This window comes from Rhizobium sp. LARHSG275, assembly GCF_052871115.1.
Window position 1 is genome coordinate 1 of record NZ_JBIXJN010000029.1, and the last position, 55,953, is coordinate 55,953.

The window sequence follows — 55,953 nt, forward strand, 5'->3', positions numbered from 1 at the left end:
CATTGCGCGTCGGGCATATTGCCGACGGGTGAAATCAGTCCAGCCCATTGTGGTCTCCGTTCGTCCTAAGCAAACAAACAGAATCACAACTGGCTGATTTCACTCAACTCTTTTTCGGTCAGGCTCTTAGGCCGACCGGCCTAAAATCATCCTGTTCTACGCGGCGGCTCGCATGAAATTTCCCAGCCCGGCGAATAGTTCCACCGATGTCAGCCGCGCCTCGATGTCGTGGATCGGCATCGAGATGATCACCTCGTCGGCCTGCGTTTCCTGTAGGAACTCCGTCAGTTTCGCCTCCGCCGTCTTCTGCGAGCCCACCACGGCATAACGCAGCGTGTGTTCGACATTCATCTTTTCCATCGGCGACCAGAAGTCCCCCATATCGGCCACCGGACGCGGGAACGGGCCGCGGACGTTGCGGCGCAGATTGACGAATTGCTGCTGGGCGGAGGTGAAATGATAGCGTGCCTCCTCGTCCGTCGCCGCCACCGCACCCATCACGCCGACCATCACATGGGGCTTGTCGAGCGTCGCCGAGGGCTGGAAGCGGTCACGATAGATCGCAATCGCATCGAGCAGCATGTCGGGCGCGAAATGCGAGGCGAAGGCATAGGGAAGCCCCAGCATGCCGGCGAGCTGGGCGCTGTAGAGACTGGAGCCGAGCAGCCAGATCGGGATATGAGAGCCATTGCCGGGAACCGCGAGGATCGCCTGGTTCTCGACCGGCGTATCGAGGAGTTGCTGCAGTTCCACCACGTCGTTGGGGAAACTGTTTGCACCGGCCTCGAGGTTGCGCCGCAGCGCTTGTGCCGTGCGCATGTCCGTTCCCGGTGCACGCCCGAGGCCGAGATCGATGCGGCCGGGGAAGAGCGCCTCCAGCGTGCCGAACTGCTCGGCGATGACGAGCGGCGAATGATTGGGCAGCATGATGCCGCCGGAGCCGATGCGGATGCGCTTTGTCGCAGCCCCGACATGGCCGATGACGACTGATGTGGCGGCACTGGCGATCCCCGGCATGCCGTGATGTTCGGCAAGCCAGAAACGCTTGTAACCGAACTCCTCCGCCTTCAGAGCCATCCGCGCCGAGCCCTCGAGGGACTGGCGCACGGTGCTGCCTTCGGCAACGGGGGAAAGATCGAGTATGGAGAAGGGAACCATGGAAACCTGCCGGGCAGTTGGACGATGCCGTCTATGTAGGTTCGCGCCCACACCATTCCAAACCTTGAGCGCAACAAAAAGGCCGCGCGAAGCGCGGCCCCTGTGCAATGTTGAAAGCGCTGAGTTACCGGTGACGGCGCAGCACGTGCACCTCGGCGCTCGGTTGATGGTGGCCGGGCGGCAGCGTGAAATTGCCGAGCTGGCGGTCCATTTCCAGGGCTTCCGTCGCCAGCCGGTGGATCGCCGCCGTCGTCTCCTCGACCATCGAGGCGTTCTGCTGCGTCATCGCGTCGAGTTCGGCGACGGCGCTATTGATCTCGCGCAGCGTATTGGCTTCCTCGCGGGTCGCACCCATGATCTCGTTGATCTGCCCGTTGATCGCCTCGACATGGGCGCCGATGCCCGTCAACGCAACGCCCGCTTTTTCCACAAGCGCAACGCCGCTTTCGACCTCATGCGTCGATTTCTGCAGCAGGCTGGAGATCTCCTTGGCGGCACTCGACGAGCGCTGGGCGAGCTCGCGCACCTCCATGGCGACGACCGCGAAGCCCTTGCCGGATTCACCGGCGCGCGCTGCCTCGACACCGGCATTGAGCGCCAGGAGGTTGGTCTGGAAGGCAATGTCGTCGATGACGGAGATGATCGTGTTGATCTGGCGCGACGAGGCCTGGATTGCCTCCATCGCCGCGATCGTCTCGCGCATGATCTGGCCTGAGCCGGTCGTCTCCTTCTTGGCGTCGCGGGCGATGCGCTCGGCCTGTTCGGCTCGCTCGATCTGCCGGCGGACCGACTGGGTGATGGCACTGATCGCATTCGCCGTCTCGGTGATCGAGCCGGCCTGGCGCTCGGTGCGCCCGGCAAGTTCGTCGGCGCCGGTGCGCATCTCCTCTGAGCCGGCGCGCACCGCCATCGAATTACCGCCGATTGCCGTCATGGTTTCGCTGAGCGTCGCCAGCGCCTCGTTGAAATTGACGCGCAGGCTTTCGAGCTCGTTCGGGAAGCGGGTATCGATCTGATAGGCGAGATCGCCGTTCGCCAGATGATGCAGGCCCTCGTCAATCGCCTCGACCACCTGCTGCAGCGTCTTCGCCTCGGCGTCGCGCTCGGCCAGATTCTGCTGGCGGTCTTGCTCCGCCTGCAGGCGTGTCTCTTCGCTGGCGGCTTCGAGCTCGCGGCTTTCGATCAGCGAGTGGCGGAAGCGGTCGAGCGCGTTGGCCATCGTGCCGATCTCGTCCTTGCGGTTCAGGCTGCCGATCTCGCTGTCGAGCTTGCCGTCGGCGACATCGCGGGTGACGCCGGCAAGCCGCGCAAGCGGTGAAAACAGCAAATTGGTGACGAGCCCGGTCGCGATCGCCATGACGACGAGTACGCCGATGCCGATCATCGTCAGCAGGGTGGCGATCTCCATCGAGCCGGCATTGAGCTCGCTCAAAAGCACGCTTTCGACCACGAGGAAGCGATCGCCGCGATAGTCGATACCGCGAACATAGGCGCGGGCCGCACCATCCGCTCGGCTGAAATCGGCAACTGTCATCGCCGAACTGGCAAGCGCGCTCTTGATGAAGGTGAAGGGTGTCGCGTCAAGCGTCGCAAGCTTGCCGCTACCGTCGAGACTGACGGCGGATCCATCGCCGGAGACGATCGCCGCCCGCGCCGTGCTGCCCTGGACGATGCCCTTGGCGAGGATGCCGGTGACGATCTCATCCCGCACCTTGAAGAGGATGATGCCCTTGGCCGCCCCAAGCTTGACGATCGGCACGGCATAGAAGATCGCCGACTTGCCGTTGCCGGCATCGACGCGAAGACCGGAAAAGCCGGTCGGCGCGGCGTCATCGGTCGCCTTGGCGGTATTCTCGATCGCCTTGGCGAAAGCAATGCCGGCGCCGGTCGCCTTCCAGGCGTCCGACTTCAGATTTTCGGCGAAATCGTCTTGCTTCTTATAGGAATAGAGCACCGTACCCTCGAGATCGACGATCAGCAGATCGCTGAAGGCGGTATCCTCGAGGTCGCGGGCGACTTCGCCCTGCGTCTTTTCGTGGCTCGAATAGTAAAAGCCGCTTGGCCCCTCCGGCTTGATCAGCTTCTCGCGCTGGTCGGCGGGATTGGGGTTGCCTGCTATGAAAACCTTCTTCAGCTCGGCCCGGGCATCGCCCGCGGTCTTCTCGATGGTCTTCCAGCCGCTCTTCAGATTGGTGATCGACATCTGCAGCGCCTCGATGCGCGCGATGGAGTTGGCCTGGTTTTCAAGCTGCGTCAGCTGGTCCTGCAGCATGTCGCCGCGAAAGATCAGCACGCTTTCCTTGGCCTTCAGCGCCTGCTCGTCAGAAATGCGGCTGCTGGCGAAATAGGCAAGCACATCGATGACCGCGATCGACAGCACGGTCAGCAGAATGAATGTGACGATGACCTTGAAGGACAAGGATTGAAATCTCCGAGCCATGTACGACGAACCCCTTCTGAACGCGCCTGCCAGCGCGGGCACGCTGCGCATGCCTGATCAACTGACCTATAAACAGAACATCGGGGGCTTAAATCTTCGCGAAAAGGGCCCCTCTCGTATTCAATGACTAGAATTCAGGCATCTGTTTTAATTCGCGGTAAATGGCAGGGCCGAAATCCGGGAATGTTTTTGTTTTGTTCACACATCGATGGCAGTTATTTCGCAATCGCTATAGGTTGAACCATGCAAAATACGATTCGCATCGTCGGCATCGATCCCGGGCTTCGCCGCACCGGCTGGGGAATCATCGAGACATCAGGCAATTCCCTGCGGTTTGTGGCGTCCGGAACCGTGACCTCCGATGGCGACATGGACCTTGCCTCCCGCCTTTGCCAATTGCACGACGGCCTGGCGGAGATCGTCCACAGTTACAAGCCGGACGAGGCCGCCGTCGAACAGACCTTCGTCAACAAGGATGCGGTGGCGACCCTGAAGCTTGGTCAGGCCCGCGGCATTGCCATGCTGGTACCGGCGCGCGCCGGGCTGCCGGTCTCCGAATATGCCCCGAACGCCGTGAAGAAGGCCGTCATCGGCGTCGGCCATGGCGAAAAGCAGCAGATCCACATGATGTTGAAGATCCTGATGCCGAAGGTCGAATTCAAGGGCAACGACGCCGCCGACGCCCTGGCGATCGCCATCTGTCACGCGCATAATCGCGGCAGCAACCGAATGCGGCAGGCATTGGCCGGATAGCTTGTTCTTGACTTGTTCCATTGGTAAGGATAATTCTTACTGTGAAGGAGCAACAAGATGCGAGTTACGTCCAAAGGGCAGGTCACCATTCCTCGTGATCTCAGGGAACTTGTCGGCATCGAGGCCAATAGCGAGGTCATTTTCTCGATAGAGGGCGGCAAGCTCGTTCTCTCGCCAAAGAACGGCAAGCAGGAGATCGAGGATCGGGGTCGCCTGGATCGTTTCATACAGACGATCCGTCGTCTCGAGGGCACTGGCGATCAGGAGATCGATGCCGAAGACCTTATGTCGATGACCCGTGATCGCTGATGGCCACACTTGTCGACACGAACATACTTGTCGATCTGGCCGTGGTCGGTTCGGACTGGCACGGTTGGTCGCGTCGAAGGATGCTTGACGTCTTCAAAGACGGTCCTGTCCTGATAAACCCGATCATCTATTCCGAATTTTCCGTTCGGTACGACGACGTGGACGAAGTCGATCGACTGCTGCCGCAGGATGAATTCCGCCGCGAGAATCTGCCTTGGCCGGCTGCATTCGCCGCTGCTGCGGCCTTCCGGCTTTACCGTCGCGCCGGCGGTGGGCGCGAACGGATCTTGCCCGATTTCTTCATCGGCGCGCATGCGGCAATAAGGGGCTACAGAATTTTGACCCGCGATCCCAGCGGATACCGCTCCTATTTCCCCTCCGTTGACCTTATAACCCCCGAAACGCATCCTTGAGAGACCGCGACCCATGATCGGCAAGCTGAAAGGCACCATAGACGAGATCGGCGAAGACTATGTGCTCGTCGACGTGCACGGCGTTTGCTACGTCGCCCATTGCTCGGCCCGCACCCTGTCCAAGCTCGGCTCGGCCGGCGAGGCCTGCGTGCTCTTCATCGAGACCTATGTGCGCGAGGACCAGTTGAAGCTCTTCGGTTTCATGACGGCGCTGGAGCGGGAATGGTTCAACCTGCTCCAGAGCGTCCAGGGCGTCGGCGCCAAGGTGGCGCTCGCCGTGCTCTCGACGCTGACGCCAGGCGAACTTGCCAATGCAATCGCCCTGCAGGACCGCGCCGCCGTCTCGCGTGCGCCGGGCGTTGGTCCGAAGGTGGCGATGCGCCTCGTCACCGAGCTCAAGAACCGGGCGCCGGCCTTTGCCGGCGAAGCGATCAATATCGCCCTCAAGCAGGAACTCGGCGAAGGGGTCGCGGCCGCGCCTGTCGCCGACGCGGTTTCAGCACTGACCAACCTCGGCTACAGCAGAGACCAGGCGGCGAATGCGATTGCTGCAGCAATGAAGACTGCAGGCGACGGCGCCGACAGCGCCAAGCTGATCAGGCTGGGATTGAAGGAGTTGGCGCGTTGATCTCCTTGAATATATCGCAATTCCTTACTAAACTCGAATGGTAAGGAGATCCGCATGAATATCTACTACGGTACGATGACATCGAAGGGCCAGACAACAATTCCGGCTGAAGTTCGTGAATTGCTGAATCTGAAGTCCGGCGACAGGATCCGCTACATCAACCGCGATGGCGAAATCATCATGAAAGCCAAGAACAAACGCGCCATCGACCTGGCAGGCAAGTTTCACGATCCGAACCGACCGACGATCACTTTGACGCAAATGGACGAGGCGATTGGGGAAGCCATCGCCGATCACGTAACCAGTGCAAGATGATTGGCCTCGACACCAATATTATGCTGCGCTTCCTCCTGAAGGACGATGTCGTCCAGACGGAGAAGGTCACAACGCTCTTCGCGAGCCTGTCCGATACGGCACCCGGCTATATCAGTTGCATCACGCTGATGGAATGCGCGTGGTTCTTGAGACAACGGATCAAGCTGAAGAGAGAACAGATCATGGAGGCGATTTCGGACTTGTTGGACTCGGCCGACCTGATCCTTGAAGATGAAAGAGTAGTCGAGGAGACGCTCGCAATCATGGTGCGGACGAATGCAGAATTCGCAGATGTCTTCATTGCCCTTCGTAATCGTGATGCGGGTTGCGTGACAACCAGGACATTCGATGCCCAAGCCGCAAAAACCATACCTGGAATGGAACTTTTGACATGAGCGAATCCGCCCGCCTGATATCGCCGGAAAAGCGGGGCGAAGACCTTGATATCACGTTGCGCCCGCAATCGCTGGACGAGTTCACCGGCCAGGCGGAGGCGCGCGCCAATCTCAAGGTCTTCATCGAGGCGGCGAAAAACCGCGGCGAAGCGCTGGACCATGTGCTCTTCGTCGGGCCGCCCGGCCTCGGCAAGACGACGCTGGCGCAGATCATGGCCAAAGAACTCGGCGTCAACTTTCGCTCGACCTCCGGCCCTGTTATCGCCAAGGCCGGCGATCTCGCTGCCCTGCTCACCAATCTCGAGGAGCGTGATGTGCTCTTCATCGACGAAATCCATCGCCTCAACCCCGCCGTCGAGGAAATCCTCTATCCGGCCATGGAAGATTTCCAGCTCGACCTGATCATCGGGGAAGGCCCTGCCGCTCGCTCGGTGAAAATCGACCTGTCGAAATTCACGCTGGTGGCGGCCACCACCCGCCTTGGCCTGTTGACGACGCCGCTGCGCGACCGCTTTGGCATTCCGGTGCGCCTGAGCTTCTACACCGTCGAGGAGCTGGAGCTGATCGTGCGCCGTGGCGCGCGGCTGATGAACCTGCCGATCACCGAGGAGGGCGCCCGCGAGATTGCAAGACGCGCCCGCGGCACCCCGCGCATCGCCGGCCGGCTGCTGCGGCGCGTGCGCGACTTTGCCGAGGTGGCAAGGGCGGAAGCCGTCACCCGCGAGATCGCCGACGAAGCGCTGACCCGCCTGCTGGTCGACAATGTCGGCTTCGACCAACTCGACAAACGTTACCTCAACATGATCGCGGTCAATTTCGGCGGTGGCCCGGTCGGCATCGAAACCATCGCCGCCGGCCTTTCCGAGCCGCGCGACGCGATCGAGGACATCATCGAGCCCTATATGATCCAACAGGGTTTTATTCAGCGCACGCCACGCGGCCGTGTTCTGACCGCAATCGCGTGGAAACATCTGGGAATGCAACCGCCCAAGGATATGGAGGCTGCGCAGTTTCGGCTGTTCCAGGAGGACAACTGAGTGATCACCCGCCGCGGATTTTTCAAGGTGCTGGGCGGCGGTATCGCAGGCGTCATGTCGCTCGGTGGTTACGCCTTCGCCTATGAACCGCTCGCGCGGCTCGCCATCACCCGCTATCAGCTGACGCCGCCCGGATGGACGCCCGGGCTCAAGCTGCGCGTCGTTGCGCTCGCCGATCTCCATGCCTGCGAACCCTGGATGTCGGCAAGCCGCATTGCCGCGATCTGCCACAGGGCGAATGAACTCGAAGGCGACGTCACCGTCCTGCTTGGCGATTACGCCGCCGGCATGAACATGGTGACGCAATACGTGCATTCGAGCCAATGGTCGAAGGCGCTCGCCACCTTGCAGGCCCCTCTCGGCGTCCACGCGATTATGGGCAACCACGATTGGTGGGAGGACAGGACCGCCCAGAAGAACGGCGGGATGGAAACATTCGGACACCGGGCTCTCGCGGACGTCGGCATCCCGGTCTATGGCAACCGCGCCGTTCGGCTCGAAAAGGATGGCCGCCGCTTTTGGCTCGCAGGCCTCGAAGATCAGCTGGCGCTGCTGCCGGGCCGGAAGTGGGGCCGCACGCAGATGCTCGGCCTCGACGATCTCGAGGGAACGATGGCGCAGATTACGGACGATGCGCCCGTCATCCTGCTCGCTCATGAGCCCGATATCTTTCCGCGCGTGCCCGAGCGCGTCTCGCTGACGCTATCGGGCCACACCCATGGCGGACAGATCCGTTTCCTCGGCCGTTCGCCGATCGTGCCCTCGCGCTACGGCAATCGCTACGCCTATGGCCATATCGTTGAAGAGGAGCGTAATATCATCGTTTCCGGCGGCCTTGGCTGCTCCATTGCACCGGTGCGCTTCGGCGTGCCGCCGGAAATTGTCGTGATCGATCTTGGATAAGAATGGCATGACCAAGCGCATTCACATCCGCCTGAATGCAGGCGGTCGGCGTTTCAACTATCGCATCGCCGGCCTCGGTTTTCGCGATGGCCATGTGCTCGTTCATCGCGCCGTACACGAGCCCTTCTGGACTTTTCCGGGCGGTCGGGCGGAGATCGGCGAAACCTCGGAAGAGACACTGAAGCGCGAGATGGTGGAGGAACTGGGCGTTGAGGTGACCGTCCGTCGCCTGCTGTGGATCGTCGAGAATTTCTTCCACTACGAACAGCGCGATTGGCACGAACTCGGCTTCTATTATCTGATGGACATCCCGCCGGAATTCCCCTTCCGGCCGGGCCAGATCATCCATCGGGTCGAGGACGACGACAACCATCTCGAATTCAAATGGGTGCCGGCAACGCGCCATGCCCTGATCGCACTCGACATCCCGCCCTATTTCATCGCCGATGAAATCGAAACCCTTCCCGTTTCGCCACGTCATCTCGTCTGGCGGGACGGCGATCTCGACGGCAAAGACTGACGCAAGCAATTCAAGGCGTTACAGCGCCCTTTGCGCGCCTCAAAAGGCGCCCGGAGCTGTAGCCAAAAGCGCTTAAGGAGGAGATGCGCCGATGCCGACCTTCGATCCTGTCAGGCCATTCCGCAAACTTGCCTATAACAACGCCCTTGCCAACCGCCGGCTGCTTCGGACCTGCGCGACATTGAAGCCTGGCGAATTCGAAGCGCCACGCACAAGCTTCTTTCCCTCGATCAAGGAAACCTTGAACCATATCATCACGGTCGACTGGTTCTATGTCGACGGCCTGGAAGGCGGCACGCTCGGGCTCAAGGCCTTTGAGGTCGACGAACCATTCGATGACGTCTTCTCGCTGGCAGAAGCCCAGGCGAAGGTCGATCAGCGCCTGGTGACACTTTGCGAGGCCCTGACGCCGGAGAGGCTCACCTCGACCATCGGCCTCCATCGCGGCGACCGCATTCAAGAAGAGCGGATGGACGACGTGCTCGGCCACCTCTTCCAACATCAGACCCATCATCGCGGACAGGTGCATGCGATGCTCTCCGGCACCAGCGTCGCTCCGCCGCAACTCGATGAATTCATCGTTGCCGACGATGCCAGGTTCCGCGGCAGCGAACTCGCAGCGCTCGGCTGGAGCGAAGAAACGCTGATGCGTTAGCGCGTCGTGCAGGACGCGTGGCACGCTTTAAGTCTTTATCTGATGCCTGTCGTGGTCCGAAACCGCTGCACGGTTTTCGGCATCATGCTCTAATCCTGCAGCCGTCTCTTCAGCCCGTCGATGATCGTCTCGGTGAGAAGGTCGTAATTCTCGTCAAAATGATGGTCGCCGGGCAGCTCGATGACCTCGGCGCCGCTGTCCTTCAGCGCCGGGCAGGCGACATCGTCATCGTCGTCCTTGCCGTAGATGCATTGCACGAGCTTCGGATCGATGTTCTTCAGATCGCCGACGGGATCGCCTCCCGCCCCTTCCGTCTTCTGGCCGAGCCAGCCGAGAACGGAGATGACGTAGTCGACTTGGTGCGAAAGCGACAGCAGCGACAATTGCGCCACCGTCGACTTTTCGGCTGGCTTGAGGAGCTGGTAGGTGGCGGGTACGACATCGGCACCGAAGGAATAACCGACGAGCAGCACATGCTTCACCTTCCATTGCTTGCGGTAGAAATCGATGATCTTCGAAAGATCGGCGGCGGTCTCCTCCGGCTTGCGCTCCGACCAGAAATAGTGGAGCGAATCGACGCCGACGACCGGAATGCCTTCCTTCTGCAGCGTGCCACCGACCTCCTTGTCGATGTCGCGCCAGCCGCCGTCGCCGGAATAGATCACAGCCATCGTATCGAAGGCCGGCGTTGCCTCGAGCACCGCCAGCGGCAGGCCGAGCGGGTTGCCGAAGGCGCCGGAGGCGGTGACGAGATCGTCGAGCGTATCGGCAAACGCCGTCTGCGCATCGTCGGCGGAATCGCGGATCTCGATCGCGGCATGGGCCTTCTTCAGCGCCTCGGCGTGCGCCCGGCCATCCTTGTTGGCATCAGACGTGAAGACAGTAATGATCGGGTCCGGCAAGATCCCGTCGCTGAGGCCATAGACCGTGCGTTCGCCAACCACCTGCTTGGACGCCGGCGTGCAAAGCTCCTTGGCAAGCGGAATGCCGGCGACCGGATTAACGGCAAGTGTCTGGCCGATCGTCGCATCCGGCGTTTGCGCGGCGATCGCCAGCGCTAAGGCCCCGCCCTCGCCGATGCCGGCGACGATCGGCAGGTGATAGGCGTTGTTGCCGGTCGCGCGCTGCACCTGCTGGCTCAGCGATTCGATGTCCGAGACCATGTAGACGCAGCCATCGTTGAGGCTGACGTCGTACCGGCTGAGCGCCTGGATATAGGATGGAAAATCGATGCCGATGACGACGGCGCCTTCGGCGACCAACCTGTCGGCTTCGGCCTTCTCATAGTCGCCCCAGCCGGCGGCATCCGAGATCAGCATCACCGTGCCCTTCACCTCCCCTTCCGGCAGGAAGATGTGCGGCGACGGGATAAGCCCGGTTTCGAAGGTCTGCGTGGTCTCCTCGGCGGCATCAGCCGGTGCGGCCGCGAGCATGCAGGCGCATGCCGTGGCAAGAAGGATTGTCCTGATCATTTTCTCACTACCCCTTTCAATCCGCCCCCAATCAGCAATGTCGCGTCCATCAACGCGATCATCGGATTGCCCCCTCCGGAGACCGCAAGATAGCGCGGTTGCCAGTGCGGATGAAACTTGGATTTGAATGCCCGAAGGCCTTTGAAGTTATAGAAGCGCTCGCCGTGTTCGAAGACGGTGCTGCCGATGCGGTCCCAGACGGGCGCAGCCTCGCGTTTCGACATGCCGGAAAGAGGCGCCATGCCGAGATTGAAATGGGCAAAACCCTCGCCGCGCAGATATTCCATGATCTGCACGAAAAGAAAATCCATCGATCCCTTCGGCGCGGCCGGCGAGAAGCGCATGAGATCGATCGTGCCCTCCTCTTTGGATTCGGTGATGAGGATGTTGGCGAAGGCGACGATCTTGCCGTCCTTCTTCAGAATGCCGACGGGCTGCGAGGAGACGTAATCGGGATCGAAGGAGCCCAGCGAGAAGCTCTTTTCCTTGGCATTGTGGTCTTCCAGCCAAGCCGTGGAGACGGCGGCGAGATCGTCGATGATATCAGGCACGTCCTCTGGTTGGACCACGGCGAATTCCAGCCCGTCGCGCTGGGCGCGGCTTGCGGTCTGGCGAAGGTTCGCCCATTTGCCGCCCTTCATCTCGAAAGTCCGGAGATCGGCCACCGCTAGTTCGCCGAGCTTGAAGGCGCGAAGGCCGGCATCGGCGCAATGGGACAGCAGCGCCGGCGAGATTTGGTAGAACACGGCACGGCAGCCGGCGGCACGCGCCGCTTCGACGAATCGCCAGACGAGTTCCTGCACGGCGCGATGGTTGCCGACCGGATCGAACAGCGCGATCCAGGAGCGGCCCTGCCGACCATACATGATGAAGGCGTCGCCCTTTTCCGAGAACATGATGCTCTTGTCGCCCATCCGCACCAGATTGGCGTCGGCATTGCCCTGCTTCATGACAATCTCGACGGCGCGCGCCAGCGCCTCGTCCGTCGCCGGTTCCGGCCGGAAGGTCGCCGGTCGAAGCAGGCTGAAGACGGCGATCGCCGACGAGATGATGGTAATGCCGAGCACGGCGCGCAAGCCCCGCGGCGCTTCGGCGGTGAACTCGAACTGCCACCAGAGCTGGTTGCTGTATTCGACGTCGCGATAGACGAAGAGCAGGATGACGACGGCGCCGACGACGATGACGGCGATCGCCATCAGCCAGGACGCCGTCAGCGCCTGATTGAGCAGCGAGGCCTGTCGGCTAAAGAGCCGGCGGCTGACGAAAAGCCCGAAGATGAGGAAGGCGAGAAAAGCGGCTTCGACGAGCGCGATCGCCTTCAGCAGCGACAAAGTCAACGCGGCAAGCGCCGAGAACACGGCCACCCACCAGGCGCCGTCGAGCCGCTGGCCGAGGCCGCGCGCGGCGACGACGAGTGCCAGCCCCAGCAGGCTGGAGAGGAAATGCGCGCCTTCGACCATCGGCAGCGGCAGATAGTTGGAGAGGAATTCGAGATTTTGGTCAGGCGTCGGCGTGACGCTCGAAAATACCAGCATGACGCCGAGCAGCAGCGCGAGAGCCGACAGCAGCTGCGGCATCAGCCGTCCGCCGATGCGCCGCATGCTGGAGGCGGCCGGATGGTCGACGAAACGACGCAGCTCCGCCGCCGAGACCGCGAGCACCGCGATCAGCAGCGGCAGCACATGATAGATCAGGCGGTAGAGCACCAGCGATCCGAGCACGGCATCGATGTTCACAGCACTGCCGAGCGAGGCGATGATCACGGTCTCGAACACGCCGAGCCCGGCCGGCACATGGCTGAGCACGCCGAGACCAACGGCGATCGCATAGACGGCGAGGAAGACCGGCCAGCCGATCGCCGTCTGCGGCAGCAGCACGTAGAGTACGGACGCCGAGGCGGCGATATCGAAGGCGGTGACGAGGAACTGGCGCGACCAGGTGCGCGAATCCGGCAGGCGGATTGCCACAGGCCCGAGATCGAGCACACGCCCCTCGCGGCCGATGATCATCACCGCGGCCAGAATGGCGACGATCGAACCGGCGATTATCCGCAGAAGGAATGGGCTGACGCTAACGAGCGGGCCGATCTCGTCGGCGATGACGATGAGGGCGATTGCCGCGACGCCCGCAAGCCCCAATCCGAAGGACAGGGTGACGAAGGCGATGATGCGGCCGATATCCTCCGGCGAGAGCCCGAGGCGCGTATAGGCACGGTAGCGGATCGCGCCGCCCGAAAGCGCGCCGAAACCGGCGGTGTTGCCGACGGCATAGGCGCTGAACGCTGTCAGCGCCACATGCGGAAAGGGCAGCTTCTTGCCGATGTACTCGATGGCGTTGAGATCGTAGAAGATCAGCGAGATGAAACTGAGCGCCGTAAAGAACAGAGCAAGCAGGATCGCGCTCGGCCTGGTCGCCGCCAGCGCACCGACGACGTCGTCATAGCGCACCTCGTTGGTGAGCTGCACGATCGCGTAACCGACGAGGCAGAAAGCCACCAGTGACGCGGCTGCCAGCAAAGGCGTTCTGTAACGCCTGAAAAGCCCGCCAAAAGAAAAACCGTCCGCTTCTTCCATCTCTTCCAAATTGCCGTGCCCCGACATTCTCGTACCCTGCTGCAACTGCCAGCTTGGCGGGAATCATTTTAGATGATGTAACATGAGAGGCATATAAGCTCTATGAAGCCATGCCGCCGCTACCCCAGCCCCGCCGCCTGCGCCTCAATCATCCTCAATTGGGGCGAATTTGCGCAGGCGGGGGTCTCCGCACATTGCATTTTCGTAAGCTTCAGCAGAGCCTTGCCCTCGACGGAGATGTGAGAGGCGGGAGAACGGTTCGATATGCAGGATGGTTCGGCCTTTGTAATGCTTACCCTCGGACGTCTGCTGCTGGGCGGCCTCTATGTCGCTGGCGGCATTCATCATTTTTTCATTATCGTGCCGCTGACCGACGCGATCGAAGCCCGCGGCATTCCTTTTGCGAAAGGAGTGCTGGTCTTGGGCAGTCTGTTCCAGATCGTCGCAGGTATCCTGCTGATGCTCGGCCTTTTCGTCACCGCAGCGGCATTCGGTCTCATCGTCTTCACGCTGGCGGCCACCGTCATGCTGCTGAATTTCTGGGACATGCAGGGAACGGCGCGCGACAGCGCGATCAATACCTGGAAAACCAACATGGCGATCATTGGCGGCCTGCTGATCGCAGCCGCCGGCGCGATGTGAGGAGGTTCAGGCCGCCGGCTCGCCCCCCGCCCGCGCATGCGCGGCGTAGCGCGCGACGGCAGCATCCACCTCCGCGTCGCGGTCGCCCGCCACCTGCACCGTCGGCACGGCAAATTCGATACCATTTTCCTGGAAGGCATTGCGGATCATCGCCAGCGCATTGCGGCGGATGACGAATTGCTCGCCTGGCTTCGTCATCATCGACAGCCGGATTTCGATGGCGAATTCGCCGAACTGCTCGACACCCTTCATCTTCAGCGTCTCGATGATATGGGGACCGAATTCCGGATTTTCGAGCAGCGTCTGGCCGATCTGCTTGATCACCTTCTTCGCCTTGACGAGATCTGTGTCGTATTTGACGTTGAGGCTGATCTTGTCGATCGTCCAGTCGCGATTGAGGTTCTTCACTGCGCCGAGTTCACCGAACGGCACCGTCGTCAGCGGACCGCGATGATGCCTGAGCTTCACCGAGCGCAGGCTGAAGGCCTCGACCACGCCCTTATGGCTGCCGCTTTCGATATATTCGCCAATGCGGAAAGCATCGTCCCAGAGATAGAACATGCCGCTGATGACGTCCTTGACGATCGTCTGAGCGCCGAAACCGACCGCGACGCCGACGACACCCGCGCCGGCGATCAGCGGCCCGATCTCGATACCGAGGCCGGAGAGCACCATCAGAGCAGCAATGACGGCGATCACGACGGCGAGAATATTGCGGAAGATCGGCAACAGCGTCTGTATCCTCGCGCGTTTGGCCTTCTCTTCATCCGTTGCTCCGCCATCCACGGATGAATCGAGCAGCTTGCCGTCGATATAGGCCTTGATGACATGCCAGAGCAGATCGGCGGCAAGCAGGATGACGATGCCGCCGATCACGCCGCGCGCGATCTTGTCGATCATCGTTTCGCCGGCGGCCATCGTATCGGCACCGACGCCGAGCATATGCCCAAGCCAGACGGCGGCGACGGCGATGATCAGCGCCCGCACACCCCGGTCAAGCAGCACGGCTGCAATGCGGCGCGTGGCAAGGAAGCTCGCTTCGGTCTGCTGCAGCGATTTTACCGCAATCGTCGAGACGGCGAGCACGCGCGGCAGCAGCAGCACATAGACGCCGAGCCAAAGCAGCCAGTTGAAGCCTGCGACCCAGAGGCTCCAGAGCACCAGGAAATAGACGGTAAGCGCCCAGGAGGTCCCGTGACCGCGCCTCTCGTCCTTGTGCGGCCGCGACCAGACCGCCGCGATCGCGATCAGCAGCAGGCCGATGCCCAGGATATAGCCGACGAGGAGCCGCACGCTCGAGGAATAGCCGAGCGGCTCCATCGACTGGATCACCGCCCAGCCAAAAATGAAATAGATGACCAAAGTCGCACAGCGTCGATACCAGAAGAATGCAACCGCGCGCGCTGGCATGATCGCAGCGGTGACACCCTGCCGTTCCTCCTCCATCCGCGCCAACCCGATGAGATCGACCAGGACGCCTCCGAGGCAAATCGTGAAGCGCTGGACCACGAGCGCGACAACGCAAACGATCGCGATGCTCTGGCTGACCGGCGGCCAGCTGACGCTGAGAAGAGCAAGCGCCGTCGCCACGGCAAAGATCAGCGCCGGGATGACGCGCGGGGCAAGATGCATGCCCGCCATCTGCGCCCCCTGGCGGCGGCGGCGAAAGGCATAGCGGGCAATGCGCTCGACGATGGTGCCGAGCAGGAAAATCGCCAGAAACTGCGCCGCCATGCGCGGCCAGCCGGCTGCCGCGATTTCACCGAAGAACAGCGAGGAAGCATTGCCGACCTGTGAGGGCAGCATCATCGCCGCATCGGAGACCATCGAGACGTGCCGGCGGGCATGCTGGAGCAGACCTGACAAGACCGACATCTGGTCGCCGGCCGCGGAATCGCTCGCGGGCGCCGCCGCCATCTGCGTCGACATCCATTGCTTGACCTGAGGCGTCTGCATCAGTTCCATCATCTGACGCACCTCGGCCGGCGGACCTGCCGTAACAGGACCCGCAGGTGGGGTCTGCGCAGCACCCGGCGGGACTGCCGAAAAAAGCGCGGACAGCGCCACTATGCAGAATAGGACGACCCTGGAGATCCCTGCCACGCCACGCTTCATTGCCGTCCTCCGATGGGCCGCCGACCGCCGATGCAAGGCCAACGTCTTTCGACAGCATCGATAGCCTCGACCGGTGCTGTCAGCAAGGAGGGTGGAGGCGAAGATCATCGGGAAGGCAGGCGGTGGAGCAGAGGGACTGTCGATCTCAAATTCAGAGCCCAAATTCAGTCCCTGAATTCAGGGCCTAAATTTAGGGACCGGCAACGTCGGCTATGACGGCGGGCGCTCTACAGCGCCTTTAATTATTTCAGGATTTCGCGACCGGTTTTTCCACGTGGCCACCGAAGCCCGCGCGCATCGCCGACAGTACCTTGTTGGCGAATTCGTCGTTATCGCGCGAGGAGAAGCGGCCGTAAAGCGCAGCGCTCAGCACCGGCGTCGGCACGCTTTCGTCGATTGCCGCCATGATCGTCCAGCGGCCTTCGCCGCTGTCCGAGACGCGGCCGGCATATTTCGAAAGTGCGGGATCGGCATGCAGCGCGTCGGCCGTGAGATCGAGCAGCCAGGAGGTGATCACGCTGCCGCGGCGCCAGACTTCGGCGACATCCTGCAGGTTGAAATCATATTGGAAATGTTCCGGATGAGCGAGCGGCGCTGTCTCCGCATCGGCCTCGTGCGAGGCGGCGCCGATATTGGCATGTTTCAGAATATTGATACCTTCGGCATAGGCTGCCATCAGGCCGTATTCGATGCCGTTATGCACCATCTTGACGAAATGACCGGCGCCATGCGGGCCGCAATGCAGGTAACCCTGCTCCGCGGTGCTGGCAGCAGCCGCTTCGGCGCTCCGGTTCGCCGAGGCTTCCGTCTTGCCGACACCGGGCGCCAGCGTTGCGAAGATCGGAGAAAGGTGTTCGACGATACCCTTCTCGCCGCCGATCATCAGGCAATAGCCGCGCTCGAGGCCGAAGACGCCGCCGCTGGTGCCGACGTCGACATAGTGGATGCCCTTGGTGATGAGTTCGGCGCCGCGGCGGATGTCGTCGTGGTAGTAGGAGTTGCCGCCGTCGATGACGATATCGCCATTCTCGAGCAGCGGCATCAGGCTCGCCAGCACCTTGTCGACGATCGCCGCCGGCAGCATCAGCCAGATCGCGCGCGGATGGGTGAGCTTCGAGACGAATTCCTGGAGCGAAGCACTGCCGATCGCGCCGAGGCTGGCGAGCTCGGCAACACTTTCCGGCCTGGCGTCGTAAACGACGCATTCGTGACCGCCCCGCATCAAGCGCTGGACCATATAATTGCCCATGCGGCCCAAACCGACCATGCCAAGCTGCATAATGAATCTCCTGGAAACCGAAATGAAGTATCGAATCCGGAAATTAGCACCCGCAGTGTGACAGGCAAGCAAAGTCTCGGTGATATCGGCGAATGCGACGATTGCACCGCCGACCTCGCTGAGATCGACGTATCGTCAAATGTCCGGCGCGCTGGCCGGCTCACCCTTCATTTCGCTGAGGAACATGCCCTCGCGCAGATTGATGCCGTATTCAACGAAAGCCTTCATGCAGCAGAGCATCTGCGTCCAGCCTTCACAATTGAGATAGGTGCCGCGCCGGCCGGCATCGTCTTCGCGCCAGCCGGTCTCGGCGATCGTCACCAGCGTGCCGCCATCCTCCAGCGGCTTGAAGTTCATCTCTACCATCGTCTTGTATCTTGCCTCGTCCTCGCCAGTGCCGCCATCCCAGCGCAGCACGATGCGGCTTTCCGGCACGAGTTCGACGACCTCGACTGGCGCATCCTTCCACCAGGTCACCGTCGTGCCCTTCACGAGCGGCGCGCTCGCCCCACCGATCGTGGTGAAATAGCTGCTGAGCTTCTTCGGATTGACGACGGCATCGAACACCTCTGCAACGGGACGGCCGATGCGGCCGGAAACGCGGATTCCGAGAGACATGATACTTCTCCTCTTCTCCATTGTGCCTGGCATCATTATGTTATAAAAATATAACATGTCAAGCGAATCAGCCGACGACCCGGTTTTCAAGGCGCTGGCGCATCATCGCCGCCGCGACATCCTCGATCTGCTCAAGGATGGCCCCCGAACCACTGGAAATCTTTGCGAGATGTTTCCGGAGATGGACCGCTGCACGGTGATGCAGCATCTGAAGGTGCTGGAGGAGGCCGATCTGGTCGTCGCCAGGAAGGAGGGCCGCGAGCGCTGGAACCACCTGAACAGCCTGCCGATCAAGCACATCTATGACCGCTGGATCAGCGCCTATGCCGGCCATGCGCTCTCCATCCTCGACCGGCTGAAAGGCGACTTGGAAGGTCAGCCCGAATAATGACCCGGCTGTGAACCGGACTTGCCGCCCGGTCTGCCGAAGCCTTATGCTGACAAAAACGGCAGGGATCGGACAGATGACGATATCAGGAGCCGGCATACGCCGCATGCGGCTGCTGCGCAGCATGAAGCAAGGCCATCTCGCCGAACTCCTTGGCGTCAACCAGACGACCGTCTCGCGCTGGGAGCGCGATCAGCTCGCCCTGCCCGTCGAACAGGCCATCAAGCTGGAGCGGATTTTCGCCGCGCCGCCACATGAAGCAGTCGATACGGCGCTGAAGCGGCTGGTCGAGGATTCCGTCCGGCCGGTGCATCTGATCTGCGACCGCACCCACCGGCTGCTCGCCGCCTCTCGCCCGCGGCAAGCGGAGTGGCGGGCGCCGCTCGGCGCCTTTCTCGGCCGTTCTCTGTTCTCCTACGCCTCCGCCGAGATCGCCGCCGCCGAGCAGTCGCTGGAGGAGCGCGGCTGGCATGCTGGCAGGCTCTCGTCGCTGACCCTCGATACCAGCGCCAACGGCAATGCGCTGCTGCCGATCGCCGCCGGCCGCGTGACCTGGGAACGGATCATGCTTTCCGATGGCAGCGCCGGCCGCCTTGTCACGACCATCGGCTAAGCCTCAAGCTTTCCTGCATCCCCATGCATAATTTATGCGTTGTCCGGAAACCTTGGTCTTTATAGCGTTCGCCGCCGAAGGGTCAGGAGACGATGTGATGACGATACTGATAACGGGAAGTGCCGGCCATCTGGGCGAGGCGCTGATGCGAACCTTGAGGGCGGAAAGCCGCTGGGTGCGCGGCATAGATATCAAGCCCTCGGCTTTCACCGACATGGTCGGCTCGATCAATGATCGCGCCTTCATCAGGCAGGCGATGTCGAGCATCAGCCACGTCATCCATGCCGCGACGCTGCACAAGCCGCATGTGGCAACCCACGACAATTACGATTTCCTCGACACCAATGTCACCGGCACACTCAACCTGCTCGAAGAAGCGATCGCCGCAGGCGTTGCAAGCTTCGTCTTCACCAGCACCACCAGCACCTTCGGCGCGGCATTGACGCCGGCTGCCGGCGAACCGGCAGCATGGGTGACCGAGGATGTGCTTCCCGTCGCGAAAAACGTCTACGGCGTGACAAAGCTCGCCGCCGAAGGTCTGTGCGAACTCTTCGCCCGCAAGTCCGGCCTGCCGATGGTCATTCTCAGGACGTCGCGTTTCTTTCCCGAAAACGACGACGATCCTGACATTCGCAACGGCTATTCGGCAGAGAATGCCCAGGCCAACGAGCTTCTTCACCGCCGCATCGATATCAGCGACGTGGTCGGCGCCCATCTGCTGGCGCTCGAAAAGGCGCCGTCAATCGGCTTTGGCCGCTACATCGTCTCGGCCACGACGCCGTTTTCGGCAAGTGATCTTGCCGCGATCAGGCACGACGCGCCTCAGGTCGTCGAACGATTGTTCCCGGATGCGGGCGCCCTCTACGCATCACGCGGCTGGAAGATGTTTCCGGCACTCGACCGCGTCTATGTCAACGAACGCGCAAGACGGGAACTCGGCTGGCAGCCGCGATATGACTTCCGTTTCGTGCTCGATTGCCTGCGCGACAACAGGGAATGGCGAAGCCCCCTGGCACTCGACGTCGGCTCTAAAGGCTACCACGACGAGGTCTTTGCCGAAGGGCCTTATCCGGTCGGATAGAGTGCGAGCTGGAATGCGGACACGCGAAAGCCCGACATCCTCTCCGGCATGGCCTTTTCGTTGAAAAGCGTCATCCAGATATCATGATCCCGTCATAGACCGTCTGCCGGGGAATGGGGCGACGAAATCCAGGGCGTGTTGTGCCATCGGGAAATCGAATCCGAGCCGGGGTGTCATTTGAAGCGGTGTCCAACCTGCGGGCGGGAAGCCGTTTCGAGAGCGCTTTTGACCGAGAGGGTATTTCCATGAAGAATGTCAGACCATACGCATCGCCGCTCTTCGCCGCGGTTCTAGCCGCATTCGCCGCCGCGCCAGTCGTCGCAATGGCCGAGAATTCCGCCACCGTCGGTGGCCTCATCTTCGTCAACAAGGGCCTCGTCGGCATTGGCCGCATCGCGGCCAACCAGCGTGACAAATTCGGCGAGACCTTCGGTTCCGGCTCAGGCATGGCGGTCGATGCCGCCGACTGGAGCCGCGACGGCGCCGGCTACAAAGGCACGCTCTACCTGCTGCCCGACCGCGGTTACAACGCCGTCGGCACCGCCGATTACCGGCCGCGCCTGAACACCATCTCGATCGGCCTGACGCCGACCGCTCCGGGTGCGACACCCGAGGCCGGCAGGGAACAATCTGGCGTCGACGCAAAGCTCGTCGATTCCATGCTCTTCGTCGACGACAAGGGTGGCGACATGACTGGTCTCGACCCGGAATCCGGCGTGCGCCCTGCGGCCGGTGATTTCCCGCCGTTGCCGCAAGCGGTAAACGGCAAGATCGCGCTCGACAATGAAGCCATCATCCGCATGGCCGACGGCACCATGTTCGTCAGCGACGAATATGGTCCTTACATCTACCACTTTTCTGCCGACGGCCACCTGCTGTCGGCCACCCAGCCGCCGAAGGCGCTTTTGCCGATGCGCAAAGGGGCGCTGAGCTTTGCCTCCAACAATCCCGGCCCCGGCGCATCCGCTCCGGACCCGAAGGATCCGGAGACTGGCCGCCAGAACAACCAGGGTCTCGAAGGCATGGCGATGACGCCTGATGGCAAGTTCATCATATCAATGCTGCAGTCGGCGGCGCGCCAGGACGGCGGCGACTCCGGCTCGACCCGGCAGAATACCCGCGCCATGATCTATGACGCCGCCGATCCCGATCATCTGAAACTGGTGCACGAATATGTCGTGCCGCTGCCGGTCTTCAAGGATGCGAAGGACAAGACGACGATTGCCGCTGAGAGCGAAATCGTCGCCCTGTCCGACAAGACTTTCCTGATGCTCGCCCGCGACAGCGGCAACGGCCAGGGCCTGAAGGGCGACACCTCGCTCTACCGCAAGGTCGGTATCGTCGACATTTCGAATGCGACAGACATCGCCGCCAGCGATTTCGACGCCGGCAGGCCGATAGCGCCGAAGGGCGTCGTCGATCCCTCGCTGACGCCGGCGACGCTGACGCCCTTCATCGACCTCAACGACAAGGTCGACCTCGCCCGCTTCGGCCTGCACAACGGCGCACCGAACGACAAGAACAATCTGTCGGAAAAATGGGAAGCCATGGGTCTGGTGAGCGTTCTCGACCCGAACCTGCCGGACGACTACTTCCTGTTCGTCGCCAATGACAACGACTTCTTGACGCAGGATGGTTTCCAGGTGGGTGCAGCCTACAAGGCGGATGGCGGTGCCGACGTCGACACCATATTCCAGGTCTTCCAGGTCACCCTTCCAGGCCTGAAGAAGTAACGGATGCACTGAAGGGTGGACGCCCAAACCAAGCGTTCGCCCGCCATATCCGGGATCCCTGCCGACGATAAAAGGGAAGGGTGCGATCCACGACCACCGGTGGATGTTTACGATCCTGGGTGCCTACAAACGTAGGTGGGCGCCGTGTGTCCAGGCCCACGGGCCTGGCCAGGGACAGCTCCCTTTGGATCGAGTATGGCCCCAGGGATTGTGGTTCCTGTCGAGAGGCGCAGACCGCATGGCGATATATAAGGTCGTTTGCGCTGACGCGCCAGTGGCGACAGAAGCCTGCCGCCATTTAATTGAGATCAATTGAGTTCGGGTGCGGACCGGCCGTTCAGCTTGTCGGTGATGCCGCGGATTCGGCTCGACACCTCGCTCAGCGCTGCCGCAAGATTTTCTTCGGTTCGGGCGGTCGCTGCAAGCACCGTATCGCGGTTGCCGCGCAGCGACTCGAGCTCGGATTCCAGCCCGGCGACGCGGCGCGTCAGCTCGGCAATCTCGTCCATGACCATGATGCCGGCCATGACAGTGATCCTGAGATCACCGATTTCCCCGAACTGATCCTTGAGATGGCCGACATAGCGGTCGAAGCGGGTGGCGAGATCGGTCAGGTGATCCTCCTGCCCTTCCTCGCAGGCCATGCGATAGGCCTTGCCGTCGATCGTTACCGTCACCTGCGCCATGCCAAACTCTTTCTATCAGCGATCCAGAACTGCGCGGATCGTTTCCATGGCCGTTACCAGCCGCCGCGATACCTCGCGGTTGACCTCTTCCAGCCGGTTGGCGCGGAATTCGGCCTGGTCGAGCTCCTGCGCCAGCCGCGAACGGTCGGCGTGCACACGCCGCACCTCGCCCTCGATCTCGCCCTGCTCGCGCTGCCGCTCGACGCGCATCTCGACGGCGTTTTCGAGGCTCGAAATCGCCTGTCTCAACTCGTTGAGCGCTGCTTCCATGGTTTTGCCTGTGGGCATCATGCCTTTCCGATTCCCGCGCAGGATCCGCGAATCGGCACTCCGCGCCGATCCTGCGATGTCAAAAGGATATGCAGCTCGCCGACGGCCCGTCAATAAATCCTGTCACCTGTCCGCCAGCCTATCCTGTGGATGAGCGTTTTACGCATGTCCGTCACATCAGATTCGTCATTTGTACAATCGCCCGATCAAATGTCAAAAATCGCTGCTGCGCGCCCGGATTTGGCCTGCCATTTATTGACTTGCCCGTCCCAACTGCTATGTCTCTGCCGCTTTCACTCGATGGTCTTGGAGGCTCGAGGCCATCCCCCCGACACCCGGAACTTGCGGAAAAGCCATGACCTCTCCCGAACAACACGACCGGATGGCGAATGCGATCCGTTTTCTCGCCATGGACGCCGTTGAAAAGGCGAACTCCGGCCACCCGGGTATGCCGATGGGCATGGCTGACGTGGCGACGGTCCTGTTCTCCAAATATCTGAGGTTCGATCCGAAGAAGCCGCACTGGCCGAACCGCGATCGCTTCGTGCTGTCGGCCGGTCATGGCTCGATGCTGCTCTATTCGCTGCTGTATCTGACTGGCTATCCTGACATGACGATCGAAGATCTGAAGCAGTTCCGCCAGCTCGGCTCGAAGACAGCCGGCCATCCGGAATATGGTCATGCCACCGGCATCGAAACGACGACTGGACCGCTCGGCCAGGGTATTGCCAATTCCGTCGGCATGGCGATTGCCGAGCGCAAGCTGCGCGAGGAGTTCGGCTCCGATCTCCAGGATCACTATACCTATGCGATCTGCGGCGACGGCTGCCTGATGGAGGGCATCAGCCATGAAGCCATCGCGCTCGCCGGCCACCTGAAGCTCAACAAGCTCGTCCTGTTCTGGGATAACAACTCGATCACCATCGACGGCGCCGTCTCGCTGTCGGATTCCACCGACCAGATCGCCCGCTTCAAGGCCGTACACTGGAACACCATCGAGATCGACGGTCACGATCAGGCCGCTATCGCCGACGCGATCGAAGCTGCCCATCAGTCCGACCGCCCGACCTTCATCGCCTGCAAGACGATCATCGGCTTCGGTGCCCCGAACAAGCAGGGCACCCACAAGGTCCACGGCAACCCGCTCGGCGCCGAGGAAATCGCGGCCACCCGCAAGGCGCTGAACTGGGAAGCCGAACCCTTCGTCATCCCGTCGGACGTCCTTGACAGCTGGCGTGCGGCTGGCGTCCGCTCGGTGGACCTCGTCGGGTCCTGGGAAGATGGCCTCGCCAAGGCTCCGGCCAGAGCCGAGTTCATCCGCCGCATGGCAGGCGATCTGCCGGAAGGCTTCGACGCCGCAATCAGCGCATACAAGAAGAAGCTGGCCGAGACCAAGCCGACGGTTGCGACCCGCAAGGCTTCGGAAGACACGCTCGAGGTCATCAACGGCTTCCTGCCGGAAACACTCGGCGGCTCCGCCGACCTGACGCCGTCGAACAACACCAAGACCAGCCAGATGCATTCGATCACCCCGACGGATTTCGCCGGTCGTTACATGCATTGGGGCATCCGCGAGCATGGCATGGCGTCTGCCATGAACGGCATTGCGCTGCATGGCGGCCTCATCCCCTACAGCGGCGGCTTCCTGATCTTCTCGGATTATTGCCGCCCGCCGATCCGCCTTGCTTCGCTGATGGGCATCCGCGTCATTCACGTCCTGACGCACGACTCGATCGGCGTCGGCGAAGATGGCCCGACGCACCAGCCCGTCGAACAGCTTGCCGGTTTGCGTGCCATTCCGAACCTGATGGTCTTCCGTCCGGCCGACGCCACGGAAACGGCGGAATGCTGGCAGATCGCCATCAAGACGCATAACCGTCCCTCGGGCCTTGCTCTGACGCGTCAGAACCTGCTCGCAGCCCGCACCGAATACAGCGAAAAGAACCTGTGCGAACAGGGCGCCTATCTCCTCGCCGGCAATGCCGACGCCAAGGTGACGATCTTTGCCTCCGGCTCTGAAGTCGAAATCGCTGTTGCGGCTCGTACGGCACTCGAAGCCAAGGGCGTCACCGTCCGCGTCGTATCGGTTCCCTGCACGGAACTGTTCTTCGAGCAGCCGGAAGCCTATCGTAAGGAAATCCTCGGCAACTCGCCGGTCAAGATCGCCGTCGAAGCCGCCGTTCGCGAAGGCTGGGATGCGTTCATCGGACCGGAAGGTACCTTTATCGGCATGAAGAGCTTCGGCGCTTCCGGCCCGGTCAAGGAAGTTTACAAGCATTTCGGCATCACCGCCGACGCCGTCGTTGCGGCCGCGGAAGCAAAGCTTTAATGAGGGCGCCTTGAGGCGCTCTCCATCTCCTCAATTCCAGGCCCTCGCTATCGGGCCCTACTCTATCGGGAGTGAATGAACATGACAGTCAAGGTTGCCATCAACGGTTTCGGCCGCATCGGCCGCAACGTCCTTCGCGCCATCGTCGAATCCGGCCGTACCGACATCGAAGTCGTCGCCATCAACGATCTCGGCCCGGTTGAAACCAACGCCCACCTGCTGCGCTACGACTCGATCCACGGCCGCTTCCCGGCCACGGTGAAGGTCGAGGGTGACACGATCATCGTCGGCAACGGCAAGCCGATCAAGGTCACGGCGATCAAGGATCCGGCAACGCTCCCGCATCGCGAGCTCGGCGTCGACATCGCCATGGAATGCACCGGCATCTTCACCGCCCGCGACAAGGCTGCCGCTCACCTGACGGCCGGCGCCAAGCGTGTCATCGTCTCGGCGCCTGCCGATGGTGCCGACCTGACGGTCGTCTTCGGCGTCAATCATGACCAGCTCACCAAGGAGCACTTGGTCATCTCCAACGCGTCCTGCACCACCAACTGCCTGGTGCCGGTCGTGAAGGTTCTCGACGACGCCGTCGGCATCGACCACGGCTTCATGACGACCATCCACTCCTACACCGGTGACCAGCCGACGCTCGACACGATGCACAAGGACCTGTATCGCGCCCGCGCGGCCGCCCTTTCCATGATCCCGACTTCGACGGGTGCAGCCAAGGCAGTCGGCCTCGTTCTTCCGCATCTGAAAGGCAAGCTCGACGGCACCTCGATCCGCGTTCCGACCCCGAACGTTTCGGTCGTCGACTTCAAATTCGTCTCCAAGAAGGCGACCAGCGTTGGCGAAATCAACGAAGCCATCATGGCTGCTGCCAACGGCAAGCTGAAGGGTATCCTTGGCTACACCGACGAGCCGCTCGTCTCCCGTGACTTCAACCACGACAGCCACTCCTCGATCCTCGCAACCGATCAGACCAAGGTCATGGAAGGCAACTTCGTGCGCGTGCTGTCCTGGTACGACAACGAGTGGGGCTTCTCCAGCCGCATGTCCGACACGGCAGTCGCTTTCGCCAAGCTCATCTGAGCGCTCTTGAGGCATCGACATACAAGCGGCCCGGGAAACCGGGCCGCTTTTTGTTGCCGTGCCTCCGAACGAAACCGCCCCCGCATTGGTATCTTTTCATCCATTGCCCGGATGAGATCTGCTAGAATACGTCACCCTGGACATTCCAAAATGCCCAGTTTCCTCACGCCGCATCGGCCACCGGCCAGGTGCGGAACGCCAATACCGTGCGGCAGCACTGTCGCCCGCATGAAAATGAGAGAGATGGATGGATTACTTTACCGTTGAAATCGCCGGCCGTGCCGTTGCCAGTTTTCGTTCGGAAAATCACGAGGAAGCGACGCATTTCTTCGAGGCGGAAGACTTTCGCGACGATCTGACCGTCCTGGAATCCGAAGGCAGGCCTCTTTGGGACCGCAAAGCGGCCCTGAGCCTGCGCAAGGCGACCACCGAGGAAGCAAGCGAAGTCGAGCACGCCTATGAATTCGACGATGATCCTGAACGGACCATCGAGGACGAGTTCGTCGTGTTCCTCGTCCCGGTCGCGGATCTGACCGCTGGCGAAGACGATACCGTCGAAGACTGATCGACGATCCGCATCTTTTTCCGGTTTCGAAGTCATATCGAAGCGGCCGGTTCGATATGACGCCGCCGTTCGCAGGACAGGATGGCGGTGCTGACGCTACTCGGGTTCGAATTCGATAGGCGTCTCTACACGAAACCATCGTCGACGAATTCCTTGGCCGCAAGGATGATCACGGGTTGGCAATCCGCTGGCCAAGCGTGCTAGATTGAGGAAATGCACAGCGCTGCACAATGGCTAGTGAGCCAAGGGAGGTGATAAATGGCAGAGGCACAAAAGCGCTTGTCCCACACCACTCTCAAGCGGCGGCAGCGGTTTCACCCCAAGCGGGACGTCAGACCTGCCGTGTTGGCAAGGGCCAATCGCCTGGTCATCTGGGTCGCCGCGTTCATTGGCCTCTCGTTTCTCGCGATCGTCATACTTCAGGCGGTGTTGGGATAGCAGAGCAAGGGCCGGCCGCTTCTGGCGCAAAACTATAGCCGGCTGCTCTCGCTGGGCGGCCGGCATTTCCACCCGGTATCGAAATATCTCAGCCTTCATTTTCCCCGCTCTCCGCACCCGCCCATGCAATCCATTCTTCCCGGACAGGGCAAGCGGGCCGCGTGAAAAGAGGAGCGTGTTTTATGTTCTTGCCATTCGCAGATACCGGCAGGAAAAATCCGTGCCTGTCTCTTTTGCCCTGCTCTCGCCTGATTTTCCTATACATTCTTTATAGAGACTTTCTCCCGTAGCATTCCGTGTCGGTTGGCCGTCCGGCGGCCGTTCAGCAGCATGATGCAGCATCGCGACGAGGTTAAGCCGCAAGGCCTACCCTTCTCTGACGTTTTGCCGTTTACTGATGGATCGCCGCGCGTGACGGAGGGGTTGAATAAAGGCGGATCGGCCGGGTGCGGCTGTGTTCGCGAAGCAGTCGATGGAAAGGGGTGGGCATGGAAGCGTTCTATATCGTAGTGCTGGTTTCGACGGCACTCGTGCTTCTTGCCGCTTTTTCGAGCCTGCTCGCCTTCCGCTTCGGCGCCCCCCTGCTGCTGCTCTTCCTGATGATCGGCCTTGCTGCCGGCGTCGATGGCCTCGGCATCGAGTTCAGCAACAATTATCTCGCCTATATTCTCGGCTCCATCGCGCTGGCCGTGATCCTCTTCGATTCCGGCTTCGGCACGCCGATGCAGGCCTTCCGGCTGGCCGCCGTGCCCTCTCTGGCGCTCGCCTCGGTCGGTGTGCTGATCACCGCCTCGCTCTTTGCCTTGGCCGCCATGTGGCTTTTGAATTTCACTTGGCTTGAAGGCCTGTTGCTCGGCTCGATCGTTGCATCGACGGATGCCGCCGCCGTCTTTTTCCTGCTGCGCATCGGCGGCATCAATATCCGCGATAAGGTGCGCTCGACGCTGGAAGTCGAATCCGGCACCAACGACCCGATGGCGATCTTCCTCACCATCGCCCTCGTCGAGGTGCTGGCAAGCGGCGAGCGTTATGCCGGCATCAATATCGGCATGCTCGCCATGTTCGTGCAGCAGATGGGCCTCGGCGTCATCCTCGGCCTACTCGGCGGCATGATGATCGTGCTGATCGTCAGCAAGCTCGATACCGATCGCGGCCTGACGCCGATCTTCGTGCTGGCGCTCGCCCTTCTCGTCTTCTCCTTCACCGGCGCAGTCGGCGGCAGCGGCTTCCTCGCCGTCTATGTCGCCGGCATCTACGCCGGAAACCGCAAGATGCAGGCGATCGGCACCATCAAACGCTTTCAGGACGGCATGACATGGCTGGCGCAGATCATCATGTTCCTGGTGCTCGGCCTGCTCGCCACCCCGTCGCAATTCCCTGCCATCATCGTGCCGGCCATCCTGCTCGCCCTCTTCCTGATCTTCGTCGCCCGACCGTTGGCGGTCTGGCTGTCGCTGCTTCCCTTCGACTACACGCAGCAGGAGATCGGCTTCGTCGCCTGGGTCGGCCTGCGCGGCGCCGTCTCCATCCTGCTTGCCATCATGCCGATCCTCGGTGGGCTTGAGAACGGACAGATCTATTTCAACACCGCCTTCATCATCGTGCTGGTCTCGCTGCTCGTCCAGGGCTGGACGATCAAGCCCGTCGCCAAGAAGCTCGGGCTGATCATTCCGCCGCGCATCGGCGCCGTCGACAAGGTTGAGGTCGACCTGCCGGGCGCAGCCCACCACGAACTGCTCTCCTATCGCGTCATCAAGGACAGTCCGGTGCTGCGCGGCGAGCGCATTCCGCGCTGGGCGACGCCCTCGCTCGTCATCCGCGACGGCAAGTCGATGCGTTATCAATATGCCGGGCGGTTGCGCGAGAACGATCTCGTCTACCTCTTCATCGTCCCGAGCTACTCCCGCCTGCTCGACCGGCTTTTCGCCAGCCGTGCGCCTGTCGATGATGACGATGCCGAATTCTTCGGCGCCTTCGCGCTCTCTCCCGCCCGCCCCGCCGCCGATCTCGACGCCGCCTATGGCCCCGGCCTGCTCAACGAATCCGAAAAAGGCCTGACGATCGCCGAATTGATGCGGCAGCGCCTCGGCGGCAAGGCCGATTATGCCGACCGCGTCCGCCTCGGCTCGATCATCCTCATCGTCCGCGATCTCGACGAGCACGACCACATCACCTCCGTCGGCATGTCGCTCGAAGCGGTCGAGCCGGCAATCACGCTGCCGATCTTCATCAATCTCAAGGACATCATCCAGCGCATCCGCGACCGGTTGAACGGACGCCGGAACCGGGAAACCGCAGCCTCCGAAAGCACACCGAAAGCGCCGGCCGGACGCGACGAAGGCACACGCGAAAACGGCCGTTGAACGCCTTGCGTCTCGAATGATCCTTGCTATGTTCGGCGCAACTTTCGCCAACCACGACAGGATCCTCCCCATGCCTTCTTTCAAGACCCTCGACGATCTTTCCGACCTCAGCGGCAAGCGCGTTCTCGTCCGCGTCGATCTCAACGTCCCGGTGAAAGACGGCAAGGTCACCGATACGACGCGCATCGAGCGTGTGGCGCCGACGATCCTCGAACTGTCCGAAAAGGGTGCCAAGGTGATCCTGCTCGCCCATTTCGGCCGGCCAAAGGCTGGCCCTTCGCCGGAGCTGTCGCTGTCGCTGATCGCCCCTTCCGTCGAGGAAGTGCTTGATCATGCCGTGCTGACGGCTTCCGACTGCATCGGCGAGGCCGCCGCCTCCGCCGTTGCCGCAATGAATGACGGCGATATCCTGCTTCTGGAAAACACCCGCTTCCACAAGGGCGAAGAAAAGAACGATCCCGACTTCACCAAGGCGCTTGCCGCCAACGGCGACATCTATGTCAACGATGCCTTCTCGGCCGCCCACCGCGCCCATGCCTCGACCGAGGGTCTTGCCCACCACCTGCCGGCCTATGCCGGCCGCACCATGCAGGCGGAGCTGGAGGCGCTGGAAAAGGGCCTCGGCGATCCGGCTCGCCCTGTCGTTGCGATCGTCGGCGGCGCCAAGGTCTCCACCAAGATCGACCTGTTGATGAACCTCGTGAAGAAGGTCGATGCGCTCGTCATCGGCGGCGGCATGGCCAATACCTTCATCGCCGCCCGCGGCACCAATGTCGGCAAGTCGCTCTGCGAACATGATCTCGCCGAAACCGCCAAGCAGATCATGATCGAGGCCGCCACTGCCGGCTGCGCCATCATCCTGCCGGAGGATGGCGTGATCGCCCGCGAGTTCAAGGCGGGCGCCGCCAACGAGACGGTCGATATCAACGCCATTCCCGCCGATGCCATGGTGCTCGATGTCGGCCCGAAGTCCGTCGAGGCCATCAACGCCTGGATCGAGCGCGCCGCAACCCTGGTCTGGAACGGTCCGCTCGGTGCCTTCGAGATCGAACCCTTCGATGCTGCAACCGTCGCTGCTGCGAAATATGCCGCTGGGCGCACGGTAGCCGGCAAGCTCACCTCCGTTGCCGGCGGCGGCGATACCGTCTCCGCGCTCAACCATGCCGGCGTTGCCGACGGTTTTACCTATGTCTCGACCGCCGGCGGCGCCTTCCTTGAGTGGATGGAAGGCAAAGAGCTTCCCGGCGTCGCCGTCCTCAACGCTGCTAAATAGGCACCAAGACTGATTGCGCAGATTTTACATGTGGATAGACCGCGGAAGAAAAGAAGCTTCCGCGGTCTTTTGCTCAGAGGACGAAAAAAATCCAACTTTCAAACGATTGAATTGAATTCAATCGTTTCAATGACTTAGCCTTTGCATTTTCCTCCCTATAAACTTCTGTTATCCGCGTTCTATATTCCTGAAGTGCCGATGTTTATTGTTGTGGAGAGAACGAAATGAGCGAACGACTGGAAGACATTGCAGTGCAGATGGTTACGGGCGGCCGGGGACTGCTCGCCGCCGATGAATCGACCTCCACCATCAAGAAGCGTTTCGACGCGATCAATCTCGAATCGACCGAAACGAGCCGGCGCGACTATCGCGAAATGCTCTTCCGCTCCGACGAAGCGATGAAGAAATATATCTCCGGCGTCATCCTCTTCGAAGAGACGCTGTTCCAGAAGGCTGCGGACGGCACGCCCTTCGTCGATATCATCCGCGCCGCCGGCGCTATTCCCGGCATCAAGGTCGATACCGGCGCCAAGCCGATGGCCAAATATCCCGATGAAACCATCACCGAAGGCCTCGACGGTCTCGGCGAACGCCTTGCCAGATATTATGAAGCCGGCGCCCGCTTCGCCAAGTGGCGCGGCGTCATCGCCATCTCGCCGACCTTGCCGACCCGCGGTTCCGTCCGCGCCAACGCTCAGGCGCTTGCTCGTTATGCCGCACTCTGCCAGGAGGCCGGGATCGTTCCGATCGTCGAGCCGGAATGCCTGATGGACGGCAAGCCGGGTGACCACAATATCGACCGCTGCGCCGAAGTGACCGAGTTCACGCTGCGCATCGTTTTCGAGGAACTCGCCGACGCCCGCGTCAATCTCGAAGGCATGATCCTCAAGCCGAACATGGTGATCGACGGCAAGAACGCTCGCAAGGCCTCGGTCGCGGAAGTTGCCGAACGCACCGTCAAGGTGCTGAAGGCGACCGTTCCGCCTGCCGTTCCCGGTATCGCCTTCCTCTCCGGCGGCCAGACGACCGAAGAAGCGACAGCCCACCTTTCGGCGATCAATGCCATCGGCGACCTGCCCTGGTTCGTCACCTTCTCCTACGGCCGCGCCCTGCAGGACAGCGCGCTCAAGGCCTGGAACGGCAAGCAGGAAAACGTCGCCGCCGGCCAGCGCGAATTCACCCACCGCGCCGAGATGAACAGCCTCGCCGCCAAGGGCAACTGGAAGAAAGACCTGGAAAAGGCCGCCTGAGTTTTCAGAGCTTTAAATTTTGGGCAGGGAGCGGCGAACGCAACCTCGCTACTCCTTGCCCAATCCCGCTCACTCATTCCTGTGACGAGCACAGGGGGAGTAAGGCCGCCCCGTCCGTTCCTTCGAGCTCCTGGCGGATGAGAGAGGAATACGGCGCTGCCACACGTCTCTTCTCCCCAGCGGGGAGAAGGTGCCGGCAGGCGGTTGAGGGGGTGAGCAGCGAAGCCGCGAATGCACTGAGCGCAAGCGAAGGGCAAAGAATAGTGAAGGTTGTGCCGTGTGGCCCCCTCATCCGACCCTTCGGGCCACCTTCTTCCCGCTGGGGAGAAGAGGAAGCGAGATAACCAGTTCTCGAGTACACACATCCCTCTCATTGTCACGGCGACAAGAAACCGCTTTTTTTCGCGAAAAACCGTGACTACTCATAGCGGCCTGTCGCAACAGGAACCGCCATGAACACCCTCTCCTACGTCACCGTCGATGTCTTCACCTCCACCCGTTTCGAGGGCAATCCGCTTGCCGTCATTTCCGATGCGCGCGGTCTGAGCGACGCGGCGATGCAAAAGATCGCCACCGAGTTCAACTATTCCGAAGTCACCTTCCTGCTACCGCCGGAAGACCCTCAGAATTCCGCCCGCGTGCGCATCTTCACTCCGACGATGGAAATACCCTTCGCCGGCCATCCGAACGTCGGCACGGCCTATGTGCTCGGCCAGCAGGCGGATATCTTCGGCAAGCCGGTCGGCGATACGCTGCGTTTCGAGGAAAAGGCCGGCATCGTCGAGGTCCGCTTGAAACGTAGCGGCGGAAGGGTTGCTGCTGCCGCCATCCGCGCGCCGCAGCCGCTGACGATCGGCGACACCATCGCCGTGGAAGCCATTGCCGGCTGCGTCTCGCTCGACCCCGGCGTCATCGTCAGCAGCACCCATGCCCCGGCCTTTGCTTCGGTCGGCCTGGATTTTGCCGTTGCAGAACTGAACGGGCTCGAAGCGCTGGCCGCCGCCCGCCCGAACCTTGCCGGGTTCCAGGCAGCCGCCGGCCGCCAGACGACCAGCGGCCACGATTTCTCGCTCTTCCTCTATGTGAGGACAGCCGAAAACCCATGGAATATTCGCGCCCGCATGTTCGCGCCCCTCGATAACGTGCCCGAAGATCCGGCAACGGGCAGCGCTTCGGCCGCGCTCGGCGCCTATCTCGTCTCGCTTGCGCCGGACGCCGATATGAATGTCCGCATCGCCATCGAACAGGGCGTCGAAATGGGCCGCCGCAGCGTCATCACCCTTGATGTCGTGAAATCCAAAGGCATTGTCACCGATGTCGTCATCTCGGGAGGCTGCGTTTCCGTCATGCGCGGAGAAATTAGCTTGCAAGACTGACAGTCGCAGGTCGGCCGTCATCCCCGGGGTACATGTAATCCAAGGATTACATCAGGAAGTCGCGTGAAAGCAGAGCCACTGCCCAGACCGCAAAAGCGATCAGCGTGATCTTCCAGAAATCCATCCGGCGCCTGAGGCCGGGAAGCCCGAGCGGCTTGATCACCTGTATCGCCATGGCAAGGATGAGCAGCAAGGCTATCAGCTTTGTCATGCTTTATTTTTTCCGTTTTTCGGAATGTCACAGGACGGACATTTTTCCGCGCGAACAAAGGGATCTCGACACGCCGTAAAGACATTCCGGGGCACAATCAATCATCTTGAGGCTGGGCTGACGCAGGTCTTGCCTTATGTCATTGCAAATCGTTAAGACCGAGTCTGGGGAAATGAAGAGAAATCTGCTGTCCGTCGCCGCGCTGCTCTTTGGCACGCTCTTCCTTTTCATGGGCAACGGCCTGCAGGGCATCCTGCTTCCCGTGCGTGGCAATCTCGAAGGCTATGCAACGACGACGCTTGGCCTGCTCGGCACCTCATGGGCCGGGGGTTTCGTCATCGGCTGCCTGGTTGCGCCGAAGATCGTGCGCCGCGTCGGCCATGTGCGCGCCTTTTCCGGCTTCATCTCGATCATCGCCATCATCGCGCTGGTCAGCGGCATCATCATTCATCCGGTCTGGTGGGTGGTCCTGCGCGCCGTCACCGGCTTCTCCACCGCCGGCACGTCGATGATCATCGAAAGCTGGCTGAACGAGCGCGCCAGCAACGAGAGCCGCGGCGCAATCTTCTCGCTCTATATCGGCATCACACTGCTCGGCGTCGTTGGCGGCCAGATGATGATCCCGCTCGAGGATGTGCGCACGCCGGTGCTGTTCATGATCTGCGGCATCTTCTATTGCATCGCCATGCTGCCGACGACGCTGTCGACCGCCGCTTCGCCGCAGCCGCTGAAGGCAGTGCGCCTCGACCTGCCGGCGCTCTATCGCAACTCGCCGGTCTCCTGCCTCGGCATCCTGCTCGTCGGTATCGCCAACGGTGCCTACGGTACGCTCGGCGCTGTTTTCGGCGCCGGCGCCGGCCTTTCCGACACCAGCATCGCCGTCATGATGAGCTCCACCATTTTCGCCGGGGCGGTGATGCAGCTGCCGGCCGGCCGGCTTTCCGATCGCATCGACCGGCGCTACGTGCTTGCCGCCATGTCAGGGATCGCCGCCCTTGCTGGCCTGCTGATCTTCCTGCTCCACCCCACGTCCCCCGCCTTTCTGATCGGGCTCGTTGTCCTTTACGGCGCGGTGGCCAATACGCTCTATCCGATCGCCGTCGCCCACGCGAATGACTTCGCGGCGTCGGAGGATTTCGTCAAGGTCTCCGGCGGCCTGCTGCTGCTCTACGGCATCGGCACGGTGATCGGCCCGACGATCAGCGGTCCCGTCATGTCGGCAATCACGCCGCATGCGCTTTTCCTCGTCACCGCCATCGCCCATGTGCTGATCACCGTTTACGCCATCATCCGAAGCCGCATCCGCGCCGCGATCCCCGCCAGCGACCGCGACGCCTACACGACGATCCCGACCGGCACCTCGCCGATGCTGACACCGCAAAGCATGTCGCTTGCCGACCGCGGCACCAGCAAACCTCCGGAAACCGGAAAGTCTCCCGAAAGCGACGATCCTGCTGTAAAGTTCGGCTAGAAAAGGATGATTTAGGCCGGGTCGGCCTAAAATCTGGATCCTGTTCTACATTATGTAGTGAGAGCCTGATGTCGTCCGAAAGCCGATCACACTTTTCGGCATCATGCTCCGGAGCAATTCCAGCAAAACTGCGAAGCGATTTTGCGCGCGAATTGCGTGACAAGCTATATGCAGCCAACGGAGGACGAACCCATGAGCTTCATCGATGACGACCGGCCGCAGAAGAAGGTCGCCCATGAGATCGGCGCCGATCTCTCCATGCTTTCGGTCGACGAATTGAAGGCGCGGGTGGAATTGCTGAAGACGGAGATCGCCCGTCTCGAGGCTGAGGCCACGCGCAAGGCATCCGGGCGGCAGGCGGCGGAAAGCTTCTTCCGCTCGTAACCCGCCAAAACTCCGAAAACAAGGTTATAGGTGGATAAAACAGACCGCCTCAAGTCTTAATTCAGCACAATGTTAATAAAATATTAAGCTTTATAAGGTATTACTATATTCATCCGGATTTTCTCTGGATCTCAGACAGTTTTCCAAGCGGTGAATTGGTCTGATTTTTCTCCCTGTTTTACCTTGAGAGCCGCGTCTGCGGCTCTTCTTTTTCCTGCGGCCGGCGCACTTCCACGAAACTGTGGAGATTAACCCTTTCTTAAGAAACGCCTTGCGCATTTGAGCTAATGATACCATCTTAAAGTCATAAAGACGGGGCCCGGAAACTTTTCCGTCGGTGCCGGCGTTACCTGAATATATGTAGCTGCGTGCAAACAGGGACTATTGCGATGTCGGAAGTTGGATTGAACACGATCAGTTTTGCAGGCCGCGCCGCTGCATCCTCGCAGTTCAAAGCACTTTACGCGGAAGGCATGTCGCTGGTCGAAGAGACTGCCGCCTACCTCGACGGCCAGGGCCGCGCCGCCTCCAAGGTTCTGCCGCGGATGGCCTCGGTCCTGTACGCCGCGGAATCGATGCGTCTCACCACCCGCCTCATGCAGATGGCCTCCTGGCTGCTGCTGCAGCGCGCCGTCAACAATGGCGAAATGTCCCGCGACCAGGTACTGGCCGAAAAGAACAAGGTCCGTCTCGACGGCTTCAACGTCGACCGCGCTGCGCCCGGCTGGGGCGACCTGCCGGAATCCTTCCGCGACCTCGTCGAGCGCTCGCTGCGTCTGCAGAACCGCATTGCCCTGCTCGACCGCGAGATCTACCGCCCGTCCGAAGCCGTGATCGTTCATGATAATCAGAACAGCGTCCAGGCTCAGCTTTCCCTGCTGCAGACCGCCTTCGGCAACAACTGACCGGATCTGCAGACTTCTTCGAAACAGACCGGCTGCGTCTTATACGCGGCCGGTTTTTTGTTTGCCTCTGAACACCGGCATCCCTGGAGCGTCCTTTGCGCGTCTGAAAAGACGCGTGGCGCAGTAGGGCATTGCGAACGCAAAAAAGCCCGGCAAAACCGGGCTCTCTTCGAATTCCGTCGAGCAAAAACGATTAGAGGCCGAGGCCGCCGAAACGCTTGTTGAACTTGGAGACGCGGCCACCGCGGTCCATGAGCTGCTGGTTGCCGCCGGTCCAGGCCGGATGCGACTTGGAATCGATTTCAAGGTTCATGACAGCGCCCTCCGAACCCCAGGTCGAGCGGGTTTCGTATTCGGTGCCATCGGTCATGACCACCTTGATCATGTGATATTCGGGATGGATGCCTGCCTTCATAACAATCTTCCTGCGATACCGGAGTTCAAATTGCCGCATGCAGTTGCAGCCACCGAACCGATTGAATAAATGAAGCCGCAGTCGTGATGGCTACGGCTTCCCATTAGGATGCGGTGCCTATACATGAAGGACGCCTAGATAACAAGAGCCTACAGGCCGCATTGCGCGGGTCCTGCGGGCGATCGGAGACGATTTGGCAGAGCAGGCACGGGCTGAGGAAAACAAAAGACGATCGCTGCGGCCGCTCGGCAGGCTGACGCCCTACGTGATGCGTTATCGCGCCATGGTGGCCGGTGCGCTGATGTCGCTGGCGCTTGCCGCCGTCACTTCGTTGGCGCTGCCGCTCGCCGTGCGTCGCATGATCGATCACGGCTTCACCCAGTCGGATGGTCGCTTCATCAACAGTTACTTCGCCATGCTGATGGTCATGGCCATCGTGCTCGCGGTCGCCAGCGCGCTGCGCTATTATTTCGTCATCACCATTGGCGAGCGCATCGTCGCCGATCTTCGCCGCGATGTCTTTTCCCATGTGACGAGGCTGTCGCCCTCCTTCTTCGATGTCAACCAGTCCGGCGAGATCGTCTCGCGGCTGACCGCCGATACCACGCAGATCAAGTCCGCCGTCGGCGCCACTGCCTCTGTAGCGCTCAGGAACCTCATCCTCTGTATCGGCGCCATGGGCATGATGATCGTCACCTCGCCGAAGCTTTCGAGCCTCGTCATCGGAGCGATCCCGCTGATTGTCTTCCCGCTCGTCGCCTTCGGCCGCTCGGTGCGCAAACGTTCGCGCGCCGCCCAGGATACGCTCGCCGATGCCTCCGCCTTCGCCAACGAGACGATCGCCGCGACCCGCACGGTTCAGGCCTTCAACGGCGAAGATGCCGCAGCGACGCGTTACGGCACCGCCGTCGAATCCGCCTACGAGGCCGCCCGCGCCGCCATCCGCTCGCGCGCGCTGCTGACGGGGATCGCCATCACGCTGATCTTCGGCAGCGTCGTCGCCGTTCTCTGGGTGGGCGCCCACAGCGTGCTTGCCGGCACGCTCTCGGCCGGCACGCTCGGCCAGTTCCTGCTTTATGCCGTCATCTCCGCCGGTTCGCTGGGCGCGCTGTCGGAGGTCTGGGGCGAACTTTCGCAGGCAGCCGGTGCCGCAGACCGGCTGACCGAGCTTCTCGACGAGGTCTCGCCGATCACAGCACCCGCCAGCCCTGAGCCGCTTCCTTCGCCCAGCCGCGGCCGCGTCGAATTTTCCGGCGTGCATTTTGCCTATCCCTCGCGTCCCGGCAAATCGGCGCTGCATGGCTTAAGCTTCGCCGTCGCGCCAGGCGAGACGGTCGCCATTGTCGGCCCTTCCGGTGCCGGCAAGAGCACCGTCTTTTCGCTGCTGCTGCGCTTTTACGATCCGCAGCAGGGCAGCGTGAGGATCGACGGTGTCGATGCGCAGCTGACGACGCCCGACGAGCTGCGCCAGCGCATCGCCATCGTGCCGCAGGATGTCACCATCTTTGCCGCCTCGATCCATGACAACATCGCCTTCGGCCGTCCCGGCGCCTCGCGTGACGAGGTCCGCGCCGCAGCCCTTGCCGCGCAGGCCGACGAATTCATCGCTCGGCTGGACAGGGGCTACGAGACCGAGGTTGGCGAACGCGGCATCATGCTCTCCGGCGGCCAGCGCCAGCGCATCGCCATTGCCCGTGCCATCCTGAAGAACGCGCCGGTGCTGCTGCTCGACGAGGCAACCTCCGCGCTTGATGCTGAAAGCGAGACGCTCGTGCAGAAGGCGCTCGACGGCCTGGTGGACGGCCGCACGACGCTCGTCATCGCCCATCGCCTGGCAACCGTGTTGAAGGCCGACCGCATTCTCGTCATGGATCAGGGCCGCGTCGTCGAGGAGGGCACGCATCAGAGCCTGATCCGCCATGGCGGCCTCTATGCGCGGCTGGCGCGGCTGCAATTCGACGCCGCCAACGAGGATGTGCTCGCCGCAGCGAAATAGCCGGCGCCACTTCTCCGGCCAACAGCGACTAAAGTCTGACCGCCACCGTGCCTTCCTGCGGTTGTCTTTCGCGCGTCCCGCCCTAACCTCTTCAATCCCCCGGGTGGGGGATATTGCGGTTGAAATCCTTGGGAGGAGATAGGAATGGCGCTTTCCGATATAACGCGACGTACAGGCCTTGCGCTCGGTTTCGCTGTGCTTGCGGCCTTTGCCGTCGGCGCGTCTGCCGCTGCTGCGGATTTTCCCGATCACACGATCACCATGGTCGTACCCTTCGCGGCCGGCGGCTCGACCGATGTCGTCGCTCGCATCGTTGCGCAGAAGATGTCGGAGGACCTTGGCCAGCAAGTGATCGTCCAGAACGTCGCCGGCGCCGGCGGCAATCTCGGCGCCGGTAACGTCGCCCGCGCCGAACCGGACGGCTACACCATCCTGATGGGCACGGTCGCGACCCACGCCCTCAATCCGCTCATCCTGAAATCGACGCCCTATGACGCCGAAAAGGATTTTGCGCCGATCTCGCTGCTCGTCGTCGTGCCGAACGTGCTGGTCGTCAATCCGGATCTGCCGGCAAAGACCGTGCAGGAGCTGATCGCCCTGCTGAAGGCCGAGCCCGACAAATACAGCTACGCCTCATCGGGCAACGGCACGCCGTTGCATCTTTCCGGAGAACTCTTCAAATCCATGGCCGGCGTCAGCATGCAGCACATACCCTATAAGGGCGCCGGTCCGGCATTGAACGACGTCATCGGCAACCAGGTGCCAATCATGTTCGACAACCTGCCCTCCTCGTCGAGCCACATCAAGGCCGGCACCCTGCGGGCGCTGGCGGTGACCACGGCCGAGCGTGCACCCTCCTTCCCCGACGTGCCGACTGTCGCCGAGTCGGGCATTCCAGGTTACGAGACCTATACTTGGAATGCGCTTTTCGCCCCGGCCAAGACACCGAATGAGGTGGTAACGCGTCTCAACGCCTCGGCTAAGAAGGCGCTTGCCGACCCTGCCGTCGCTGAACGCATGAAAGAATTCAGTGCCACCATCGTCGGCTCGACGCCGGACGAACTGGCTGCCCATGTAAAGGCCGAACTCGCCAAATGGCGGCCGGTCGTCAAAGGCGCGAATATCCAGATGGAGTAATGTGAAAGAGCGTGTACCGGCATCCCTCCTTCACTTGCGTGCAATGGAAACGGTGGCAATTGGACGCTTGGCAACCCAATTCTTATTAAGGCAGTGGAAAAGCTCGCCATTTTGATCTAGCCTCCGCTAAGCTGATGGTTGCAATTCAGCGATTTGGGATTTCGGGAGACATCTATGTATAAATTCGAAGTCTATAAGGATAAGGCTGGCGAGTTCCGGTTCCGCTTCAAGGCATCGAACGGGGAGGCCATGTTCTCGTCCGAGGGCTACAAGGCGAAGGCGTCCGCCATGAGTGCCATCGAATCCATCAAGAAGAACACGCCAAGCGCCGAGGTCGTCGACCAGACGAAGGCCGAGTCCTGAGCAGACCGGCAGCGGCGGCCTGAACGCCGCCCTGCCCTTTCGCGCCCTTGAGCAGCGCCGGCGCCCTTGAGCCCGGACGCTTGCTTCCGACTTTCTGCGCCATTTCTCTTTTTGCATATTTTTTATGAGGCCATGTCGAAACGACGGGTGGCCGCGCCTCATTGTCACGGAACGGATATCCCGAAAGCCGGGCCGCTCCGCCGGGCAGGAGGTTTCGGATGTAGAATCCGGCCGGCATGCCTGGATCAACGCAGCAACGAGATCAGGAGTTCTCCATGCAATATGCTCTCATCATTCGCGAAACCGCCGAAGATTTCGCCCGCCGCGGCGATCCCGTCTATCGCGACGGCTGGGTCGCCTACAGCAAGGCGCTTGCTCAGGCGGGGATCATGACCGGTGGCGCCGGGCTGACCGGCCCGGAGACCGGCACGATCGTGCGCCGCAAAGGCGAGGAACACGATGTTCAGGACGGGCCTTATCCGGAAGGCAAGGAACAGCTCGGCGGCTTCTATCTGATCGATGTTCCCGATATCGATACCGCGCTCGAATGGGCGACCCGCGTCCCGATCTCTGACAAGGGTTCGGTCGAGGTGCGCCCGCGCCTGCAGATGTGAGGCGGCAATGCCGCCCGATGCCGGACGCGTTGCCGAAAAGGTGGCGCGTCAGTCCTACGGCAAGCTGATCGCCTTCCTCGCCGCCCGCTCGCGCGACGTGCCGGCGGCAGAGGATGCGTTGTCGGAAGCGCTGGCTTCGGCGCTTCGCGTCTGGCCGGAGCGCGGCGTTCCCGGCAATCCGGAAGCCTGGCTGCTGGTGGCCGCCCGCCGCAACCTCATGCAGGCGGCCCGCCACCGCACCGTCGAGGCCAATGCGCAAACGACGATATCGGTCGCCTTCGAGGAAGCGGAGGAACGCATGAACGAAGCCGGCAACGCCGTCTTTCCCGATGAGCGGCTGAAGCTGCTCTTCGCCTGCACCCATCCCGCCATCGACAGCTCCGTGCATACGGCGTTGATGTTGCAGACCGTTCTCGGCATCGAGGCAAAGACCATCGCGCGGTCCTTCGTCGTCGCACCAGAGGCAATGAGCCAGCGGCTGGTGCGCGCAAAGGCAAAGATCCGCGATGCCGGCATTCCCTTCGCCGTCCCCCCTCGCCCCGACTTGCCCGGGCGGCTCGCCGCCGTGCTTTCGGCGATCTACGCCGCCTACGGTCTCGGATGGGACGGGCTCGACGGGGAGAACGAACGCCATTCGCTGGCCGGCGAGGCGATCTGGCTCGGCCGTGCGCTCCTGGCGGTGCTGCCGGACGAACCGGAGGCGATAGGCCTCCTCTCGCTGATGCTTCACTGCCAAGCCCGCCGCAGCACCCGGCGCGACAGCAACGGCCAATATGTGCCGCTGGACGAGCAGGATACGGCCGCGTGGAACGCGATCATGATTGCCGAGGCGGATGCGCTGCTGCGCAAAGCCGGAAACTTCGACCGTTTCGGCCCCTTCCAGTGCCAGGCTGCAATCCAGTCCGTGCATGCGGCGCGCCGGTTGTCAGGAACGACTGACTGGCAGGCGTTGACGACGCTCTACGCGGCGCTGGTGATGATGAAGCCGACGCTGGGTGCACGCGTCAGCCAGGCTGCTGTAATCGGCAGGGCCTCGAGCGCCGCTGCCGGGCTGGAGCAGCTCGACAAGCTCGATCGGCGCGACGTCGCAGCCTATCAGCCTTACTGGGCCGTGCGTGCCTATCTTCAGGCGCAAGCCGGCGACAAGGCCGCCGCGGCCGACGCCTATATGACGGCGATCGGCCTCAGCGACAGCCCCGCCGTACGCAACTTTCTCGCCGGCCGGTTAAAGGCCGTCCAGCGGTAATGGCAGCCCACTGCATAATTCCTTAAATCGGAATCGATTTGAGGAATTATGCAGTCTTTCAAAGTGTTACAGCGTCGTTTGCGCGTCTTCAAAGACGCACGGCGCTGCAATCACTTCTCGGTCAGCTTCAGCTCGATGCGGCGATTGGTAGAGCGCGCATCCGGCGTATCGCCCGGCGCGATTGGCTGGAACTCGCCGAAGCCGGCGGCAACCAGCCGGTCGGCCGGCACGCCCTGTGCGATCAGGAACTTGACGACCGAAATCGCGCGCGCCGAGGAGAGCTCCCAGTTGTCGCGATAGCGGCCCGTTCCGGCAAGCGGCACATTGTCGGTATGCCCGTCGACGCGCAACACCCAGTTGATCTCCGGCGGGATTTCCTTGGCGAGATCGAGAAGGGCGGCGGCAAGCTTGGCCATCTCGGTCTGCCCCTGCGGGTTGAGATCGGCACCACCCGAGGGAAACAGCACTTCCGACTGGAAGACGAACCGGTCGCCGACGATGCGGATATTCTCGCGATCCGAGAGGATCTCGCGCAGACGGCCGAAGAAGTCGGAACGGTAGCGGTTCAACTCCTGCACCCGTGCGGCGAGCGCTACGTTGAGGCGGCTGCCAAGATCGGCGATCTTGGTCTGCGAGACCCGGTCTTTCTCCTCCGACGCCTGAAGGGCTGCTTCGACGGCGGCAATCTGGCTGCGAAGCGCTGAGATCTGCTGGTTCAGCAGTTCGACCTGACTGAGCGCCCGTTCGCTCACCTGCTTCTGCTCGTCAAGCTCCTGCGTCATCGAGCCGATCCGCTTCTGCGCCGCATCCTGGCCGCCCGAACCGGCATTCAGCAGCGCCTGCAGCCGCGAACGGTCGCCTTCGGCACTGGCAAGCGACGCCTGCAGGTTGGCGACCGAATCCTGGAGATCCTGGTTGCTGCCCTTTTCGAGCGCGAGGAGTTGCGTCAGCTCGTTGATCTGGCTGTTGAGGCGATTGAGCACCTCATCGCGTCCGGTGATCTCGCGGCTGAGGATGAACTGCCCGACGACGAAGACCGTCAGCAGGAACATGATCGAGATGAGCAGCGTCGACAGCGCGTCGACGAAGCCCGGCCAGTAATCCACCGTGCGTTCGCGGCGCCGGTTGCGGGCAAGAGCCATGGCCTACTTGCCCTCGCTCTTTTCCGCATGGCTGGCGCGGTCGCGCATGCGCTCCCCCCTCTCGCCTCCGCGCTCCTGGACACCGATGCGTTCGGCAAGCCGGTCGAGCGTGCGGCGCATCGCCTTCGCCTCGTCCTGCTGTGCCTCGATCCAGTCGCGCAGCATCTGCTGTTCGTTGCGCATGTTCTTGACGAGGCCCTGAATACCTTCGGCAAGGCTCGCCATGGCGGCGACGGAACGCTGGCTGCCGGCGCCACCCTCTTCGGCGACCTTGCGCAGATAATCGGAGAGAGCTCTCATGTCGTCCGAGGAAGCACCGGAAACGGCGTCGAGAGCCGGGGCAAGATCGGAGCCGACATCCGTGACCGAGGACAGCCAGTTTTCCAGCTCCATGTAGAAGCGGTTTTGCGCGCGGCCTGCCTGCAGGTCGAGGAAGCCGAGAATGAGCGAACCTGAAAGGCCGAGCAGCGAGGAGGAGAAGGCCTGGCCCATGCCCGAAAGCGGCGTGGAAAGCCCTTCCTTCAGCGCCGAGAGCACGTCCCCTGTGCCGTTCGAGCCGGCATCGAGCGACTGGATGACGACGCTGATCGAACCGATCGTGCCAATGAGGCCCCAGAAGGTGCCGAGCAGGCCGAGAAAGACCAAGAGGCCGATCAGGTAGCGTGAAACATCGCGCGATTCGTCGAGGCGGGTGGCAATGGAATCGAGGATCGAGCGCAGCGCCGTCGTCGACAGCGCCAATGAGGACTTGCGGCTGCCAAGCAGTGCCCGCATTGGCGCAAGCAGCCGCGGATTGCGGTTGACCTTGTCGGCACTGCCCGCGGCGCGGAACGAATTGAACCAGCGCACCTCGGGGCGAAGTGCCAGTACATGATTGAAAACAAGGATGATTCCGACCGCGAGAACGCCGACGATCAACCCGTTGAGGCCCGGATTGTGCATGAAGGCGGTCTGCGTTTGCCGGAAGAGGATGGCGGCGATAAACCCGACGATGACGAGGAAAAGCAGCATCGTCCAGAGGAAGGGCATTGGGCTCGAAAGCCTGTAGGCATAAGTGCCCGCCGTCTTTTCGGTGGAGCCGATCTCCGCCACATTCACATTTTCCATAGGGTCGCTGCCTCCGGAGTCACTGCTCGCGGAGACTAGAGCAACATTGTGCCGAATTGAAGTATGCCGGGGCGAAAACCGTGACTTTACAACAGCCAGATTTTCGTTCGGTCACTTGGCGGGAACCGGCCGCTTGACGACTTCGATCAGCGCCTTGTGGATGATCTCGTTGCCGGCGACGATCGTGCCACTCTCCAGCATCGTTGCGCCACCGTCCCAGTCGGTGGCGAAACCGCCGGCTTCGCGGATGAGCAGGATGCCGGCTGCCATGTCCCACGGCGCAAGCTCCGCTTCCCAGAAGCCGTCGAACCGCCCGGCAGCAACATAGGCAAGATCGAGCGTCGGCGAACCCAGGCGGCGGATGCCCGCCACTTCGCCCATCACGTGGCGAAGCTCGACCAGGAACTTGCCGTGATTGCGCTTGCCGAGCGCCGGCACGCCGCAGCCGATGACGCAATCCGACAGCGCCCGGCGCGCGGCAACGCGAAGGCGCCGATCGTTGAGGAAGGCGCCGCCGCCGCGCTCGGCGGTATAGAGCTCGTCGGTCGCCGGATTGAAGATGACGGCTGCAACGATCTCGCCGTTGCGTTCGAGCGCGATCGAGACAGCGAAGGCCGGGATGCCATGCAAGAAGTTCGTCGTGCCGTCGAGCGGGTCGACGATCCAGCGATGCGCGCCGTCCGTGCCCTTGATCTCTTCGCTTTCCTCGCCGAGGAAGCCATAGGTCGGACGCGCCTTGAGCAACTCTTCCCTGACGATCTTTTCGGCCTTGCGGTCGGCGGTGGAAACGAAGTCGCCCGGTCCCTTCACGGAAACCTGCAGGTTCTGCACTTCGCCGAAATCACGCCCCAGCGACTTTCCTGCCTTGAGGGCAGCCTGAACCATGACATTGAGAAGAGCTGAACGAGCCATCGGGCATTTTCCTTGGGACTGATACGAGGTGCGCGCTGCCAGGGGCGGGAAGTGTCCCTGAACATGCATGACATGCAGCGCTGCATTGATTGGCGGCCTCAAGACCACAAAATCGCGGAAATTTCAAGGGGAGCCACGCATGGCTGCCCTGCGGTTCCGGAAACCGGCGGCTATGCTCCGTTTCGTCGAAATCGATCTCAGAACTTCTGCTGTGTCATCAGCACTTCGCGAGCGATCTGATCGAGCGGCAGGATTCGGTCGACACCGCCTTTGGCGATCGCCTCCTTCGGCATGCCGAAAACAACGGAACTCGCCTCGTCCTGCGCCACTGTGTAGGCGCCGGCCTGATGCATTTCCAGCATGCCGCGCGCGCCGTCGTCGCCCATGCCGGTCATGATGATCCCCATGGCGTTCGAGCCGGCCGCGCGCGCCGCCGAGCGGAAGAGCACGTCGACCGAAGGCCGGTGGCGCGACACCAGCGGCCCGGTCTTCACACTCACATAGTAGCGCGCACCCTGGCGCTCGAGCAGCATATGTTTGTCACCGGGCGCGATCAGCACATGACCGCGCAGCACCGGATCGCCATCGACGGCTTCCTTGACCTCTACCTCACAGAGCCCGTTCAGCCGCTTGGCGAAGGCGGCGGTGAATTTCTCCGGCATATGCTGGACGATCACCATGCCAGGCGCATTGGCCGGCAGTTCCTCCAGGAACTCGCGCAGTGCTTCGGTGCCGCCGGTGGAGGCGCCGACGCAGACGACCATCCCAGTCGTCTTCGCCATGGCCCGCCCCGTCGGTGGCGGCAGCATCACATCCGCCGTCAGCTTTTTGGCCGGCCCCTCCGCCGAAGCGGAGCGGATAGTTCCGGCGGCGCGGCGGACGTTGGAAAGCCGTGCATGCGAGGCGCTCTTGACGACTTCGCGAATGCGCATCGCGTCGTCGGAAAGGCTGTCGGCGGCGCCGATCTTCGATTTCAGGATGACGTCGACGGCGCCTGCCTCCAGTGCCTGGAGCAGCGTTTCCGATCCCGCCTCCGTCAGTGACGAGCACATCACGACGGGGATCGGCCGCTGCGCCATCAGCTTGCGCAGGAAGGTGATGCCATCCATGCGCGGCATCTCCACATCGAGCGTAATGACATCCGGGATCTCTTCCTGCAGCTTCCGCGCCGCCATGAAGGGATCGGATGCGACCGCCATGATCTCGATATCGGGATCCTGCTCCAGCACATGGGTCAGCGTCTGGCGGATGCTCGCGGAATCGTCGATGATAAGGACGCGGATTTTCTTAGCCATGAATGCCCCTGATGCATGCCGTCCAGAAGTGCGCAGCGGTTTTGGGATGACGCGATGCGCTTTAGATACGCTGAAACACCGTATTCGAGACCTGTTTCAACGGCAGATCGAAGCCGGTGATCGATTCGGAATGGCCGATGAACATGTAGCCGCCCGCCGCCAGGCAGGCACAGAGGCGGTTGAGCACGCCGGCCTGAGTCTGCTTGTCGAAGTAGATTAGCACGTTGCGGCAGAAGATGACGTTCATCAACTCGCCGATCGGGTATTTCTCGTCCATCAGGTTCATGCGGGCAAAGCCGACCTTGCTGCGCAGTTTCGGCGTGATGCGCACCTCCCGCCGACCCGGCTGCTTGGCCGTCAGCACATATTTGCGCTGCAGGTCGCGCGGCACCGGCGCGATAAGATCTTCCGGATAGATGCCCCGGCGCGCCGTCTGCAGCACATCGGTGGAAAGGTCGGTGGCCAGCACGCTGTAGGAGACGTTATTGCGGCTTTCAGCGAATTCCGCCAACACCATCGCCATCGTATAGGGCTCGGCTCCCGTCGAGCAGGCCGAACTCCAGGTGCGGATGGTCCGAACGCCGCTGTTGGCAATTGTTGGCAGCGCGACCGTCTGCAGATAGTCGAAATGTTTGGCTTCGCGGAAGAAGTCGGTCTTGTTCGTCGTCACCACGTCGATCAGGTAGACGGTTTCCTGGTCGAGGCCGTCATGATTGAAGAGGAAGTCGCAATAATCGTCGAAGGTCGCATGGTTGGTTGCGCGAAGGCGGCGCCTCAGCCGCCCTTCAAGCATCGTCAGCTTGGTCGACGGCATCTTGATGCCGCTGTAATCGTAGATGAACCGGGCAAGCTTGTCGAAATTGCGCTTGCTGATCCGGTCGCCCGGCAATTGGGTTTCCACCGCTGCCATGCTCATAGAACGCAGTACTCCGAGTTGATGCGCGGTCAGGCCGCCGATTGCAGTGCCGAGGCGTCCTCGCGCGACAGCAACCGTGCGAGATCGATGACGACGACGAAGCCGTTTTCACGACGAACGACGCCGGCGATATAGTCCGAGCGCCAACGCACGCCGATATCAGGCGCCGCCTCGATCTGCTCGCGCCGGAATGGCGTGACCTCGAAGACGCGGTCGGCAACGAGGCCAAGGGTCAGGAGCCGGCTTTCCATTGGCACGTCGAGGACGAGCACCCGCGTGTGCGGCGTCGGCACGGTCTTCGTCATGCCGAGCTTCAATCGAAGATCGATTGTCGGCACGCCCTGCCCGCGCACGTCGCGCAGGCCGAGCAGATAGTCGGGACCATTCGGAATCTTGAAAGCTTCCGCATAATCGAGGATTTCCCGTACCACCTCAACCGGCACGGCGAAAATCTCCTCACCGAGGCTGAAGGTCACGAATTGCGCTTCCAGAGATGTCGTGGCCATGATCATGCGCTTTCCTTGAATTCGGCGTCCCCATCATCGGGACCGCCCATCGAGAGATCGAGAGCGAAGCCCTTCGCCCGCGCCTGCTGGCCGGCGACGCTGTTGGCGGCCGGTTTCTTGGGCGCAGGCTTGCGGGCGGCGGCGGAAGCCGGACTGCGGACCATGACCTTGGCGGCCGGCACGCGATGCTGACGATGGCTTGCCGTATCGACCTTGAAGAAGGCGATTGAGGTCTGCAGTTCCTCCGCCTGGGAGGCGAGTTCCTCGGAGGTTGCCGACATCTGCTCGGAAGCACCGGCATTCTGCTGCGTCACCTTGTCGAGCTGCTGGATCGCCTCGTTGATCTGCGCAGCCCCGATATCCTGTTCGCGGCAGGCGGCACTGATCTCGGAGACCAGTTCCGCCGTCTTGCGGATGTCGGGCACCAGGCGGCCGAGCATGTCGCCGGCATCGGCGGCAGCTTTGACCGTGTCGCTCGACATCGCACTGATTTCGGCAGCGGCCGACTGACTGCGTTCGGCAAGCTTGCGCACCTCCGAGGCGACCACTGCAAAGCCCTTGCCGTGTTCACCCGCGCGAGCGGCTTCAACGGCGGCGTTCAAGGCCAGCAGATCCGTCTGGCGGGCAATCTCCTGGACGATGCCGATCTTCTGGGCGATCGTGCGCATGGCGTCGACAGCGCGGGTCACCGCTTCACCGCTCATCTCCGCGTCCTTGGCCGACTGGCGGGCGATCTTTTCGGTCTGGGCGGCGTTATCGGCGTTCTGCTTGATGTTGGCGGCCATCTGCTCCATCGAGGCGGAAGCCTCTTCGGCCGACGCCGCCTGTTCGGTGGCGCCCTGCGACACCTGTTCCGAACTGGCCGAAAGTTCCTGGCTGCCGGATGAGACATTGTCAGCGGCCGACAGTGCGTCGGCGACGACGCCGCGCAGGCGTTCGATCATCGTGTTGACGTTGCCGAGAAGCTCGCCGATTTCGTCGCGGCTGGTGATGTTGGCCATTTTCGTCAGATCGCCTTCCGACACTTCGCGAACCACGGTGTTGGCCCGGCTGAGGCCTTTGCTGATCGTGCTGGCGATCCAGAAAGCGGTAATGGCGGCAACCAGCAGGGCAACAGCGGCGACGGCAACCATCATTGTGCGCGTCGTCGTGTACTGTGCCTCGGCGCCGTCGTCGGCAGCCTCCATACGTTGTTTTTCAAGCGCCAAGATTTCGTTGAGCGTCGAGTCGATATCGTTGGCAGCGGCCCGCGCAGCCGTCACGGAAATGGTATTTGCGCCTTCGGCATTGCCGGCCTTCACATAGTCGCGGATCTGATCGTCAGCCGCATTGAAGGTCTTGGAAAGTTCGGCGATGCGCGCCCAGCGCGCCTTGCCTTCTTCCGTTGCCAGCGCCAGCACCTGGCCGAAGGCATCGGTAAAGTCCTTGCGGGCCTGATTGCCCTTGGCGATCGCACCCGCCGTTTCGTCGGCAGTGCGGGCGGTAAGCAGGTTCTTCTGCTGGCGGATGGCCTCGAGCTGGGCAATGTTGATTTGCTGGGCGAGGTCGAGACGGGCTGCCGGGCCCGCGAGGAGATTGCCGATCGTGTCGTTCAGCGATCCAAGGCTGACGATGCCGTAGGCAGCGGTGCCCATGAGCATGAGGATGATGAAGGTGAACGCGGTCACCAATTTTGTCTTGATTGTCAATCGCATCGGTCTAACTCCAACTTGAACTCAGCCGATATCAGCTGGCGGCTCCTGCCGCATTGTGCCTCGATGAAAAAATCGCCTGCAGATTAGGGAGAATGATGAATTCTCCGCCCCTCTTCACCAGGCAGTTGATGTAGTCGGCGCGCCAGCGCATGCCGATGCTCGGCGGCGCCTCGCTCGCGGACTTTGCAAGTGTCGTCACCTCGTTCACCTTGTCGGTTCTGAGGCCGACGAGCGTCTGCTCGCCCTGCAGATCGATCTCGATGACGATGATGCGGCTGTCGATCGTCGCCTCCGCTGCTTCCATCCCGAAGGCGAGACGCAGATCGGCGAGCGGAATGACTTTGCCGCGAAAGTTGATGACGCTGGCGACGAAGGGCTGGCTGCCCGGCACAGCGGTCTCGGGAAGCAGGTCCAGGATTTCCTGGACGATGACGGCTTCCAGCGCAAAGGTTTCGCCGTTGAGATCGAAGGTCAGGACCTCGACTTCCTCGGCATAGCTCCAGTGATTGTCGAAACGTTCGGCTGTGGCTGTTGCACTCATCCTGCTACACGCAATTGCGCCTCCTGTTGCTGACCCGCGGCAACCAGGTGCCCGACGTCGAGAATGAGAGCGACGCTGCCGTCGCCGAGAATGGTCGCGCCCGAGAAGGTCGCAACGTTATTGTGCAGTTTCGACATCGACTTGATGACCGTCTGGTGGTCGCCGATGATCTGGTCGACGACGAGACCGACGCGCTCCGTGCCTGTGGATATGACGACGACCTTCTGGTGCACGTCCGGCTTGGTGCCGGTGCGGAAGAGATCGCGCAGGCGCAGGAACGGCACGAGGCTGTCGCGCAGCGAGATGAAGCTGCGGCCGCGCGAGCGGAGATCTTCCTCGAGCGACAGTTCGAGGCATTCCTCGACCGCCGAGAGCGGGATGACGTAGCGGCCGGAACCGACGCGCACCAGCAGCCCGTCGATGATGGCGAGCGTCAGCGGAATGCGCAGCGACACTTCCGAACCCTGTCCCGGCACGCTGACAATGTCGATCGCGCCGCGGAGCGCTTCGACCGTCTTCTTCACCACGTCCATGCCGACCCCGCGGCCGGACAGATTGGTGATCGCGGCAGCCGTCGAGAAGCCAGGGGCGAAGATCAGCTGCAGCAGCTCGGAGTCGGAAAGCGGCTGGCCGGCCTGGATGAGGCCGGAGGATTCCGCCTTGGCGCGAACCCGTTCACGATTGATGCCGCGGCCGTCGTCCTTGATCGAGATGATCACTTCGCCGCCGGCCTGGCGGGCCGAAAGCGTCACCGTGCCGGCTTCGATCTTGCCGGAGGCAAGGCGATCGGCGGGCGTTTCGAGCCCGTGATCGATCGAGTTGCGTACCAGATGCACCAGCGGATCGGCCAGACGCTCGATGACTGTTTTGTCGACTTCCGTGCTCTCGCCCTCCGTCACCAGTTCGATCACCTTGCCGGTTTCGCGGGCGAGATCATGGACGAGGCGGCGGAAACGGGAGAACAGTGTGGCGACCGGCACCATGCGCAACACCATCATCGTATCGCGCAATTCGCCGGAGAGGCGTTCGATTTCTTCCGAAACGGAGCGTAGCGCGATATCGGTGCTGGCGCTGGCGAGCTGGCTGAGGCGCGATTGGGCGATGACGAGCTCGCCGACGCGATCCATCAGCTCGTCGAGACGTTCGGCCGGAACGCGGACATTCTCGGCCGCCTTCGCCTGGCTGACGGCGGCGGGCGCCTCGCGCTTGGCCGGAACCGCCTCGACAGGACGGAATTCCGGGACGGCCGCCGGCGGAACGGGCGCCGCCGATGCCGCAGCGACAGGCGCAGGGGCCGCCTTTTCATCTGCCGGAGCGACGGCTGCCGCTGTCGGCCCGTCGATCTCCTCGACACTGAGTTCCATGTCATCGAGCACGAAGATGAAGACGTCGTCGATCGCCGAACGGTCCTGCTCGCTGGTCAGCGTCACGTCCCAGGAAATATGGAGATCCGTCGGAGTGAGCTCGTCGAGGGCCGGAATGGCCGAGGTATTGGCGCGCACGGTGCATTCGCCGAGATCGCGCAGCTCGTCCAGCAGACCGAGCGGGTTGGTGCCGTTGGCCATCGAATTGGCGGGCAGGCTGAAGCGGATGCGCCAGCTGTTCTTCTTCGCCGGTGCCTCGCGCACGGCTGCGGGTACTGGAACAGCGGCCGGCGCCGCTTCTTTGCCGCCGACAGCGGCCTGCAACTGCGCCAGCAGCTTATGCCCAATATTGCCATGATCGGCGTCCGGCTGGTCGACGAGGGCGCGCATATGGTCCTGAGCGGCAAGGACGGCGGCGACGAGTTCGCTGGTCGCCGGAACCTCACCCTTGCGGACGCGATCGAAGGCTGTTTCGCAATGATGGGTGAAGGCGGCGAGCGCCTCGAAGCCAAACATCGCGCCGGAGCCCTTGAGCGTGTGGAGCCCGCGGAACACGGCGTCGACAAGATCCTTGTTGTCGAGCTGGTGAGTCAGGTCGAGAAGACCGGCCTCGATCGCTTCGAGGCATTCGGCAGCCTCCGTGCGGAATACGGCGACGGGATCGAGCGTACTCATCGTCCAAGAACCTTCTTCACGATCTTCACCAGGCTTTCCGGGTCGAACGGCTTGGTCAGCCAGCCCGTCGCGCCGGCGGCCTTGGCGCGCGCCTTGAGATCGGCGTCCGATTCCGTCGTCAGGAAGATGATCGGAACGCCGGCCTGGGCCGGCAGCTTGCGCAGTTCCTCGATCATCGTCAGCCCGTCCATGACAGGCATGTTCAGATCGGTCACGATCAGATCGAAGCTGCTGCCCTTCGCCGTCGCGAGGCCCTCTGCCCCGTTGACTGCCTCGGTGACGCGATAGCCGGCATTGGTCAGCGTGACCTTGGTGGTCAGACGAATGCTGGCGGAATCGTCGACAGTCAGGATACTTGCACTCATAACGTCACCTCTTTATGCAACCAGAACTTTGCGTCTTCGCGATCGAAGGATTCGATGAAACCTGCGCGCTCAAGTACTTTCAGGACCGAGCCGCTGGCCGGCAAAGAAAGCTCGAACGTCTTTCCCTTAAGCTTTGCTTGGCGACGCGAGGACTCGATGAGTTGAATGAAACTCAGATCCGCTTGTGCGCCTTCTGGAATGCTGATGATGATTGCATCTCGGTTATGAAATTCGTCGCTAAGCTTGTAATATAGTTCGGACGCGTTACGAATGCTGAGCACGTCCGGTAAATTTATAGATTCGTAATATTGCTTCTGAGTATCCAATGCAGCCTCCTGGGCCAGAGAAATACTTGATGACCCTAAAAGGACTCTCACGGCAGCGTTAATGCGGGGTAAACAGCGGTTGTAGGAAACTGCCGCATAGCGAGTCCGGCGACTCCCAATTCTCATCCGGGATAAGTTGTATTTTTTTCTCAAAATTTAGAAATAAATAAAATAAAAACAATATGTTGAATCACCAAGTCGAGCGTTGGGCTTTCACCGACACGCCATCAACATCTTTCGTTAATCACAACGCTGGCGAGTCCGGCGCGTTTACCGGACGTTTCCATCCTGCCCGTAAAAATAGAGTGGAATTGCCTGGATTTTAACAAAAGGTATAAAAGTGGCACACGCTCTGGTATCGCCGAACGCTGCAGCCTACACATCAGGATGGGACATCAGCCAGACCCTGGAATCCGCCCGCGGCCAGGTCGAGGAACGTTTCCTCGAAGGTGGCACCGTGCTGCTGTCGGTTATGGATGTTCTCAACCGCTTGCTGAGCTCGCTCGAGAACGTCACCACGGCGCTCGACAATAAAGAGGCGAGCGACACCGGCGCCGATCTCCGGGCCACGGTGGCGAGCCTGACGGCGCTGCCGATCACTGAGGAACGCCGCCAACAGGCGCTCGTCTCGCTGGCGCATACCGGTAGGGAGCTGCGCAAGCACGTCGCTGACATGCAGGAGACGATGCGTTATCTCAGAACCTTCGCAGTGACCGTGAAGATCACCGGCGCCGGCATTGCCGAGTTCGCCGGCTTCGCCCAGGAGATTCTGGAGCGTATCTATTCCGGCACCGATGAGGTCAACCGTTTCGCCGCACACCTCGACAGTCTCGATAAGGAGGTCAAACTCGCCGCCTCTTTTGGCGCCAGCGTTTCCAAGGGTTATGCCGATACCGTTCCGGCCGTCGCCGGGGCCTTACGTGATGACGCCGCCAAGATCGCCGAACACCGCAAGGATCTCGGCGTCATCGCGCGCGAGGTCGGCGCGATTGCCCGCGTCGTGCAGAGCAAGGTCGCCTCGACGCTGTCTGCCCTCCAGATCGGCGATATCACTCGCCAGCGTATCGAGCATGTACAGGCCACTTTTTCGCTGCTTGAAGATTTCTTTGCTGGCGAGGATGGCGCAAAGCTCGACGCTGGCGCGCGCCGGCGCCTCCAGAACGTCATTCACCATCTGACTGCAGCGCAGATGAGCGACATGTGTGCAAATTTTCAGCGGGATTCTGAGAACGTCGTCAAGACGATCGCGAGTTTCGACCACGACATGCGGGAGATCCTCAGGCTGCGCGATCAGATGAGCGGTGAGAGCGGCGGGGCCGGCGGTAACTTCATGCGCGCGCTGGAATCCAGCGTTTCGGCCGCCCATGAAATCGTCAAGCAGGTCGACGCGGCAAGCCGTCAGGCCGACCATGTCAGCCAATCGACGATCGGCACGGCCGCTAAGCTCTCCGAAGCGATCGGCAACATCCGCGCCGTCAAGACCGACATTCACTATATGGCTTTGAATACCAACCTGCGCTGCAGCCGCCTCGGTGAAGAAGGCAGGTCGATCAACGTCGTCACCGCCGAGCTGCGCATTTTTGCCGGCAAGCTCGACGATTCCGCCGACGCCATCGTCAATGGCCTGCCGGCGCTCGAAGCCGCGGCCGGGCGCGTCGCCCCCGCCACTGACGCCGGAGCCGGCAACCTGGGAGAGAGCCTGACATCGGCCGTCGGCAACATCCGCTCTGCAGCCAACCTGATGGAAAACGAGCTGAAGGTGCTCGCCGAGAACGGTCGCGAGGTCGCCACCAAGATCAGCCTGCTGATCGGCAAGCTCGATTTCCAGCATGACCTCGGCGAAGTCCTTGCCGGCTGCGCCGATCTGCTCGAAGGCGTCGCCGGCACCGATGTCGCCGATATTTCCGATCTCGCCGAGATGATCGCGCCGCTCGACCGCAAGATCTTCAAGCACTATACGATGGTCCAGGAGCGCAACATTCATCGCGACGTCATCCCGGCAAGCGAGGGCAGCACCCCTGCTCTCGCCGAGATGGCCAAAGTCGAAAATGACGAGGATCTTTTCGCCGACGCGCTTTTCTAAAGCACGTCGCGCAACAGGGTGTAGCGCGCTTTAGGGCAACTCCAGTAAACGGCGCGCCCGCTAACGCCGCCGGAATTTGTTGGCAGCCTCGATCGCCGCCTTCTGCTGATCCTCCTCGATGCCGAGGTAGAAATCCTCGAGCGCCGGATCGGCGAGCCCGGCCCGGCGCGACAGCACGTACCACTTCGCCGCCTCGATCGGATTGGGCGGCGTGCCGATGGCATTGATATAGAGATGGGCGAGTTTGTTCTGCGCAGCGACATTGCCGCCATTGGCGGCAAGTTTCAGCCATTCGAAACCCTTGACGTAATCCTTCGGCCCGCCGACGCCGTTGACCAGCCAGATGCCGAGATCGAGCTGGGCCGTGTCGAAGCCGGCGCGCGCCGCGCGTACCATCCACTCGCGGGCGAGCTTCTTCTTTTCCTCCGGCAGGTCTTTCAGCGTCGCATAGATCTGCGCCACGGCATATTGCGAATCGGCAATGCCCTGCTCGGCCGATTTCTCATAGAACGGCAGTGCGAGCTTCAGTCCCTTGTCGCCGGGATTGTCGGCGATGAGAAGCTGCGCCCAGTTGAATTCCGCCGAAGGATTGCCGGCCTCGGC

Annotated in this window: 55 protein-coding genes and 1 other RNA gene (1 of these 56 only partly in view); 32 read left to right on the plus strand and 24 right to left on the minus strand. The window is 61.8% G+C overall.

Features of this window, described 5'->3' with window-relative positions; all coding sequences use genetic code 11:
* Positions 1-156 precede the first annotated feature (156 nt).
* Both ACIPSK_RS29280 and ACIPSK_RS29285 read right to left on the minus strand, forming a co-directional pair.
* The gene (locus tag ACIPSK_RS29280; RefSeq protein ID WP_162119448.1) at positions 157-1,158 is read right to left on the minus strand and encodes an LLM class flavin-dependent oxidoreductase; all 1,002 of its coding nucleotides are present in this window, start codon (positions 1,156-1,158) and stop codon (positions 157-159) included.
* 124 nt (positions 1,159-1,282) lie between these two features.
* A complete protein-coding gene (locus tag ACIPSK_RS29285) occupies positions 1,283-3,598 on the minus strand; it encodes a methyl-accepting chemotaxis protein (protein WP_162119447.1) in 2,316 nt (771 codons plus the stop codon).
* A gap of 243 nt (positions 3,599-3,841) precedes the next feature.
* Here ACIPSK_RS29285 and ruvC point away from each other — a divergent pair, with 243 nt between their 5' ends.
* The 10 genes from ruvC to ACIPSK_RS29335 all read left to right on the plus strand — a co-directional run bounded on the left by ruvC (position 3,842) and on the right by ACIPSK_RS29335 (position 9,526).
* Entirely contained in the window at positions 3,842-4,351 is a 510-nt protein-coding gene (ruvC, locus tag ACIPSK_RS29290; RefSeq protein ID WP_003542749.1) for a crossover junction endodeoxyribonuclease RuvC, read from the plus strand.
* A gap of 57 nt (positions 4,352-4,408) precedes the next feature.
* A complete protein-coding gene (locus tag ACIPSK_RS29295) occupies positions 4,409-4,660 on the plus strand; it encodes an AbrB/MazE/SpoVT family DNA-binding domain-containing protein (RefSeq protein ID WP_017961997.1) in 252 nt (83 codons plus the stop codon).
* The gene (locus ACIPSK_RS29300; RefSeq protein ID WP_017968117.1) at positions 4,660-5,073 is read left to right on the plus strand and encodes a type II toxin-antitoxin system VapC family toxin; all 414 of its coding nucleotides are present in this window, start codon (positions 4,660-4,662) and stop codon (positions 5,071-5,073) included. The genes ACIPSK_RS29295 and ACIPSK_RS29300 overlap by 1 nt, the downstream gene beginning before the upstream one ends.
* Positions 5,074-5,086: 13 nt before the next feature.
* Complete coding sequence (ruvA, locus tag ACIPSK_RS29305; protein WP_017968118.1) at positions 5,087-5,701, plus strand: Holliday junction branch migration protein RuvA; 615 nt, start codon at positions 5,087-5,089, stop codon at positions 5,699-5,701.
* Positions 5,702-5,755: 54 nt separating this feature from the next.
* The gene (locus ACIPSK_RS29310; protein ID WP_017968119.1) at positions 5,756-6,016 is read left to right on the plus strand and encodes an AbrB/MazE/SpoVT family DNA-binding domain-containing protein; all 261 of its coding nucleotides are present in this window, start codon (positions 5,756-5,758) and stop codon (positions 6,014-6,016) included.
* Complete coding sequence (locus tag ACIPSK_RS29315) at positions 6,013-6,411, plus strand: PIN domain-containing protein (RefSeq protein WP_017968120.1); 399 nt, start codon at positions 6,013-6,015, stop codon at positions 6,409-6,411. The genes ACIPSK_RS29310 and ACIPSK_RS29315 overlap by 4 nt, the downstream gene beginning before the upstream one ends.
* On the plus strand, positions 6,408-7,448 hold the full coding sequence (gene ruvB / locus ACIPSK_RS29320) for a Holliday junction branch migration DNA helicase RuvB (protein WP_017968121.1): 1,041 nt from the start codon (positions 6,408-6,410) through the stop codon (positions 7,446-7,448). Before ACIPSK_RS29315 ends, ruvB begins: the two co-directional genes overlap by 4 nt.
* A complete protein-coding gene (locus ACIPSK_RS29325; protein ID WP_162119446.1) occupies positions 7,449-8,351 on the plus strand; it encodes a metallophosphoesterase in 903 nt (300 codons plus the stop codon).
* A gap of 7 nt (positions 8,352-8,358) precedes the next feature.
* Entirely contained in the window at positions 8,359-8,871 is a 513-nt protein-coding gene (locus ACIPSK_RS29330) for an NUDIX hydrolase (RefSeq protein WP_017968123.1), read from the plus strand.
* Between the two features lie 91 nt (positions 8,872-8,962).
* The gene (locus tag ACIPSK_RS29335; protein ID WP_162119445.1) at positions 8,963-9,526 is read left to right on the plus strand and encodes a DinB family protein; all 564 of its coding nucleotides are present in this window, start codon (positions 8,963-8,965) and stop codon (positions 9,524-9,526) included.
* Between the two features lie 89 nt (positions 9,527-9,615).
* On the opposite strand, the gene ACIPSK_RS29340 is transcribed toward ACIPSK_RS29335, so the two are convergent.
* Both ACIPSK_RS29340 and mprF read right to left on the minus strand, forming a co-directional pair.
* Positions 9,616-10,998, minus strand: a complete 1,383-nt coding sequence (locus ACIPSK_RS29340) for a virulence factor family protein (RefSeq protein ID WP_162119444.1) — start codon at positions 10,996-10,998, stop codon at positions 9,616-9,618.
* Positions 10,995-13,598: a bifunctional lysylphosphatidylglycerol flippase/synthetase MprF gene (mprF, locus tag ACIPSK_RS29345; protein ID WP_162119443.1), complete on the minus strand. Its 2,604-nt coding sequence runs from the start codon at positions 13,596-13,598 to the stop codon at positions 10,995-10,997. The genes ACIPSK_RS29340 and mprF overlap by 4 nt, the downstream gene beginning before the upstream one ends.
* 237 nt (positions 13,599-13,835) lie before the next feature.
* Between mprF and ACIPSK_RS29350 the strand changes: the two genes are divergently transcribed.
* Entirely contained in the window at positions 13,836-14,213 is a 378-nt protein-coding gene (locus ACIPSK_RS29350; RefSeq protein ID WP_017968127.1) for a DoxX family protein, read from the plus strand.
* A gap of 6 nt (positions 14,214-14,219) precedes the next feature.
* Here the strand turns inward: ACIPSK_RS29350 and ACIPSK_RS29355 are convergent, their stop codons facing one another.
* The 3 genes from ACIPSK_RS29355 to ACIPSK_RS29365 form a co-directional block, all read right to left on the minus strand.
* Entirely contained in the window at positions 14,220-16,328 is a 2,109-nt protein-coding gene (locus ACIPSK_RS29355; protein WP_162119442.1) for a mechanosensitive ion channel family protein, read from the minus strand.
* Between the two features lie 247 nt (positions 16,329-16,575).
* On the minus strand, positions 16,576-17,607 hold the full coding sequence (gene gnd, locus ACIPSK_RS29360) for a phosphogluconate dehydrogenase (NAD(+)-dependent, decarboxylating) (RefSeq protein ID WP_162119441.1): 1,032 nt from the start codon (positions 17,605-17,607) through the stop codon (positions 16,576-16,578).
* 135 nt (positions 17,608-17,742) lie between these two features.
* Entirely contained in the window at positions 17,743-18,225 is a 483-nt protein-coding gene (locus ACIPSK_RS29365) for an SRPBCC domain-containing protein (RefSeq protein WP_017968130.1), read from the minus strand.
* A 55-nt stretch (positions 18,226-18,280) separates the two neighbouring features.
* Between ACIPSK_RS29365 and ACIPSK_RS29370 the strand changes: the two genes are divergently transcribed.
* From ACIPSK_RS29370 to ACIPSK_RS29385, 4 genes are all read left to right on the plus strand, one after another.
* Entirely contained in the window at positions 18,281-18,613 is a 333-nt protein-coding gene (locus ACIPSK_RS29370; protein WP_162119440.1) for an ArsR/SmtB family transcription factor, read from the plus strand.
* A 76-nt stretch (positions 18,614-18,689) separates the two neighbouring features.
* Positions 18,690-19,226, plus strand: a complete 537-nt coding sequence (locus ACIPSK_RS29375; protein WP_162119439.1) for a helix-turn-helix transcriptional regulator — start codon at positions 18,690-18,692, stop codon at positions 19,224-19,226.
* Between the two features lie 97 nt (positions 19,227-19,323).
* On the plus strand, positions 19,324-20,307 hold the full coding sequence (locus ACIPSK_RS29380; protein ID WP_162119438.1) for an NAD-dependent epimerase/dehydratase family protein: 984 nt from the start codon (positions 19,324-19,326) through the stop codon (positions 20,305-20,307).
* 245 nt (positions 20,308-20,552) lie between these two features.
* Complete coding sequence (locus tag ACIPSK_RS29385; RefSeq protein ID WP_162119437.1) at positions 20,553-22,040, plus strand: esterase-like activity of phytase family protein; 1,488 nt, start codon at positions 20,553-20,555, stop codon at positions 22,038-22,040.
* Positions 22,041-22,120: 80 nt separating this feature from the next.
* On the opposite strand, the gene ssrS is transcribed toward ACIPSK_RS29385, so the two are convergent.
* From ssrS to ACIPSK_RS29400, 3 genes are all read right to left on the minus strand, one after another.
* Positions 22,121-22,279: non-coding RNA, 6S RNA (gene ssrS, locus ACIPSK_RS29390), on the minus strand.
* Between the two features lie 69 nt (positions 22,280-22,348).
* Complete coding sequence (locus tag ACIPSK_RS29395; RefSeq protein ID WP_162119436.1) at positions 22,349-22,726, minus strand: cell division protein ZapA; 378 nt, start codon at positions 22,724-22,726, stop codon at positions 22,349-22,351.
* A 15-nt stretch (positions 22,727-22,741) separates the two neighbouring features.
* Positions 22,742-23,017, minus strand: coding sequence for a DUF4164 domain-containing protein (locus ACIPSK_RS29400; RefSeq protein ID WP_020486258.1), 276 nt, complete (start codon positions 23,015-23,017; stop codon positions 22,742-22,744).
* A 334-nt stretch (positions 23,018-23,351) separates the two neighbouring features.
* Here ACIPSK_RS29400 and tkt point away from each other — a divergent pair, with 334 nt between their 5' ends.
* The 8 genes from tkt to ACIPSK_RS29440 all read left to right on the plus strand — a co-directional run bounded on the left by tkt (position 23,352) and on the right by ACIPSK_RS29440 (position 33,682).
* Positions 23,352-25,325 (plus strand): transketolase, encoded by a 1,974-nt coding sequence (gene tkt, locus ACIPSK_RS29405; RefSeq protein WP_162119435.1) that lies wholly within the window; start codon positions 23,352-23,354, stop codon positions 25,323-25,325.
* A gap of 81 nt (positions 25,326-25,406) precedes the next feature.
* Complete coding sequence (gene gap, locus ACIPSK_RS29410) at positions 25,407-26,417, plus strand: type I glyceraldehyde-3-phosphate dehydrogenase (protein ID WP_024323244.1); 1,011 nt, start codon at positions 25,407-25,409, stop codon at positions 26,415-26,417.
* Between the two features lie 247 nt (positions 26,418-26,664).
* Positions 26,665-26,982, plus strand: coding sequence for a hypothetical protein (locus tag ACIPSK_RS29415; protein WP_017968139.1), 318 nt, complete (start codon positions 26,665-26,667; stop codon positions 26,980-26,982).
* A gap of 258 nt (positions 26,983-27,240) precedes the next feature.
* Positions 27,241-27,420: a hypothetical protein gene (locus ACIPSK_RS29420; protein WP_162119434.1), complete on the plus strand. Its 180-nt coding sequence runs from the start codon at positions 27,241-27,243 to the stop codon at positions 27,418-27,420.
* A gap of 488 nt (positions 27,421-27,908) precedes the next feature.
* On the plus strand, positions 27,909-29,783 hold the full coding sequence (locus ACIPSK_RS29425) for a potassium/proton antiporter (RefSeq protein WP_162119433.1): 1,875 nt from the start codon (positions 27,909-27,911) through the stop codon (positions 29,781-29,783).
* A gap of 70 nt (positions 29,784-29,853) precedes the next feature.
* Positions 29,854-31,056, plus strand: a complete 1,203-nt coding sequence (locus ACIPSK_RS29430) for a phosphoglycerate kinase (protein WP_170262158.1) — start codon at positions 29,854-29,856, stop codon at positions 31,054-31,056.
* 224 nt (positions 31,057-31,280) lie between these two features.
* A complete protein-coding gene (locus tag ACIPSK_RS29435) occupies positions 31,281-32,306 on the plus strand; it encodes a class I fructose-bisphosphate aldolase (RefSeq protein ID WP_162119431.1) in 1,026 nt (341 codons plus the stop codon).
* 452 nt (positions 32,307-32,758) lie between these two features.
* Positions 32,759-33,682 (plus strand): PhzF family phenazine biosynthesis protein, encoded by a 924-nt coding sequence (locus ACIPSK_RS29440; RefSeq protein WP_162117014.1) that lies wholly within the window; start codon positions 32,759-32,761, stop codon positions 33,680-33,682.
* 46 nt (positions 33,683-33,728) lie between these two features.
* Here ACIPSK_RS29440 and ACIPSK_RS29445 read toward each other — a convergent pair whose 3' ends face one another.
* Positions 33,729-33,893: a hypothetical protein gene (locus ACIPSK_RS29445; RefSeq protein WP_017968145.1), complete on the minus strand. Its 165-nt coding sequence runs from the start codon at positions 33,891-33,893 to the stop codon at positions 33,729-33,731.
* Positions 33,894-34,065: 172 nt separating this feature from the next.
* Here ACIPSK_RS29445 and ACIPSK_RS29450 point away from each other — a divergent pair, with 172 nt between their 5' ends.
* From ACIPSK_RS29450 to rcdA, 3 genes are all read left to right on the plus strand, one after another.
* Positions 34,066-35,364: an MFS transporter gene (locus ACIPSK_RS29450; RefSeq protein WP_017968146.1), complete on the plus strand. Its 1,299-nt coding sequence runs from the start codon at positions 34,066-34,068 to the stop codon at positions 35,362-35,364.
* Between the two features lie 192 nt (positions 35,365-35,556).
* Positions 35,557-35,748 carry a DUF1192 domain-containing protein gene (locus ACIPSK_RS29455; RefSeq protein WP_018481035.1) on the plus strand — a complete coding sequence of 64 codons (192 nt, stop codon included), beginning with the start codon at positions 35,557-35,559 and terminating at the stop codon, positions 35,746-35,748.
* A 389-nt stretch (positions 35,749-36,137) separates the two neighbouring features.
* Positions 36,138-36,653, plus strand: coding sequence for a protease adaptor protein RcdA (rcdA, locus tag ACIPSK_RS29460; RefSeq protein WP_003542804.1), 516 nt, complete (start codon positions 36,138-36,140; stop codon positions 36,651-36,653).
* A gap of 193 nt (positions 36,654-36,846) precedes the next feature.
* Here rcdA and rpmE read toward each other — a convergent pair whose 3' ends face one another.
* Complete coding sequence (rpmE, locus tag ACIPSK_RS29465) at positions 36,847-37,068, minus strand: 50S ribosomal protein L31 (RefSeq protein ID WP_003542805.1); 222 nt, start codon at positions 37,066-37,068, stop codon at positions 36,847-36,849.
* A 193-nt stretch (positions 37,069-37,261) separates the two neighbouring features.
* Here rpmE and ACIPSK_RS29470 point away from each other — a divergent pair, with 193 nt between their 5' ends.
* The 5 genes from ACIPSK_RS29470 (at position 37,262) to ACIPSK_RS29490 (ending at position 42,424) form a co-directional block, all read left to right on the plus strand.
* Positions 37,262-39,064: an ABC transporter transmembrane domain-containing protein gene (locus tag ACIPSK_RS29470; protein ID WP_017968148.1), complete on the plus strand. Its 1,803-nt coding sequence runs from the start codon at positions 37,262-37,264 to the stop codon at positions 39,062-39,064.
* 144 nt (positions 39,065-39,208) lie between these two features.
* On the plus strand, positions 39,209-40,201 hold the full coding sequence (locus ACIPSK_RS29475) for a Bug family tripartite tricarboxylate transporter substrate binding protein (RefSeq protein ID WP_162117013.1): 993 nt from the start codon (positions 39,209-39,211) through the stop codon (positions 40,199-40,201).
* Positions 40,202-40,375: 174 nt separating this feature from the next.
* Positions 40,376-40,564, plus strand: coding sequence for a YegP family protein (locus ACIPSK_RS29480; RefSeq protein ID WP_017968150.1), 189 nt, complete (start codon positions 40,376-40,378; stop codon positions 40,562-40,564).
* Between the two features lie 275 nt (positions 40,565-40,839).
* A complete protein-coding gene (locus ACIPSK_RS29485) occupies positions 40,840-41,178 on the plus strand; it encodes a YciI family protein (RefSeq protein ID WP_162117012.1) in 339 nt (112 codons plus the stop codon).
* 7 nt (positions 41,179-41,185) lie between these two features.
* Complete coding sequence (locus ACIPSK_RS29490) at positions 41,186-42,424, plus strand: RNA polymerase sigma factor (RefSeq protein ID WP_162117011.1); 1,239 nt, start codon at positions 41,186-41,188, stop codon at positions 42,422-42,424.
* A 110-nt stretch (positions 42,425-42,534) separates the two neighbouring features.
* On the opposite strand, the gene ACIPSK_RS29495 is transcribed toward ACIPSK_RS29490, so the two are convergent.
* The 11 genes from ACIPSK_RS29495 to ACIPSK_RS29545 all read right to left on the minus strand — a co-directional run bounded on the left by ACIPSK_RS29495 (position 42,535) and on the right by ACIPSK_RS29545 (position 53,267).
* A complete protein-coding gene (locus ACIPSK_RS29495; protein WP_017968153.1) occupies positions 42,535-43,566 on the minus strand; it encodes a peptidoglycan -binding protein in 1,032 nt (343 codons plus the stop codon).
* Between the two features lie 3 nt (positions 43,567-43,569).
* On the minus strand, positions 43,570-44,673 hold the full coding sequence (locus ACIPSK_RS29500; RefSeq protein ID WP_162117010.1) for a MotA/TolQ/ExbB proton channel family protein: 1,104 nt from the start codon (positions 44,671-44,673) through the stop codon (positions 43,570-43,572).
* 111 nt (positions 44,674-44,784) lie between these two features.
* The gene (locus ACIPSK_RS29505) at positions 44,785-45,585 is read right to left on the minus strand and encodes an inositol monophosphatase family protein (RefSeq protein WP_017968155.1); all 801 of its coding nucleotides are present in this window, start codon (positions 45,583-45,585) and stop codon (positions 44,785-44,787) included.
* A gap of 197 nt (positions 45,586-45,782) precedes the next feature.
* A complete protein-coding gene (locus ACIPSK_RS29510) occupies positions 45,783-46,880 on the minus strand; it encodes a protein-glutamate methylesterase/protein-glutamine glutaminase (RefSeq protein ID WP_162117009.1) in 1,098 nt (365 codons plus the stop codon).
* Positions 46,881-46,941: 61 nt separating this feature from the next.
* A complete protein-coding gene (locus ACIPSK_RS29515; RefSeq protein WP_162117008.1) occupies positions 46,942-47,796 on the minus strand; it encodes a CheR family methyltransferase in 855 nt (284 codons plus the stop codon).
* A gap of 29 nt (positions 47,797-47,825) precedes the next feature.
* On the minus strand, positions 47,826-48,308 hold the full coding sequence (locus ACIPSK_RS29520; RefSeq protein WP_017968158.1) for a chemotaxis protein CheW: 483 nt from the start codon (positions 48,306-48,308) through the stop codon (positions 47,826-47,828).
* Positions 48,305-49,996: a methyl-accepting chemotaxis protein gene (locus tag ACIPSK_RS29525; protein ID WP_162117007.1), complete on the minus strand. Its 1,692-nt coding sequence runs from the start codon at positions 49,994-49,996 to the stop codon at positions 48,305-48,307. Before ACIPSK_RS29525 ends, ACIPSK_RS29520 begins: the two co-directional genes overlap by 4 nt.
* 31 nt (positions 49,997-50,027) lie before the next feature.
* Positions 50,028-50,537: a chemotaxis protein CheW gene (locus ACIPSK_RS29530; RefSeq protein WP_017968160.1), complete on the minus strand. Its 510-nt coding sequence runs from the start codon at positions 50,535-50,537 to the stop codon at positions 50,028-50,030.
* Positions 50,534-52,576, minus strand: a complete 2,043-nt coding sequence (locus tag ACIPSK_RS29535) for a chemotaxis protein CheA (RefSeq protein WP_162117006.1) — start codon at positions 52,574-52,576, stop codon at positions 50,534-50,536. The genes ACIPSK_RS29530 and ACIPSK_RS29535 overlap by 4 nt, the downstream gene beginning before the upstream one ends.
* Complete coding sequence (locus ACIPSK_RS29540) at positions 52,573-52,941, minus strand: response regulator (protein WP_162117005.1); 369 nt, start codon at positions 52,939-52,941, stop codon at positions 52,573-52,575. Before ACIPSK_RS29540 ends, ACIPSK_RS29535 begins: the two co-directional genes overlap by 4 nt.
* A complete protein-coding gene (locus ACIPSK_RS29545) occupies positions 52,938-53,267 on the minus strand; it encodes an STAS domain-containing protein (protein WP_162117004.1) in 330 nt (109 codons plus the stop codon). The genes ACIPSK_RS29540 and ACIPSK_RS29545 overlap by 4 nt, the downstream gene beginning before the upstream one ends.
* A 340-nt stretch (positions 53,268-53,607) precedes the next feature.
* Here ACIPSK_RS29545 and ACIPSK_RS29550 point away from each other — a divergent pair, with 340 nt between their 5' ends.
* Positions 53,608-55,350 (plus strand): chemotaxis protein, encoded by a 1,743-nt coding sequence (locus ACIPSK_RS29550; RefSeq protein ID WP_162117003.1) that lies wholly within the window; start codon positions 53,608-53,610, stop codon positions 55,348-55,350.
* A 60-nt stretch (positions 55,351-55,410) separates the two neighbouring features.
* Here ACIPSK_RS29550 and ACIPSK_RS29555 read toward each other — a convergent pair whose 3' ends face one another.
* Positions 55,411-55,953, minus strand: partial view of a tetratricopeptide repeat protein gene (locus ACIPSK_RS29555; protein ID WP_162117002.1) — the 3' portion only. It continues 540 nt past the right edge of the window; the window shows 543 of its 1,083 coding nt (coding positions 541-1,083); its start codon lies beyond the right edge, outside the window; its stop codon occupies positions 55,411-55,413.

Bases quoted from the DNA above. Each gene is read 5' to 3' on its own strand.
- ACIPSK_RS29280 (WP_162119448.1), bottom strand. From the start codon at position 1,158: ATGGTTCCCTTCTCCATACTCGATCTTTCCCCCGTTGCCGAAGGCAGC.
- ACIPSK_RS29285 (WP_162119447.1), bottom strand. From the start codon at position 3,598: ATGGCTCGGAGATTTCAATCCTTGTCCTTCAAGGTCATCGTCACATTC.
- ruvC (WP_003542749.1), top strand. From the start codon at position 3,842: ATGCAAAATACGATTCGCATCGTCGGCATCGATCCCGGGCTTCGCCGC.
- ACIPSK_RS29295 (WP_017961997.1), top strand. From the start codon at position 4,409: ATGCGAGTTACGTCCAAAGGGCAGGTCACCATTCCTCGTGATCTCAGG.
- ACIPSK_RS29300 (WP_017968117.1), top strand. From the start codon at position 4,660: ATGGCCACACTTGTCGACACGAACATACTTGTCGATCTGGCCGTGGTC.
- ruvA (WP_017968118.1), top strand. From the start codon at position 5,087: ATGATCGGCAAGCTGAAAGGCACCATAGACGAGATCGGCGAAGACTAT.
- ACIPSK_RS29310 (WP_017968119.1), top strand. From the start codon at position 5,756: ATGAATATCTACTACGGTACGATGACATCGAAGGGCCAGACAACAATT.
- ACIPSK_RS29315 (WP_017968120.1), top strand. From the start codon at position 6,013: ATGATTGGCCTCGACACCAATATTATGCTGCGCTTCCTCCTGAAGGAC.
- ruvB (WP_017968121.1), top strand. From the start codon at position 6,408: ATGAGCGAATCCGCCCGCCTGATATCGCCGGAAAAGCGGGGCGAAGAC.
- ACIPSK_RS29330 (WP_017968123.1), top strand. From the start codon at position 8,359: ATGACCAAGCGCATTCACATCCGCCTGAATGCAGGCGGTCGGCGTTTC.
- ACIPSK_RS29335 (WP_162119445.1), top strand. From the start codon at position 8,963: ATGCCGACCTTCGATCCTGTCAGGCCATTCCGCAAACTTGCCTATAAC.
- ACIPSK_RS29340 (WP_162119444.1), bottom strand. From the start codon at position 10,998: ATGATCAGGACAATCCTTCTTGCCACGGCATGCGCCTGCATGCTCGCG.
- mprF (WP_162119443.1), bottom strand. From the start codon at position 13,598: ATGTCGGGGCACGGCAATTTGGAAGAGATGGAAGAAGCGGACGGTTTT.
- ACIPSK_RS29350 (WP_017968127.1), top strand. From the start codon at position 13,836: ATGCAGGATGGTTCGGCCTTTGTAATGCTTACCCTCGGACGTCTGCTG.
- ACIPSK_RS29355 (WP_162119442.1), bottom strand. From the start codon at position 16,328: ATGAAGCGTGGCGTGGCAGGGATCTCCAGGGTCGTCCTATTCTGCATA.
- gnd (WP_162119441.1), bottom strand. From the start codon at position 17,607: ATGCAGCTTGGCATGGTCGGTTTGGGCCGCATGGGCAATTATATGGTC.
- ACIPSK_RS29365 (WP_017968130.1), bottom strand. From the start codon at position 18,225: ATGTCTCTCGGAATCCGCGTTTCCGGCCGCATCGGCCGTCCCGTTGCA.
- ACIPSK_RS29370 (WP_162119440.1), top strand. From the start codon at position 18,281: ATGTCAAGCGAATCAGCCGACGACCCGGTTTTCAAGGCGCTGGCGCAT.
- ACIPSK_RS29375 (WP_162119439.1), top strand. From the start codon at position 18,690: ATGACGATATCAGGAGCCGGCATACGCCGCATGCGGCTGCTGCGCAGC.
- ACIPSK_RS29380 (WP_162119438.1), top strand. From the start codon at position 19,324: ATGACGATACTGATAACGGGAAGTGCCGGCCATCTGGGCGAGGCGCTG.
- ACIPSK_RS29385 (WP_162119437.1), top strand. From the start codon at position 20,553: ATGAAGAATGTCAGACCATACGCATCGCCGCTCTTCGCCGCGGTTCTA.
- ACIPSK_RS29395 (WP_162119436.1), bottom strand. From the start codon at position 22,726: ATGGCGCAGGTGACGGTAACGATCGACGGCAAGGCCTATCGCATGGCC.
- ACIPSK_RS29400 (WP_020486258.1), bottom strand. From the start codon at position 23,017: ATGATGCCCACAGGCAAAACCATGGAAGCAGCGCTCAACGAGTTGAGA.
- tkt (WP_162119435.1), top strand. From the start codon at position 23,352: ATGACCTCTCCCGAACAACACGACCGGATGGCGAATGCGATCCGTTTT.
- gap (WP_024323244.1), top strand. From the start codon at position 25,407: ATGACAGTCAAGGTTGCCATCAACGGTTTCGGCCGCATCGGCCGCAAC.
- ACIPSK_RS29415 (WP_017968139.1), top strand. From the start codon at position 26,665: ATGGATTACTTTACCGTTGAAATCGCCGGCCGTGCCGTTGCCAGTTTT.
- ACIPSK_RS29420 (WP_162119434.1), top strand. From the start codon at position 27,241: ATGGCAGAGGCACAAAAGCGCTTGTCCCACACCACTCTCAAGCGGCGG.
- ACIPSK_RS29425 (WP_162119433.1), top strand. From the start codon at position 27,909: ATGGAAGCGTTCTATATCGTAGTGCTGGTTTCGACGGCACTCGTGCTT.
- ACIPSK_RS29430 (WP_170262158.1), top strand. From the start codon at position 29,854: ATGCCTTCTTTCAAGACCCTCGACGATCTTTCCGACCTCAGCGGCAAG.
- ACIPSK_RS29435 (WP_162119431.1), top strand. From the start codon at position 31,281: ATGAGCGAACGACTGGAAGACATTGCAGTGCAGATGGTTACGGGCGGC.
- ACIPSK_RS29440 (WP_162117014.1), top strand. From the start codon at position 32,759: ATGAACACCCTCTCCTACGTCACCGTCGATGTCTTCACCTCCACCCGT.
- ACIPSK_RS29445 (WP_017968145.1), bottom strand. From the start codon at position 33,893: ATGACAAAGCTGATAGCCTTGCTGCTCATCCTTGCCATGGCGATACAG.
- ACIPSK_RS29450 (WP_017968146.1), top strand. From the start codon at position 34,066: ATGAAGAGAAATCTGCTGTCCGTCGCCGCGCTGCTCTTTGGCACGCTC.
- ACIPSK_RS29455 (WP_018481035.1), top strand. From the start codon at position 35,557: ATGAGCTTCATCGATGACGACCGGCCGCAGAAGAAGGTCGCCCATGAG.
- rcdA (WP_003542804.1), top strand. From the start codon at position 36,138: ATGTCGGAAGTTGGATTGAACACGATCAGTTTTGCAGGCCGCGCCGCT.
- rpmE (WP_003542805.1), bottom strand. From the start codon at position 37,068: ATGAAGGCAGGCATCCATCCCGAATATCACATGATCAAGGTGGTCATG.
- ACIPSK_RS29475 (WP_162117013.1), top strand. From the start codon at position 39,209: ATGGCGCTTTCCGATATAACGCGACGTACAGGCCTTGCGCTCGGTTTC.
- ACIPSK_RS29480 (WP_017968150.1), top strand. From the start codon at position 40,376: ATGTATAAATTCGAAGTCTATAAGGATAAGGCTGGCGAGTTCCGGTTC.
- ACIPSK_RS29485 (WP_162117012.1), top strand. From the start codon at position 40,840: ATGCAATATGCTCTCATCATTCGCGAAACCGCCGAAGATTTCGCCCGC.
- ACIPSK_RS29490 (WP_162117011.1), top strand. From the start codon at position 41,186: ATGCCGCCCGATGCCGGACGCGTTGCCGAAAAGGTGGCGCGTCAGTCC.
- ACIPSK_RS29495 (WP_017968153.1), bottom strand. From the start codon at position 43,566: ATGGCTCTTGCCCGCAACCGGCGCCGCGAACGCACGGTGGATTACTGG.
- ACIPSK_RS29500 (WP_162117010.1), bottom strand. From the start codon at position 44,673: ATGGAAAATGTGAATGTGGCGGAGATCGGCTCCACCGAAAAGACGGCG.
- ACIPSK_RS29505 (WP_017968155.1), bottom strand. From the start codon at position 45,585: ATGGCTCGTTCAGCTCTTCTCAATGTCATGGTTCAGGCTGCCCTCAAG.
- ACIPSK_RS29510 (WP_162117009.1), bottom strand. From the start codon at position 46,880: ATGGCTAAGAAAATCCGCGTCCTTATCATCGACGATTCCGCGAGCATC.
- ACIPSK_RS29515 (WP_162117008.1), bottom strand. From the start codon at position 47,796: ATGAGCATGGCAGCGGTGGAAACCCAATTGCCGGGCGACCGGATCAGC.
- ACIPSK_RS29520 (WP_017968158.1), bottom strand. From the start codon at position 48,308: ATGATCATGGCCACGACATCTCTGGAAGCGCAATTCGTGACCTTCAGC.
- ACIPSK_RS29525 (WP_162117007.1), bottom strand. From the start codon at position 49,996: ATGCGATTGACAATCAAGACAAAATTGGTGACCGCGTTCACCTTCATC.
- ACIPSK_RS29530 (WP_017968160.1), bottom strand. From the start codon at position 50,537: ATGAGTGCAACAGCCACAGCCGAACGTTTCGACAATCACTGGAGCTAT.
- ACIPSK_RS29535 (WP_162117006.1), bottom strand. From the start codon at position 52,576: ATGAGTACGCTCGATCCCGTCGCCGTATTCCGCACGGAGGCTGCCGAA.
- ACIPSK_RS29540 (WP_162117005.1), bottom strand. From the start codon at position 52,941: ATGAGTGCAAGTATCCTGACTGTCGACGATTCCGCCAGCATTCGTCTG.